The organism is Streptomyces sp. NPDC059895, assembly GCF_042731035.1.
In the GTDB taxonomy this organism is placed as follows: Bacteria; Actinomycetota; Actinomycetes; order Streptomycetales; family Streptomycetaceae; genus Streptomyces.
In genome coordinates this window covers 113768-159384 of the sequence record NZ_JBHWKO010000018.1, presented here as the reverse complement: position 1 = coordinate 159384, position 45617 = coordinate 113768, and the positions used below count along the sequence as shown (strand labels likewise).

Genomic DNA, 45617 nt, shown 5'->3' with positions numbered 1-45617 from the left:
CCCGTCGCCTTCGACGCCGACATGGACGGCCTCGTCGAGGAGACCCTGCGCGTCCTGCGCCACTGGATGTCCCACGGCGTGCGGATCTTCCGCGTCGACAACCCGCACACCAAACCCGTCGTGTTCTGGGAACGGGTCATCGCCGGGACCAACCGCACCGACCCCGACGTGATCTTCCTCGCCGAGGCCTTCACCCGCCCGGCGATGATGCGCACCCTCGCCGAGATCGGCTTCCAGCAGTCCTACACCTACTTCACCTGGCGCAACACCAAGGACGAACTGACGCAGTACCTCACCGAACTGTCGGGGGAGGCCGCCTCCTCCATGCGGCCCAACCTCTTCGTCAACACCCCCGACATCCTGCACGCCTACCTCCAGCACGGCGGCCGCCCCGCCTTCGAGGCCCGCGCCGTGCTCGCCGCCACCCTCTCCCCCACCTGGGGCGTCTACAGCGGCTACGAACTCTGCGAGAACACCCCCCTGCGCGAGGGCGGTGAGGAGTACCTCGACTCGGAGAAATACCAGCTCAAACCCCGCGACTGGGCGGCCGCCGAACGCGAGGGCCGCACCATCGCCCCGCTCATCACCCGCCTCAACCACATCCGGCGGACGAACCCGGCCCTGCGCCAACTGCGCGACCTTCACTTCCACCACGCCGACAAGGAAGCGGTGATCGCCTACTCGAAGCGGAGCGGTTCGAACACGGTTCTGGTGGCCGTCAACCTCGACCCCCACCACACCCAGGAGGCGACGGTCTCGTTGGACATGCCACAACTCGGCCTGGAATGGCACGAGTCGGCGCCGGTGCGCGATCTGCTCACCGGCGAGACCTACTACTGGGGCAGGGCCAACTACGTGCGTCTCGGACCGGGCGGCGCCCATGTGCTGACCGTCGGCCCGGAGTCCGGGGACAGTCCCCCGGGCGAGCATGGCACCGTCCTGCGACCGTCCAACCCGCAGATCGGAGGGTCACCCACACGATGATCGTCAACGAGCCCGTTCCGGACACCTTCGAGGACACCCCCGCGAAGGACCGCGACCCCGAGTGGTTCAAACGCGCGGTCTTCTACGAAGTCCTCGTCCGCTCCTTCCAGGACAGCAACGGCGACGGCGTCGGCGACCTCAAGGGCCTCACCGCCAAACTCGACTACCTGCAATGGCTCGGCGTCGACTGCCTCTGGCTCCCCCCGTTCTTCAAATCCCCCCTGAGGGACGGCGGATACGACGTCTCGGACTACACCGCCGTCCTCCCCGAATTCGGCGACCTCGCCGACTTCGTGGAATTCGTCGACGCCGCCCACCAGCGCGGCATGCGCGTCATCATCGACTTCGTCATGAACCACACCAGCGACCAGCACCCGTGGTTCCAGGAGTCCCGCAAAGACCCCGACGGGCCCTACGGCGACTACTACATGTGGGCCGACGACGACAAGCAGTACGCCGACGCCCGCATCATCTTCGTCGACACCGAGGTCTCCAACTGGACCTACGACCCGGTCCGCAAGCAGTACTTCTTCCACCGCTTCTTCTCCCACCAGCCGGACCTCAACTACGAGAACCCGGCCGTCCAGGAGGAGATGATCTCCGCGCTGAGGTTCTGGCTGGACCTGGGCATCGACGGCTTCCGCCTCGACGCCGTGCCCTACCTGTACGCCGAGGAGGGCACCAACTGCGAGAACCTCCCGGCGACCCACGAGTTCCTCAAACGGGTGCGGAAGGAGATCGACGCCCACTACCCGGACACCGTGATCCTCGCGGAGGCCAACCAGTGGCCCGAGGACGTCGTCGACTACTTCGGCGACTACGCCTCCGGCGGCGACGAATGCCACATGGCCTTCCACTTCCCGGTCATGCCCCGCATCTTCATGGCCGTCCGCCGCGAATCCCGCTACCCCGTCTCCGAAATCCTCGCCAAGACACCCGCCATCCCCACCCACTGCCAATGGGGAATCTTCCTCCGCAACCACGACGAGCTCACCCTCGAAATGGTCACCGACGAAGAACGCGACTACATGTACGCCGAATACGCGAAAGACCCGCGTATGCGCGCCAACATCGGCATCCGGCGGCGCCTGGCCCCCCTCCTGGACAACGACCGCAACCAGATCGAACTCTTCACCGCCCTCCTCCTCTCCCTCCCCGGCTCGCCGATCCTCTACTACGGCGACGAGATCGGCATGGGCGACAACATCTGGCTCGGCGACCGCGACGCCGTCCGCACCCCCATGCAGTGGACCCCCGACCGCAACGCCGGCTTCTCCTCGTGCGACCCCGGACGGCTCTTCCTGCCCACCATCATGGACCCCGTCCACGGCTACCAGGTCACCAACGTCGAGGCGTCCATGGCATCGCCCTCCTCGCTGCTGCACTGGACCCGCCGCATGATCGAGATCCGCAAGCAGAACCCCGCCTTCGGACTCGGCTCCTACACCGAGCTCTCCTCCTCCAACCCCGCCGTCCTCGCCTTCCTCCGCGAGTACGAGGACGACCTCGTCCTGTGCGTGCACAACTTCTCGCGCTTCGCCCAGCCCACCGAGCTGGACCTGCGCCCGTTCAAGGGCCGTTTCCCGGTCGAGCTGTTCGGCGGGGTCCGCTTCCCCGCCATCGGCGAACTGCCCTACCTGCTCACCCTCGCAGGACACGGCTTCTACTGGTTCCGGCTCCGCAGGGACGCCGCCTAGAACCCTGCGGCGGGGCGGTTTCCCCTGCCCCGCCCGGGGCACGCAGAAGTAGCACCCCGACCCTCCGGGGAAAGGAATGTGACGCAATGGCGGACACTGTCACACTCTCCGGCACGACAGCCCCTGGTCTCCTCGCGTCACTGACGCCCCTGCTGCGGGAGTGGCTGCCGCGGCAGCGCTGGTTCGCCGGCAAGGGGAGTCCGGTCACCGGGTTCACACCGGTGGCGGCCACCGAGCTGCTGCCCGCGGGAGGACGGCTGGGCCTGTACCACCTGCTGATCCGCGCGCATCAGACGACCGGGTACGGCGACACCTACCAGCTCCTGATAGGGGCGCGCGAGGCGCTGCCGCCCCGGCTGGCGCCCGCGCTGATCGGTCATGTGCAGGACGGACCGCTCGCCGGGCGGACCGTGTACGACGCCCTCTACGACACCCGGCCCGCCGAGGTGCTGCTGGAGGCACTGCGCACCGGGGCCCGGGTCGGCGCCCTGCGCTGCGAGCGCGATCCGGCCCAGGAGATCCGCACCGGCCTGGTGCCCCGGCGGTTGACGTCCGAGCAGTCCAACTCGTCGGTCGTCTATGGAGATACGTTTATTCTGAAGCTGCTGCGCCGGGTCGTCCCCGGCGTCAACCCCGACCTGGAGTTGCCGCTGGCCCTGGCCCGCGAGGGCTGCCCCCGGGTGCCGGCGCCGACGGCGTGGATGCACGCCGAGCTCGGCGGCGAGCCGTACGTCCTCGGGGTGCTCCAGCCGTACGTGCAGGGCGCGGCGGACGGCTGGGAGCTGGCGCTGCGGGAGCTGGCCAAGGGGGAGGACTTCGCCGCCGAGGCGCGGGCGCTGGGCCGCGCCACCGCCGAGGTGCACACCGCGCTCGCCCGCGCGCTGCCCACGGCCACCCTGGGGTACGCCCAGTTGGGGCCGCTGGTGGACGGCATGACCGAGCGGCTCGACGCGGCCGCGCGGGCGGTGCCCGCGCTGCATCCGTACGCACCCGCCCTGCGCACCGCCTTCACCGCGCTGGCCGACCTCGCGGCCGAGGGCCACACCTGGACCGCCCAGCGCGTCCACGGCGACCTGCACCTCGGGCAGTGTCTGCGCGCGCCCTCCGGACAGTGGGCGCTGATCGACTTCGAGGGCGAGCCGGCCCGTCCGCTGGCGGAGCGCCGGATGCCGCAGCCGACGGTGCGGGACGTGGCGGGCATGCTGCGGTCCTTCGACTACGCGGCCCACTCGGCCGACCCGCCGGCACCGGGCTGGGCCGAGGCCTGCCGGGCCGCCTACTGCTCCGGGTACGCCGAGGTGGCCGACGCCGACCCGCGCACCGACCCCGTCCTGCTGCGGGCCTACGAGACGGACAAGGCCGTCTACGAGGTCGTCTACGAGGCCCGGCACCGTCCCGACTGGCTCTCCGTCCCGCTGTCCGCGATCCGCAGGCTCGCCGCATCCGACCCGTTCTGAGGAGGCTTCACCCGTGACTCCCAGTCCCCCGTCCGACGGTCCGGACCCGAAGAAGAAGGCCACCGCGAAGAAGGCGGCGGCGAAGGCGGTGACACAGAAGGCGGCGGCGAAGAAGGCGGCGACGGCGGGCAGGACGACGGCGGCGGGCAAGAAGGCCACCGCCGAGAAGGCCGCCGCGAAGAAGGGCACCGCCGGGGGGTCCGCCGCGAAGAAGGTCCCCGCGCAGAAGACCGCGGCCGGGCGGACCTCGGTCGAACAGCCCACGGTCCGGACGGCCGCCACCGAGAAGACCGTCGCCGAGAAGGCCGGCGCCAAGAAGGCCATCGCCAAGAAGGCGGCTGCCGGTCAGGACACCGCCGGAAAGCCCGCCGCGAAGAAGGTCCCCGCGCAGAAGTCGGCCGCGGCCGCACAGGCACCCGCGCGCAAGGCGGCCTCCGAGAAGGCTCCCGCGAGGAAAGCACCGGCGGGCAAGGCAGCCGCCCAGAGGGCTCCCGCGAGGAAGGCACCGGCGGGCAAGGCGGCGGCGGAGAAGGCACCGGCGGCGCACGTCCCGGCGGCGCACGCCGAGGTCCGGGAGCCCGCCGTCACGTCCCCGGACGTAGAGGCCGGGGTGGTGTCCCCGGACGTGCAGGCCGGGGTGGTGTCCCCGGGCGTGGAGGCCGGGGTGGTCCCCTCCCCCGCCCTGGACGCCGCCGACCGGGAGCGGCTGCTGCACGGCACGCACCACGATCCGCACTCCGTGCTGGGCGCGCATCCGACGCCCGGCGGGGTCGTCTTCCGGGCCTTCCGGCCCTACGCGCTGTCCGTCGCGGTCGTCGGGGGCGGCGTGCGCGCCGACCTCCACGACGACGGCGACGGCTTCTTCTCCGGTCTGCTGCCCCTGCGCGAGGTGCCGGAGCACCGCCTCGTCGTGACGTACGAGGGCACGGTCCAGGAGACCGAGGACGCGTACGGCTTCCTGCCCACGCTGGGCGAGCTGGACCTGCACCTGATCGGCGAGGGCCGGCACGAGCGGCTGTGGACGGTGCTCGGCGCGCACCCCATGACCCACCAGGGCGTGACCGGCACCCGTTTCTCGGTGTGGGCGCCGAACGCGCGCGGGGTGCGGGTGGCCGGCACCTTCAACTACTGGGACGGCACCGGCTTCCCGATGCGTTCGCTCGGCTCGTCCGGGGTCTGGGAGCTGTTCGTGCCGGGCATCGGGGAGGGCGAGCTGTACAAGTTCGACATCGCCCGGCCGGACGGTTCGCACACGCTGCGCGCCGATCCCCTGGCCCGCCGTACGGAGACGCCGCCGGCCACCTCGTCGATCGTGCACGCCTCCCACTACGCGTGGGGCGACGAGGAGTGGCTGGCGCGCCGCGCCGACCGGCCGGCCCACGAGGCCCCCTTCTCCGTGTACGAGGTCCACCTCCCGTCCTGGCGTCCGGGGCTGACGTACCGCCAGCTGGCGGAGCAGCTCCCGGCCTACGTCAAGGACCTGGGCTTCACGCACGTCGAGCTGATGCCGGTCGCCGAGCATCCGTTCGGCGGCTCCTGGGGCTACCAGGTCACCGGTTTCTACGCACCGACGGCCCGGCTCGGCACCCCCGACGACTTCAAGTACCTGGTGGACCGACTGCACCGGGCCGGGATCGGCGTCCTGATGGACTGGGTTCCGGCGCACTTCCCGCGCGACGACTGGGCGCTCGCCGAGTTCGACGGGCGGCCCCTGTACGAGCACGCGGACCCGCTGCGGGCCGCGCACCCCGACTGGGGCACCCTGGAGTTCGACTTCGGGCGGCGCGAGGTGCGCAACTTCCTGGTGGCGAACGCCGTGTACTGGTGCGAGGAGTTCCACATCGACGGGCTGCGCGTCGACGCCGTCGCCTCCATGCTCTACCTCGACTACTCGCGCGAGCCCGGCCAGTGGACGCCCAACGAGCACGGCGGCCGGGAGAACCTGGACGCGGTGGCGTTCCTCCAGGAGATGAACGCCACCGTGTACCGCAGGACCCCGGGCGTCGTGACGATCGCCGAGGAGTCGACCGCGTGGGACGGTGTCACCCGGGCCACGCACCACCGGGGCCCGAGCGGCTTCGGCGGGCTCGGCTTCGGCCTGAAGTGGAACATGGGCTGGATGCACGACTCGTTGCAGTACATCGGCCACGAGCCTGTCCACCGCAGGTACCACCACCACGAGATGACCTTCTCGATGGTGTACGCCTACAGCGAGAACTACGTCCTGCCGATCTCCCACGACGAGGTCGTCCACGGCAAGCGCTCGCTGGTGTCGAAGATGCCGGGCGACTGGTGGCAGCAGCGCGCCGACCTGCGCGCCTACCTGGCCTTCATGTGGGCCCACCCGGGCAAGCAGCTGCTGTTCATGGGGCAGGAGTTCGCCCAGGGCGCGGAGTGGTCCGAGGCCCACGGCCCCGACTGGTGGCTCCTCGACCCCGCCTACGGCGCCGAGGCCGACCACCGGGGCGTCCGCGACCTGGTCCGCGACCTGAACGCCGTCTACCGGTCGACGCCCGCGCTGTGGGAGCGGGACACCGACCCCGACGGCTTCCGGTGGGTGGCGGGCGACGCCGCCGACGACAACGTCCTCGCGTTCCTGAGGTACGACGCCGACGGCACGCCCCTGCTGGCCGTCTCGCACTTCGCCCCCGTCGTCCGCCCCGACTACCGCCTCGGCGTCCCCGGCGACGTCCCCGCCTGGCTGGAGGTCCTCACCACCGACTCCGAGCGGTACGGCGGCAGCGGCGTCGCGCATCCCGACCCGATCAAGCCCGAGCCGCAGGGTGCGCACGGGCGCCCGGCGAGCATCCGGCTGACCCTGCCCCCGCTGGCGACGGTGTGGCTGCGGCCTGCCTAGAGGCCCTGGCCTAAGGCTCGGTCAGCGCTTCGACGAGCTCGGGGAGCTCACGCAGCGTACGCAGGGCGCGGGGGATGTCGAGGGCGATCGCCTCGGCCTGTCCCCGGCTGAACGCGAACCGTACGTTCCCCTGGCGCGCCTTGTCGGCCATCAGGTCCAGGGTCTCCCTGGCCCGGCGCGACTCGTCGAGCAGTCTGCCGACCCGGACCTTCAGTTCCTCCGCCAGCTGATCGAGAGGAGAGACGTCCGACGGAGCGGGCGGCGACGCGGACGCGGGGGGAGTGGGAGTGGGGTCCTGTCCCGCGTCCGCGGCCGTCCGGGACGCGGGGAGGGACCCCGGTGCGCCGCCCAGTGGCGCCGCGGGATCCGTCCCCGCGGCGGTGTGGGAAGGCTCCGTCGCGGGCCGACCCGCGCTGCCCGCGACGGGTGCGCCCGGCGGCCCGGGCGGAGCCGGACGCGGGACCCTGGGCCTGGCCGGCCGCTTCCCCGTCTCCTTCGGGAACTCGCGGTTGAACCACGCGATCTTCATCGGCTCCACGAGCCGCTCCCCCGACTTGTTGACCTTCCTCGGCGTCCGGTCGCCCTGGTCCATGGCCAGGGCGAGTTCCCGGAGCACCGCGACCGCCTGCTCCCTGCTGTTGTTCCGCAGGGCGTTCAGCGTGTTGCGCACCGTACGCCGGACGCGTGTCGCCTCCGTACCGTCGTCCTCGTCGGCTTTCTGTCCGGTCAGCGAGCCCCGGTCGGCCTCGATGATGCCGAAGGCGGCGAGCCAATGGGCGGCGCGGAAGCTGACGAGTTCCTCGAAGGCTTCCTCGTCGGACTCGGCGATGGCCAGGAGGTCCCGCAGCGGGCGGCCGGAGAGCTGGATACCGGCGCGCACGTCCCCCACCTGGAACATCTCACCGATGCGCGGGTTCCAGGCCTTGGGGTAGCTCTCGGACGTCAGGGCCGACCAGGCGCGGGCTCGGCGGTTCACCTCGGGGGCCGTCAGCTGTGAGGGCGGCGACTCGCTGAGCGCCCGCCGGATCAGGAACTGCTTCTCGCGGTCGGTCGGGAAGAGTTCCTCCAGCAGCATCATGGAGCGCAGGTCCCTGAGTTCGCTCACCGAAGCGTCGCCCGGGACGCCCGGCAGATCGGTGACCGGCGCTGACCCGGACAGTACCTCCGCGGTCCTCTCGTCCAGGCGGCCCGCCGCCAGGTACGTGCCGAGAACGCTGCGGGCGAGGGCGCGGCTTCGGTCGTTCTGCTCGAACTCCAGTGGCGGGTGGACGTGATCGCGCCGGTTGCTCATCTGCACGATGCGGTACAGGCGGCGTGGTGTGGTGCTGCCCAGCACGAGGTGTGCCTCGACAACGGCGACGTTGCGGGCCAGGACCGCTCGAAGGCCGCTGTCCGGCTCCCAGCGTTCCACGGTCGCGTACTCGTCGTTGAGGGTCTCCGACAGCAGGGTCAGCCACTCGGCGGGGTCGAAGACGAGCGTCTCGCCCTCCCCTCCCAGCCGTTTGAGAGGCATGCCGGTGAGCACCTCCGCGGAGGTCACGCCGAAGATCTCCTGGCGTTCCTTCGTGCGGTTGTTCCCTCGAACGGCCATCCAGCCCCAATGATCGGAGGGGTGCAGGGGCTGACCGTCCTCACCCACCAGCGGGGGCTCTTCGAGGTGGAACTGCTGGGCGACATAGAGGCCGGGTTCCTGCTGGCCGTTGAGAACGAGGTCCTGTTTCAGGTCGTACGGCCGATGTCCGACGTGACTGCCCAGGGCCTCGACCGCCAACTGCACGTTGGCGATCAGTTCGTCCCGGCTCGCCACCTGGCTGCGCAGCGCGGCACGGACCTCTTCCCGGCCCTCGGCGTTCATCGTCGTCCACGGGTACACCCGGGCCAGGGCGCGCTGTTCCCCTCTCACGACCGATGGATCGGCGGGGGAGTGCCAGGCCGAGCTGATGCGTTCGTTGTTCTCCCAGACGACCCCTCCCGCGCCGTGCATACTGACGGCCAGAACGGTCATGTCACCGGCATCGGTGCTGACGCGCCGCAGGGCGCTCTCTGCCAGACGACGGCGCCCGGCGCCGTCCGCCGCCCCGATCAGGCTGCACGGCTGTACGAGGAACGGTGCGATGTTGGCGAGCGCGTCCCGGGGAACGTTCACTCCCGGTGTCGCGCTCGCCGCATCGATCCACTCCTCCCGCTCCTCCTCGGAAGCGGGCAACGGAAAAGGACGCTCGCTGTCAGCCATGGAATCCCCCTGCTCTCCGTCACTGCTTTCGCAGCAGAGAGTGACAGAAGGGCGACAGGGGCTGGTCGATTGGCCTTATGAAACCCGCTTTCGATCACAATCGATCGTTACATGCCCTAGCTCCGCGCGAAATTGACAGTGACGCCGAGGGCGATGCTGAAGAGAGAGATCAGGGTGTTCCAACGAGCCCTCCGTTCCTGCCGCTTGTGCATCTCCTCGACGCTGCCCTTCAACTCGGCCACCTCTCGACTCAGCATCTCGATAAGCGGTCTCAAGGCGTCGGAGTCGGACGAATCACCGTTCCCGGGTGCGGACATGAAAGATCCTTCGATGTGCTCCACGACGCCGGGCTGCTGCCCGACGGCAGCAGATTGGCAGGTAGCCCACGCGGCGTCGAGCACCCGCCCTGAATCGATCAGCTCTGCACGAGTCCCCTTCGAATCAGCGACACATGAACGCGTTCGCATTGCCGAAAATGAAATCAATGGCCAACGCTTCGAATCGCGAACCACACCGCTGCGCAACCTGACCGCTGCCTCCCCTTCCCCCGCCCTCCCCCCTCCCCCGCCGTGGAAGAGGGACGGGTTGCCCTGGAGGCGAAGGCCTGATATGCGGCCAACTGAACCTCGGAGAAGGCAAGTTCGCGAACCGCGAGCACTCCTGCGGCAGTCGGCGCGGACTGCCGCGGCACGTCGGCCCCCGTTACGGGAGTGGCTCCGCCAGCGCCCGCGCCAGCGCCTCGGGCAGTTCCCCGGTGTGGACCACGCCGAGCCGCTGGGTGGCCCGGGTCAGGGCGACGTACAGGTCGCTCGTTCCGTACCCGCCGGGCTCGACCACGAGCACCGAGTCGAACTCCAGGCCCTTGGACTGCCGGGGGTCGAGGAGGACGACCTTGCGCGTCAGGTCCGGTTCGGCGCCCGCGGTGACCCCGTCCAGCCGGGCGGCCAGACGGCGGTGCAGCTCGCGCGGGGCGATCACCGCGAGCCGGCCCTCCGCGGGGGTCAGCTCGCCGACCGCCTCGGCGACCGCGCCGGGCAGGTCGTCGGTGGCACGCGCCCAGGGCCGGACGCCGGTGGACCGCACCGAGCCCGGCGGGGCGAAGCCGGGCCGCTCGGCGCGCACGACGGCCGCGGCGACCTCCATGATCTCCGCCGGGGTGCGGTAGTTGACGCCCAGGCGGGTGTGCTCCCAGCGGTCCCCGACGTACGGCCGGAGGATCTCCGACCAGGAGCCGACGCCGGCCGCCTCCGCGGTCTGGGCCGGGTCGCCGACCAGGGTCATCGAGCGGGTCGGGCTGCGCCGCATCAGCAGCCGCCACGCCATCGGCGACAGCTCCTGCGCCTCGTCGACGATGATGTGCCCGAACGCCCAGGTCCGGTCGGCCGCCGCCCGCTCGGCGGCGCTGCGGTGATCGTCCTCCTCGTGCCGTTCGGCGAACCGCTCGGCGTCGATGATGTCGTGCGCGGAGAGGACCTCTCCGGCCTCCGGATCGTCCTCCTCCTTGTCCTCGAACTCGTAGGTGCGGGAGGCGTAGGAGACGTCGAGCACGCCCTGCGCGTAGGCGATCTGCCTCTCCCGCTCACGCCACGCGTGGGCCCGCGCCGCCCGGTCGTCCTCGCCGAGGAGCTCGGCGGCCTCGTCGAGCAGCGGGACGTCCGCGACCGTCCACGCCCGGGTCACCGGACGGCGTACGGCGGCCACGTCCTCGTCGGGGACGTAGCCCTCGGGGTCGGCGAGGAGGTCGGCCACCACGCGCTGCGGGGTGAGCACCGGCCACAGCCGGTCGATCGCGGACCACACCTCGGGGTTCTCGGCGAGCTCGTCGCGGATCTGGGTGATGTCGCTCGCGTCGAGGAGGCTGGACCCGTCGTAGGGGTCGGTGCCGACGCGCTCCGCGTACAGCTCGGTGAGCGTGTTCAGGATGTGGCCCTCGAAGTGCTCGCGGGCCGCGTTGTGCGGCAGCTTCGCGGCCCGGGTGCGCTCCCGGGCGACGCTGACGAGCCCGTCGTCGAGCATCAGGACCTCGCGGTCGTGCTCGATCGCGAGGACCGGGTCGGGCAGCGCCTGCCGGTCGCGTACGAGGGCGGCGAGGGCGTCGGCCATGTCGGCGCGGCCCTTCACGGCGGCCGCCTCGGGCGTGTCGCCGGCCGTCGCCCGGACGCCCGGGTACAGCTCGCCGACCGTGGCGAGGAGCACGCCGGTCTCGCCCAGCGAGGGCAGCACCTCGCCGATGTAGCCGAGGAAGGCGGGGTTGGGGCCGACGATCAGGACGGCCCGTTTGGCGAGCAGGTCGCGGTGCTCGTAGAGGAGGTAGGCGGCCCGGTGCAGGGCCACCGCGGTCTTCCCGGTGCCCGGCCCGCCCTCGACCACCAGCACCCCCCGGTGCGGGGCGCGGATGATCTCGTCCTGCTCGGCCTGGATGGTCTGCACGATGTCGGCCATGCGGCCGGTGCGCGCGGAGTTGAGCGCGGCGAGCAGGACGTCGTCGCCGGCCGGGTCCTCGTGGCCGGTGCGGGTGGCGTCGCCGAGGTCGAGGAACTCGTCGTGCAGGGCGGTGACCCGGCGGCCCTCGGTGGTGATGTGCCGGCGGCGGCGCAGGCCCATCGGGGTGTGGCCGGTGGCCAGGTAGAAGGGGCGCGCCACGTCGGCACGCCAGTCGACGAGGACGGGCGTGCGCTCGGCGTCGTTCAAACGCAGCCCGACCCGGCCGATGTGGTGGGCGGCGCCGGAGGCCAGGTCGATCCGGCCGAAGCACAGGGAGCCGTCGACGGCGTTCAGCGCGGCGAGCAGCCCCGAGCGTTCGGCGACCAGGATGTCCCGCTCCAGCCGGGCCTGCATGGGCTTGTCGCCCTGGGCGAGGGCGTCCGCTACGGAGGCCTCGGTGTCACCGCGCAGGGCGTCGACGCGGGCGTACAGGCCGTCGATGAATTCCTGTTCACCGCGCAATTCACTGTCTTCACTGCCCGGAAAACCGATGTTTGACAATTCCACTCCCGGCCGGATATACTGTGGTCACTGGACTTCCCCGCGAACCGCCCACAGCGAATTCGCGAACCATTGAATATACATAAAGAAATCCCCCGGGCGCAATTGCGCTCGGGGGATTTCTGCGTGCGGTGCGCGCGGTGCGCGCCGGGGGGTCAGAGGACGTCCGTCAGCTCCTCCAGCAGCCGCCGCTTCGGCCGCGCCCCCACCATCGCCTTCACCGGCTCACCGCCGCGGAACACCATGAAGGTCGGCATCGACAGCACCTTGTAGTGGTTGGTCGTCGCCGGGTTGTGGTCCACGTTCAGCTGCACCACCTTCAGGCGGTCGCTCGTCTCCGCGGCAAGCGCACCGAGCACCGGCGCCATCTGCCGGCAGGGCGGGCACCAGTCCGCGGTGAACTCCACCAGCACCGGCAGATCCGCCCCCAGCACCTCCGTCCCGAAATCCGCGTCCGTCACCTCGGGCACTCCGGCCGCCTTCGTCACCGTTCACGTCCTCCCAGTTCGCACACGGGTTCCGGACCCCCCGGAACCAGCGCCTCGGCGCCCAGCGTGTCCCGCGCCCGCTCGGCCCGCGCCAGCTGCCCGGCGACCTTCTCCCGGACCGCCCCCAGCTCGCCGATGAGCGCGTCCAGCTCGTCCAGCTTGCGCCGGTACACCGCGAGCGACGCCGGGCAGGAGTCGCCCTCCGGGTGCCCGGCGCGCAGGCACTCCACGAAGGGCCGGGTCTCCTCCAGGTCGAACCCGAAGTCCCGCAACGTCGTGATCTGCCGCAGCAGCCGCAGGTCGCGTTCGTCGTAGGCGCGGTGCCCCAGCTCGTCGCGGCGCGCGGGCAGCAGCCCCCGCGACTCGTAGTAGCGCAGGGTCCGCGTCGTGGTCCCGGCCCGTGCGGCCAGCTCGCCGATTCGCATACCGGTGAACGTACGGCTTGACGCCGACGTCAAGGCAAGACCGCGCCCCCGGAAAGGACGACGGAACAAGACGGCCGGGCGCCCCGCCCCCGGTCAGGGCGGGGCGGGCGCCCGGCGTGCCGGGCCGGGGGGGGCGGCCGTGGGGGGCGCCCTAGCGGCGGCGCCCGCGGCGCCCCGCCCCCGGGCGGGCCCCGGTTCAGGCGGGGCCGGGCGCCCGGAGTCCGGGGCCGGTGCGTCAGGCCTTGGCGAGCTCCTTCTCGCCGCCGCGCTCGCCGCCCGCCCGCGGCTCGAGCACGTCCGCCTCCGGGGCCGGGCCGCCGTGACCGTGACCGTCGTCGAGCAGGGTCCGCTCGTCGAAGGGGATCCGGCCGGCGAGCACCTGCTCCACGCGCGCCTTGTCGATCTCCTTGGTCCAGGTGCCGATCAGGACGGTGGCGACGGCGTTGCCCGCGAAGTTGGTGAGGGCGCGCGCCTCGCTCATGAAGCGGTCGATGCCGACGATGAGGCCGATGCCGTCCACCAGGGCCGGCTTGTGCGACTGGAGGCCGCCCGCCAGGGTCGCCAGACCCGCGCCGGTGACCCCGGCGGCGCCCTTGGACGCGACCAGCAGGAAGAGCAGCAGCGGGATCTGCTCGCCGACCGACATCGGCGTGCCCATCGCGTCGGCGATGAACAGCGAGGCCATGGTCATGTAGATCATGGTGCCGTCGAGGTTGAAGGAGTAGCCGGTCGGGACGGTGATGCCGACGACGGGCCTGCTGACCCCGAGGTGCTCCATCTTCGCGATGAGGCGCGGCAGCGCGGACTCGGAGGAGGAGGTGGACAGGATCAGCAGGAACTCACGGCCCAGGTACTTGCAGAGCGTGAGGATGTTCAGGCCCGCGCAGATCCGCAGCAGCGCGCCGAGCACGAGGAAGACGAAGAGGAAGCAGGTGACGTAGAAGCCGAGCATCAGCACGGCCAGGCTCTTGAGCGCGTCCACGCCGGCCGAACCGGTGACCGCGGCGATGGCGCCGAAGGCGCCGAGCGGGGCGGCCCACATCACCATGGCGAGGATGCGGAAGACGAGCCGCTGGATGTGCTCGACACCGCGCAGGACCGGCTCTCCGGCCGGGCCCATCGCCTGGAGGGCGAAGCCGGCGAGCAGCGCGACGAGCAGGGTCTGGAGCACCTCGCCGCCGGTGAAGGCGGAGACGATGGTGGTCGGGATGACGCCCAGCAGGAACTCGGTGGTGTCCTTGGCCTCGGCCGACACCTGCGCCTGGCCGGTCTCCTTCACCGCGTCGGTGACCGCGAGGCCGGTGCCCGGCTCCAGGACGTTGCCGACGACCAGGCCGATGGCCAGCGCCACCAGCGACATCACCAGGAAGTAGCCGAGGGCGATACCGCCGACGGCACCGACCTTGGCGGCCTTGCGGACCGAACCGATGCCGAGCACGATCGTGCAGAAGATGATCGGCGAGATCATCATCTTGATCAGGTTCACGAAGCCGGTGCCGATGGGCTTCAGCTCGACGGCGAAGTCGGGGGCGATCAGACCCACCGCGATGCCGAGGGCGACCGCGACGATCACCGCGATGTACAGGTAGTGGGTCCGGTCCCGCTTGGCGGCGGGTGCGGCAGGTGCCGTATCGGGGGTGCTGCTGGCGGCCACGGCTACCCTCCTTAGACGTCTTCGTCGGCATCACCGGCGTGCGGCTCACGTCCGGGCGAGATAAGGGAACCCGGTGACTATCTCCCGGTGTGTGAGGGCGGTCACCCTTCCGTTCATTTAGTTCACGCCCGAGGTCAGGGGCACACTGACGGGATGCGCCTGCCCGTCCCCCGACCCCGCAGCCTGGCCGGCCAGCTGTTCGCCATGCAGGCCGTGCTGATCGCGGTCGTCGTGGCGGGTTGCGCGCTGTTCACCTACGTCAGCGACCGCTCCCAGGCCGAGGAGGCGGCGAGCCGCCAGGCCACCGCCGTGGCCCGCTCGGTCGCCGACGCCCCCTCCGTGCGGGAGGCGATCGGCACCGCCGACCCCACGGCCGAGCTCCAGCCGTACGCGACGCGGATCATGCACGACACCGAGGTCGACTTCGTCACGATCATGAGCCCGGACGGCATCCGCTGGACCCACCCCGACACCGACGAGATAGGGCGGCGGTTCCGCGGCAACACCGCGCGGGCGCTGAAGGGCGAGACCTTCACCGAGACCTACACCGGCACCCTCGGCCCGTCCGTCCGCGCGGTCACCCCCGTGCGGGACGACGACGACCGGATCGTCGGCCTGGTCAGCGCGGGCATCAAGGTGGAGGCGATCAGCAGGCGGGTCTCGGACCAGGTCACGGCCCTGTTCGGCGTCGCGGCCGGCGCCCTCGTCCTCGGCGCGGTCGGCACCTACGTCATCAACGCCCGCCTGCGCCGCCACACCCACGGCATGAACGCGGCCGAGCTGAGCCGGATGCACGACTACCACCAGGCGGCGCTGCACGCGGTCCGCGAGGGCCTGCTCATGCTGGACGGCCAGTACCGGGTGGCGCTGATCAACGACGGCGGCCGCGAACTGCTGGGGCTCCGCGGGGAGGTCGTCGGCCGCTCCGTCGCCGACCTCGGTCTGCCCGCGCCGCTGACCGGCGCGCTGCTGGCCTCCGGACCGCGGGTGGACGAGGTGCACCTGACCGCCGACCGGGTGCTGGTCGTGAACACCTCCCCGGTGTCCGGCGGTGAACGGCGCGGCACGGTGGTCACCCTGCGCGACGTCACCGAGCTCCAGTCCCTGATGGGCGAGCTGGACTCGGAGCGCGGCTTCACCCAGGCACTGCGCTCCCAGGCCCACGAGGCGGCGAACCGGCTCCACACGGTCGTCTCGCTGATCGAACTGGGCCGCGCGGACGAGGCCGCCGACTTCGCGACCGCCGAACTGGAACTGGCCCAGGCCCTCACCGACCAGGTGGTCTCGGCGGTGAGCGAGCCGGTGCTGGCGGCCCTGCTCCTGGGCAAGACGGCCCAGGCCAACGAGCGGGGCGTGGAGCTGGTGGTCTCCCGGGAGAGCGGCCTGGACGACGGGCTGCTGCCGCGGTCGCTGCCCGCCCGCGACCTCGTCACCATCCTCGGCAACCTCATCGACAACGCCGTGGACGCGGCCCGGGGCCGCGCGCCGGCGCGGGTGACGGTGACCGCGTCGACGGAGGGCCGCGCCGGACCCGGCGGCAGCGGGGAACTGGTCCTCCGGGTGGCGGACACGGGGGCGGGAGTGGACCCCGCGCACGCCTCCCAGGTCTTCGAACGCGGCTTCTCGACCAAGCCGGCCGGCCCCGGCGGGCGCGGCCTGGGCCTCGCCCTGGTCCGCCAGGCCGTGCACCGCCACGAGGGCACGCTGTCGGTGGCGGAGGCCGACGGGGGCGGGGCGGAGTTCACCGTACGGCTGCCCCTGCGGACGGCGGCCGGCGCGGCACCGGTACCGGGAGGCCGGACGTGACGGGCGGGACCGGCGGGAGGGGCGTGACTGGCGGTACGAACGTGACTGGCGGAACCGGCGGAACCGGCGGAACTTGCGGGACAGGCGGAACCGGCGGGACGGGCGAGGAGCAAATCCGCGTCCTGGTCGTCGAGGACGACCCGGTGGCCGCCGACGCGCACGTCCTGTACGTCGGACGGGTGCCGGGATTCGTCGCGGTGGGCAAGGCCCACACCGGTGCGCAGGCCCGGCGCCTGCTGGACCGCACACCGGTCGACCTGCTGCTGCTCGACCTGCACCTGCCGGACGGCCACGGGCTGCAACTGGCCCGGTCCCTGCGGGCCGCCGGCTACCGCGCGGACGTGATCGCGGTGACGTCGGCGCGGGACCTGACGGTGGTCCGCGAGGGGGTGTCGCTGGGTGTCGTGCAGTACGTCCTGAAACCGTTCACCTTCGGCACGCTGAGGGACCGCCTGGTGCGGTACGCCGAGTTCCGGGCGGCCGCGGGCGAGGCGAGCGGCCAGGACGAGGTGGACCGCGCACTGGCCGCCCTGCGCGCCCCGGGACCGGCGGCGCTGCCGAAGGGGCTGAGCGGGCCGACGCTGGAGCGGGTGGTGGGCGCCGTGCGGGAGGCGGAGGAGGGGCTGACCGCGGCGGCGGCCGCCGAGGCCGTGGGCATCTCGCGGATCACCGCGCGCCGGTACCTGGAGCACCTGGTGGAGGCGGGGCAGGCGGTGCGGCAGCCGTTGTACGGGCAGGTGGGGAGGCCGGAGCTGGTGTATCGGTGGGTTCGGGGGAGCCGGGGGAGGTGAGGGCCCCGGCGAGGGCCCGGGCTCCCGCGGTCTCGCGTCCGGTGAACCCGGGGGCCCGGGCCGGCAGGGAGTCCAGGGCGGTGGGCGCGGCCGCCGGCCGGCCGTACTCGACCTTCCCGATCACCGGGCCGTTGAACTCCCCGCCCTGGAAGTCGACATGGTCGTCGTACCGGCTCATGCCCCGCCGCCGCCCCCGCTGCCGCCCCCGCTGCCGCTCCCGAACGGCACCGCGTACCGCACGACGTACACCCCCAGCCCCAGCACGCCCCCCGCCTCCACGACGGACAGCACCAGCAGTCCCGCCGAGACATCGCCTCCGGCCCAGTACACGACCAGCGCGCCCAGCGGCACGACGCAGAACGCGACCAGGTCCACCACGCACTGCACGAGCTTGCGCGAGAACCGGCGGGCGTCGTTGCGGTGGAAGCTCTCCCATCCGAAGGCCTCCGCCGCACCGGCGAGCCCGGCGAGTCCGGCGAGCCGGGGCCCCAGATCGCCCCGCACATAGCGCCCGATCGCGGAGATCTTCTCGTCGTTGACCAGGTACGTCCACCCCAGCACGACGCACACCGGCGGCAGGGCGAGCAGCATCTGCGCCTGCTTCGCCTGCGCCGCGGCGGCGATCACCGCCGCCACCACGGCCAGCGTCACGTACAGCAGGTTGTCCCGGAACCCGATCCGCGCCTTCTGCTCGTCCTTGACGCTCTGGTACTCGGCGAGCAGCAACTGCCCGACGGTGACGTCCTGTTCTGCCACGGCAAGCGCCCCTTCCCCCGATGGCTCTGGCAGTACCTTAAAGGGGTGCCGGAGACAAAACCCACTGTCGTGGTCCTCACCGCGCTCGCGCTCGAGTACGCGGCCGTACGCGCCCACATCACCGACCGCGAGGAGGACGTCCACCCCGAGGACGGAACCCGCGTGGAGATCGGCCGTCTGGACGGCACGCCCTGGCGGGTGGCGCTCGCCGAGCTGGGCGAGGGGGTGGACAACGCGGCCGCGATGACCACGCAGATCATCAACTGGCTGCGCCCGCAGGCCGTGCTGTTCGTCGGCATCGCGGGCAGTCTGAAGGACGACATCGCGGTCGGGGACGTCGTCGTGGGCACCAAGGTGTACGCCGTCCACGGCGGCAAGTGGACCCCGCGGGGTTTCCTGTCCAGGCCCGAGGCCTGGCGTGCCTCCAACGCCCTGGTCCAGGCGGCCCGGTCGGCCGTACGGGACATGACGGACGTCCGGCCCCACTTCAAGCCGATCGCCTCCGGGGACGTCGTCCTGGCCGACGCCGAGTCGCAGATCGCCCAGCACCTGCGCGAGCACTACAACGACGCCGCCGCGATCGAGATGGAGGGCTCCGGCGCGGCGCACGCGGCCCATCTGAGCGGCCAGGTGACGGCTCTGGTGATCCGGGGGGTCAGCGACCGCGCCGACGCGCGGAAGGCGGACGCGGACGCGGGCGGCTCCCAGGAGCTCGCCGCCGCGCAGGCGGCGAAGGTCGCGGTGGCGGTCCTGCGCAGACACCGTCCCCGGGCCGGCTCCTCCGACGCCCAGGAGGGCCCCCAACCCGGCTCGGGCGGCGGCACCGCATACGGCGGGGACCACATCGACTTCCGGGGCGGCACCTTCCACGGAACGGTCATCGGCAAGCAGACCGGAAGGCCGTAGGGAGACCGTGCACGGCCCGGTGCCCCGGGCGACGGCCGTCCTGCCGCCCCGGCCGCTGGGCTTCACCGGCCGGCGGGAACACATCGACCGCCTGCTCGCCCAACTCGCCCCCACCACGGACGATGCCCTCCCCGTCCTCGTCTTCGCCGTCACCGGCATGGGCGGCATCGGCAAGACGGCGTTGGCCTTGGAGGCGGCGCACCGGGCCTGCGGGCAGGGGTGGTTCCCGGGCGGCACGCTCTTCGTGGACCTGCGGGGGTACGACGACGATCCGGTGACGGCCGACCAGGCGGTGCTGGCGCTGCTGGACGCGCTCGGTGTGCGGGGCGCCGACCTTCCGACGACGGCCACGGGACAGTACGACGCCTACCGCGCGCTGCTGGCGGAGCGGGAAGGGCGGATGCTGCTGATCCTGGACAACGCGTCGGATCCGGAGCAGTACCGGGAACTGCTGCCTCCCACCGACCGCCACCGGGTCCTGATCACCTCCCGTGATCGCCACGACACTCTGCCGCTGCGCTTCGTCGACCTCGGGACGCTCGCCCCGAACGACTCCGTCGCCCTCGTCGTCCGTGCCCTGCGCATCACCGACGAGCACGACGACCGTCCGGAGCGCGAACCGGCCGCACTTCGGCAACTGACCGATCTGTGCGGCCATCTCCCCCTCGCTCTGCACATCGCGGCGGCCATGCTGCGCCGGCGCAGCCACCGGGACATCGCGTCACTGGTGGCCGAGATCAGGACGGCCGGCGACGCGACGGCCGTCCTCGACAACGGCCGCACCGGAACGGACCTGTACGGCCGCTCGCTCGTTCTCCGCCCCGTCCTGGAGACCTCGTACGAGCGGCTGCCCGACGAGCAGGCCCGGCTGCTGCGCCTGCTCTGTCTCGCTCCGGCCGCGGAGACCGGCACGGAGGCAGTGGCCGCTCTGGCCGACATGGCCGTGGAGGACACGCTGTCGGTGCTCGAGTCCTTGGCAGCCACTCATCTGGTGGCCTCGGTCCGGCCCGGCGACGGCATGGTCTCCGCTGGGCGATGGCGGACGCATGACCTGGTGCGGGCGTTCGGATCGAGGGTGGTGGCGGAGGACACCGAGCTGCGCAAGGAGGGCAAGGCGGCCCGCGGGCGGGTGATGGGGTTCTATGCGCGGTGGGCCGACGCGGCGGACAACTGGCTGCGGTGGTTCCCGGGGCAGCCGGTGCCGAAGGTGTTCGAAGGCCGCAGGGAGGCGTTGGAGTGGCTCGACCGAGAGCGGGCCGGCCTGGTGGCGGCGGTGGGGTGGGCACAGGAGGAGGAGTTCGCCGATGCGGGCCTCTCGCTGGCGTTGAACCTGGGGCAGTACCTGCACTGGCGGCGCTACTTCGACGACGGCATCACCGTCGCGGACACGGCTCGGTCGGCCGCGCACCGTGCCGGGGACCGGAGGGCGGAAGCCATCGCCTGGAGCAACCTCGGCAACGCCCTGCACGAGGCCGGCCGGCTGGACGACGCCATCGACGCCCACACTCACTCCCGCCATCTGTTCCGGGCGACGGAGAACCACCGCAGCGAAGGCATGGCATGGGGCCACCTCGGCAACGCCCTGCACGAGGCCGGCCGACTGGACGACGCCATCGACGCCCACACCCGCTCCCGGAACGTGTTCCAGGAAGCGGAGGACCACCACAGCGAGGGCAAGGCGTGGACCAACCTCGGCAACGCCCTGCACGAGGCGGGGCGGACAGCGGATGCCATCGACGCGTTCGGCAAGGCCCTGGCGATCCACCGGGACTTCGGGGACCGCCAGGGCGAGGGCAGGGCGTGGAACAACCTCGGTATCGCCCTGCACAGCGGAGGACGGCTCGATGAGGCGGTCGAGGCGTTCCACCAGGACCTGGCCATCAGTGCGGAGTTCGAGGACTGGTACGGCATGGGGCAGACCCTGGTGAATCTCGCCTTGCTCCACGAAACCGCGCAACGCCCGTCCGAAGCCCGGACCGCCTACCTGGAAGCGGCCGACGCCTACAGCAGAGCCCACGCCCCCGGCGAAGCCGCCGAAGCGCGCTCCGTCGCCGCCCGCCTGATCGGCCCGCCATGACCGGCGTCCGGCGAAGGAGACGGCGCGGGCGGCGGAGCCGGCGGACCGTCTAGAAGACCGACTCCGCCTCGTCCATCCGGTCCTTCGGCACCGTCTTCAGCTCGGTGACCGCCTCCGCCAGCGGCACCATCACGATGTCGGTGCCGCGCAGCGCGGTCATCTTGCCGAACTCGCCGCGGTGCGCCGCCTCGACGGCGTGCCAGCCGAAGCGGGTGGCGAGGACGCGGTCGTACGCGGTGGGGGTGCCGCCGCGCTGGACGTGGCCGAGGATGACCGGGCGGGCCTCCTTGCCGAGCCGCTTCTCCAGCTCGTACGCCAGCGCCGTTCCGATGCCCCGGAAGCGCTCGTGGCCGAACTGGTCGATCTCGCCCTTGCCGTAGTCCATGGTGCCGTCGGCGGGGTGGGCGCCCTCCGCGACGCAGACGACGGCGAACTTCTTGCCGCGTGCGAAGCGCTCCTCGACCATCTTGGCCAGGTCCGCCGGGTCGAAGGGGCGTTCCGGCAGGCAGATGCCGTGGGCGCCGGCCGCCATGCCCGACTCCAGGGCGATCCAGCCCGCGTGCCGGCCCATGACCTCGACGACCATGACGCGCTGGTGGGACTCGGCCGTGGTCTTGAGGCGGTCCATCGCCTCGGTGGCGACGCCGACCGCCGTGTCGAAGCCGAACGTCCGGTCCGTGGAGGAGATGTCGTTGTCGATCGTCTTCGGGACGCCGACCACCGGCAGCCCGGCGTCGCTCAGCATGCGCGCCGCCGTCAGCGTGCCCTCGCCGCCGATCGGGATGAGCGCGTCGATACCGAAGTCGTGGATCATGTCGCCGGCGCTCTCGCAGGCCTCGCGCAGCCGGTCGCGCTCCAGGCGGGAGGAGCCGAGGATGGTGCCGCCGCGGGCGAGGATGCCGCTGACGGCGTTGAGGTCGAGGCCGCGGTAGCGGCCGTCCAGCAGGCCCGCGTAGCCGTCCTCGAAGCCGATGACCTCGTCGCCGTAGTTGTCGACCGCTCGGTGCACGACCGACCGGATCACTGCGTTCAGCCCGGGGCAGTCGCCACCTGCGGTGAGAACTCCGATACGCATCGTGCTGTGTCTCCTGCTCGCTGTTGTCGCCGGTGAGCCACACCGATTGTTTCATGCCGCCGAGGAGACTGTCTCTTGACGGGCGCCTTATCCGCGGACGGGGGTATTGTCAAGAGCATCCCGCTCACCCCGGTGGGCGATTTTTGTGCACTGGCAGGTGCCTCGCCGCGGGTACCCGCCGCCGGCAGCCGCCACCGACAGGAACCGACAGGAACGGAGAGCACGCGTGACGCGCAGCGTGTACGTGACCGGGATCGACCGCGGCGACGGCCGCCAGGTCGTCGAGCTGGGAGTCATGGAACTCCTGACCCGGCAGGTCGACCGGGTGGGCGTGTTCCGTCCCCTCGTCCACGACGGGCCGGACCGCCTGTTCGAGCTGCTGCGCGCCCGTTACCGGCTGTCCCAGGACCCGGCCTCCGTCTACGGCATGGACTACCACGAGGCGTCCGTCCTCCAGGCGGAGCGGGGCGCGGACGAGCTGGTCTCCACGCTCGTCGACCGGTTCCACCGCGTCGCCCGCGCCTACGACGTCGTCCTCGTCCTGGGCACCGACTACGCCGACACCCAGTTCCCGGACGAGCTGTCCCTCAACGCCCGGCTGGCCAACGAGTTCGGCGCCTCCGTGATCGGTGTCGTCGGCGGCCGGGGGCAGACCGCGGAGTCCGTGCTCGCCGAGACCCGCAACGCCTACCGGGCGTACGAGGGGCTGGGCTGCGACGTCATCGCCATGGTCGCCAACCGGGTCGCCCGCCAGGACCGGGACCCGATAGCCGACCGGCTCGCGGGCCGGCTGCCGGTGCCCTGCCACGTGATCCCCGACGAGCCCGCCCTGTCCGCGCCGACCGTCGCGCAGGTCGCGCACACGCTCGGCGCGAAGGTGCTGCTCGGCGACGACTCCGGGCTCGCCCGTGACGCGCTCGGCTTCGTCTTCGGCGGCGCGATGCTGCCGAACTTCCTGAACGCGCTGACCCCGGGCGCCCTGGTGGTCACCCCCGGCGACCGGGCCGACCTGGTCGTCGGCTCGCTGGCCGCGCACAGCGCCGGCACCCCGCCGATCGCCGGTGTGCTGCTCACCCTCGGCGAGGTGCCGAGCGGGGACGTCCTGACCCTCGCCGCCCGGCTCGCGCCCGGCACCCCCGTGCTGTCGGTGACCGGCAACAGCTTCCCGACGGCCGAGCAGCTGTTCTCCCTGGAGGGCAAGCTCAACGCGGCCACCCCGCGCAAGGCGGAGACCGCCCTCGGTCTCTTCGAGCGGTACGTCGACACGGCCGACCTGCTGAAGCGGGTCTCCGCGCCGAGCAGCGACCGCGTGACGCCGATGATGTTCGAGCACCAGCTGCTGGAGCAGGCCCGCTCCGACCGGCGCCGGGTCGTGCTGCCGGAGGGGACGGAGGAGCGGGTGCTGCACGCGGCCGAGGTGCTGCTGCGCCGCGGCGTCTGCGACCTCACCCTGCTCGGTCCCGTCGAGCAGATCCGCAAGAAGGCCGCCGACCTCGGCATCGACCTGGGCGACTGCCAGTTGACCGACCCGGCCACCAGCGAGCTGCGCGACCACTTCGCCGAGCTGTACGCGGGACTGCGCGCCCACAAGGGCGTGACGGTGGAGCTGGCGTACGACGTGGTCTCCGACGTGAACTACTTCGGCACGCTGATGGTGCAGGAGGGCTTCGCCGACGGCATGGTGTCGGGCTCCGTGCACTCCACGGCCGCCACCATCCGGCCCGCGTTCGAGATCATCAAGACCAAGCCGGACGCCGACATCGTCTCGTCCGTGTTCTTCATGTGCCTGGCCGACAAGGTCCTCGTCTACGGCGACTGCGCCGTGAACCCCGACCCGAACGCCGAGCAGCTCGCCGACATCGCCATCCAGTCGGCGGCGACCGCCGCCCGGTTCGGCGTGGAGCCGCGGATCGCGATGCTGTCGTACTCCACCGGCACCTCCGGTTCCGGGGCCGACGTCGACAAGGTGCGGGAGGCCACGGAGCTCGTCCGCGCCCGCCGTCCCGACCTCGCCATCGAGGGGCCGATCCAGTACGACGCGGCCGTGGAGCCGTCGGTCGCGGCGACCAAGCTGCCCGGGTCCGAGGTGGCCGGCCAGGCCAGCGTGCTGATCTTCCCCGACCTGAACACCGGCAACAACACCTACAAGGCCGTGCAGCGTTCGGCCGGCGCGATCGCCGTCGGGCCGGTGCTCCAGGGGCTCCGCAAGCCGGTCAACGACCTGTCGAGGGGCGCCCTCGTGCAGGACATCGTCAACACGGTCGCCATCACGGCGATCCAGGCACAGTCCCCGAGCGAGAAGGCAACCGCACAGTGAGTTCCACCCGTGTCCTCGTCCTCAACTCCGGCTCCTCGTCGGTGAAGTACCAGCTGCTCGACATGCGGGACAGCAGCCGGCTGGCCGCCGGGCTCGTGGAGCGCATCGGGGAGCAGACCTCCCGGCTCAAGCACACGCCCCTCGCCCGGGGCGGGGAGTCCCGTGAGTGGACCGGGCCGATCGCCGACCACGACGCCGCGCTGAAGGCCGTGGCCGAGGAGCTGGCCAAGGACGGGCTCGGGCTGGACTCGCCCGAGCTGGCCGCGATCGGGCACCGGGTGGTGCACGGCGGCAAGCGCTTCACCGAGCCGACCGTCGTCGACGACGCCGTGCTCGCGGAGATCGAGCGGCTGATCCCCGTGGCGCCGCTGCACAACCCGGCCAACCTGACCGGGATCCGCACCGCGCTGTCCCTGCGCCCCGATCTGCCCCAGGTCGCCGTCTTCGACACCGCCTTCCACACGACGATGCCGGAGGCGGCCGCCCGCTACGCGATCGACGTCGAGACCGCCGACGCGCACCGCGTCCGGCGCTACGGCTTCCACGGCACCTCGCACGCCTACGTCTCCCGGGCGACGGCGAAGCTGCTGGGCCGGGCGCCCGAAGAGGTGAACGTCATCGTGCTGCACCTCGGCAACGGGGCGTCGGCGTCGGCCGTGCGGGGCGGGCGGTGCGTCGACACGTCCATGGGGCTGACGCCGCTCGAAGGCCTGGTGATGGGTACCCGCTCCGGGGACGCCGATCCGGCCGTCATCTTCCATTTGGCGCGTGTTGGCGGAATGTCCATCGACGAAATCGACACTCTTCTCAACAAGAAGAGCGGACTGATCGGCCTGTGCGGCGACAACGACATGCGGGAGATCCGGCGCCGCGTCGACGAGGGCGACGAACGGGCGAAGCTCGCCTTCGACATCTACATTCACCGCCTGAAGAAGTACATCGGCGCCTATTACGCCGTCCTCGGGCGGGTGGACGCGATCGCGTTCACCGCGGGGGTGGGCGAGAACGCGGCGCCGGTGCGGGAGGCGGCCGTCGCGGGCCTGGAGACCCTGGGCCTGGCGGTGGACGGCGAACTGAACGCCGTACGCGGTGACGAGCCGCGGCTGATCTCGCCCGGTGACGCGCGGGTGAAGGTCGCCGTGGTACCGACCGACGAGGAGCTGGAGATCGCGACGCAGACGTACGCACTGGTCGAAAACACGAACTGAGCAGGAAAGCAACTGAGCGCCGGCCACCTCATTTGTATCTTCCGCCAGACGGAATATTCCGCGGCGAAACAAACCGATAGGATCGTCCCATGCGCCGTTCGAAAATCGTCTGTACTCTCGGCCCCGCGGTCGACTCCCACGACCAACTCGTGTCGCTGATCGAGGCCGGCATGAACGTGGCCCGCTTCAACTTCAGCCACGGTACGCACGCCGAGCACCAGGGCCGCTACGACCGGGTCCGTGCCGCGTCCAAGGAGACCGGCCGCGCCATCGGCGTCCTCGCCGACCTCCAGGGCCCGAAGATCCGCCTGGAGACCTTCGCCGAGGGCCCGGTCGAGCTGGAGCGGGGTGACGAGTTCGTCATCACCACCGAGGACGTGCCGGGCGACAAGCAGATCTGCGGCACCACCTACAAGGGCCTGCCCGGGGACGTCTCGCGCGGCGACCAGATCCTGATCAACGACGGCAACGTCGAGCTGAAGGTCCTGGACGTCGAGGGCCCGCGGGTGAAGTCGATCGTCATCGAGGGCGGCGTCGTCTCCGACCACAAGGGCATCAACCTGCCCGGCGCGGCCGTCAACGTGCCCGCGCTCAGCGAGAAGGACATCGACGACCTGCGGTTCGCGCTGCGCATGGGCTGCGACCTGGTCGCGCTCTCCTTCGTCCGGGACGCCAAGGACGTCGCCGACGTCCACCGGGTCATGGACGAGGAGGGGCGCCGCGTCCCCGTCATCGCCAAGGTGGAGAAGCCGCAGGCGGTGGAGAACATGGAGGACGTCGTGATGGCGTTCGACGGCGTGATGGTCGCCCGTGGCGACCTGGCCGTCGAGTACCCGCTCGAGAAGGTCCCCATGGTGCAGAAGCGCCTGATCGAGCTGTGCCGGCGCAACGCCAAGCCGGTGATCGTCGCGACCCAGATGATGGAGTCGATGATCACCAACTCCCGTCCGACCCGCGCCGAGGCCTCCGACGTGGCCAACGCGATCCTGGACGGCGCCGACGCGGTCATGCTGTCCGCCGAGTCGAGCGTGGGCGCGTACCCGATCGAGACCGTGAAGACGATGTCGAAGATCGTCACCGCGGCCGAGCAGGAGCTGCTCTCCAAGGGCCTCCAGCCGCTCGTCCCCGGCAAGAAGCCGCGCACGCAGGGCGGTTCGGTGGCCCGCGCGGCCGCCGAGATCGCCGACTTCCTCGGCGGGCGCGGCCTGGTCGCCTTCACCCAGTCCGGCGACACCGCCCGCCGTCTGTCCCGCTACCGCGCCGCCCAGCCGATCATCGCGTTCACCACGGACGAGGGCACCCGCAACCAGCTGGCGCTCAGCTGGGGCGTGGAGTCGCACGTCGTGCCGTTCGTGAACAGCACCGACGAGATGGTCGACCTGGTGGACCAGGAGATCACCCGGCTGCACCGCTTCGAGCCGGGCGAGATCGTCGTCATCACCGCCGGTTCGCCGCCCGGCGTCCCCGGCACCACCAACATGGTCCGCGTCCACCACCTGGGCGAGGGCTCTTCCCGCGACTGAGCACAGGCTCCCGCGCGGGTCTCGTACGGCGGTACCGCGCTGAGGGCGCGCCCCTGAGGCAGGGGCGCGCCCTTTCGGCTGTCCGGCACCGAACGGACCGCGAACTATCAACACACTGTCAAAGATGATCGTCTTATGAGATTCTCCTCCCCTGGCGGTGATCCGTTTCGGCGGTCCCGGCTGGTGCCGAGCGACGAGGACGACGGGCGCGAGCCCGTCGGCAAGGGGGAGGAAAGGCCATGAAGTCCCGGAGAACGGTGACGCGAGCGTTGGCGACGGGTGTGTGCGCGATCGGTCTGATCGCCGGAATGCAGGGCCAGGCCTGGGCGGGGACGGTGACCATCGACGCCGCCGGCGACGCCGGATACGGCACCTTCAACGCCGACCCGAACGGCTCGATCCCCGGTGACGCCATCCGGGCCTGCGACACCAAGGCCGACGGCTGGGGCGTCGAGACCGCTCTCGACTACGACTTCGACACGGTCCCCGACCGGATCGTCGACACCCGCGGTCACGCCGCCGGCTACTGCAGCGGCTGGCTCGGCGGCAACCTCACGGAGGGCCGGACCGTCCGCATGTACGTCACGCCGGTGCAGGGGAGCAGCAGCGGCCCCTCGTACTACATCGACGTCGTGGCCTGACGTCCCACGGGAGTGCCCCCGGCACGGATCCGCGCCGGGGGCGGCGCCGTCAGTCGGTCGTGTAGAGCTGCATGCCGGGGATGTGCAGCGTCCCGCCGAACTGGGCGGCCTGCGTGACCTTCACGTCGGTGAAGTAGATCAGCGGGATGTTCAGCGGCGGCGGGCTGTCCGGGCTGAACGTGATCGGGACCAGGCCGAACAGGTTGCCCGAGATGCTCTCGGTGTACATGATCGTGTCGCCGTCGCGGATGGTGGAGGTCGTGCCCTCACCGGCCTGCACGTGGTACGTCTTGCCGGAGCTGTCGTCGTTCACCAGCTGGTGCAGGTCGCCGATGTCGGTGCCGCCGGAGATGACGTACTTGAGCACCTTCTTCGTGGTGCCGCTCGCGGTCTTCACCTCGACGACGCCCTGGTAGTCCGCTTCCTTGAGCAGCAGCGAACTCGCCTCGAGGTACCACGGGTCGTCCGCGACGGGCACCTTGTTGTCCACGCCGCCCTCGTCGTCCGTGGCGGCGACGCAGTCCTCCGCGTCGGTGGTGGAGCTCGCGGAGGGGCTGGGCGAGGACGTGGCCCCGTCGGTGGTCTCGTCCGCGGCCTCCTCTGCGGCCTCCTCGGTGTCCTCCACCGCGTCCTCGGCGGTGTCCTTCACCCCGTCGGTGACCGCGTCGGTGGTGTCCTTGGCCGTGCCGCCGGCGGAGCCGCCCCCGTCGGAGGAGTCCGTCGCGTCCGGTGCCGACGAGGAGGTGCCGCTGCCGGCGGAGGCCGAGGCGGACGCGGACGCGGACGGCGACGGGCTCGCACCGGTCGTCGCCTCGTCGGACGTGTCACCGTCGAAGAGGTCGGTGATGGCGTCGCCGATGGTCTCCAGGAGGTTCTTGTCCGTCGCGGAGGCCGACGGGCTCGCCGTCGCGGTGGCGCCGGAGGACGGCGTCGACTCCTCCGCCGAGGAGGCGGCCCCGGAGGACGCCGACGGCGCGGGCTCGGCCCCGTCGTCGGAACCTGAATCCGACGAAGAGGAGCCGTCCGCCGAACTCCCCTTGCCGGTGGAGTCCGTGGAGTCCTCGGAGTCCTCGGAACTCCCGGAGTCCTGGGAGTCCCCTGCGTCCGACGCGTCGTCCGCGGAGTCGCTCCCGGAGGCCGACGGCGAGGGGGACGCGGAGGCGGAGGCGTCCGCGCCCTCCAAGGCCGTCACGCACTCCTGGTACTCGTCGGCCAGCTTGCTGTTCGCCGTGGGCTGGTCGTCGGCGACGGCGAGGGTCGGCGTGAACCCCATGCCCATGAGGACGGCCGTGGGCATCGCCGCCATCGCTATCGCCTTGCCGGCCGGCATGTGGAGCCGGGTGAGCAGCGGCTTCTTCGGCGCCGCGTGGCGCCCTGTGCCCTTCCGCCGGTCCGGGGAGGCCGGGCCGGTGGCGCGGGCCTCGTCAGCCGACACGGTGCACCCCGTTCGGTTCCTTCGCCCCGTCGCCGTACGGCGCGCCGCCCTCGGCCGGCTCGTTCCAGGAGCGGGGCAGGTACGGCTCACCCGCGACGGCTCCCGGAGCCGGTTCCGGCGCGCCGTCCGTCGTGGGAGCGGGCCGGGCGCCCTGCGGCGCGGCGCCCTCGGCCGCCGGCTTGCCGGGCGCCCAGGAGAGGGCGAGCGCTCCGCCGATCAGCGCCAGCAGGAAGCCGACGATGAAGCCGCCGATGTTGGAGACCACCAGCGAGACCAGCGCGAGGAGGATCGAGGCGATGCCGGCGAAGACCCGGGTGGCCTGCTGGAACCACATGGTCAGGCCCAGCGTGACCAGCAGGACGCCGATGATCAGCGAGCCGGCACCCGCGGTGGTCGACATGGCGAGCGACATGGTGCCCAGCTTGAGCGTGGCGTACGGGAAGTAGGCGATCGGCAGCCCGCCGAGCAGGGTGAACAGGCCTGCCCAGAAGGGCCGGGTGCCCCGCCAATCACGGAAGCGCAGACGCAGCCGGGTGAACCTCCCGGCGCTCTGGACCGGAGTCTCGGCACTCATGGAAAACAGCTCCCTGGGTCCGGTGGAAGTACGTACCGGCTCGGCCGTATGCGTGGAGAAGCCGGAAAGTCTGAGACGGATCAGGTGTGCCCGGCGTCCGGCCGGGCCGGGCCCGCGGGGCGGAGAAGCACCGGCTTCCCCGCCCCCCTGCGGAACCCCCCGGGGCGGCTCAGCCGCCCCGGGACACCCCGGTGACGGAAGCCGTCAGTAGCACTCCATCTTGGCGTCCGTGCCGAGGCGCATGGACAGGCCGCTGAGCTTGAACGTTCCGGCGGTGGTCGCCCAGGCCGTCTGCTTCACGCCGTACAGGTCGGCCGTCTCCGCCTGCTGGGCGAAGCCGCCCGGCAGCACGGTCTCGCCCTGCTTCACGGCGGGACCCTCGGTCTTGTCCTGGATCGCGACGCCGATGTCGATGTTCTTGAACTCCGCGTCGGCGTCGAGCTGGGCGACGTCGATGTAGAGGTTCTCGGCGACGACCGGGTTCTTCTCGTCGTTGCCCGCCTCGAGACGAAGGTAGATCGTCTTGCCTATGAGGGGGATCTCGGTCTTGACCGACTGGCACATCTTGGTGATCGTCGCGTCCTCGAACGACGAGACCGCGACCGGAACCTGCGTCTGGGCATCGCCCTTGGTCGAGGTGTAGACGGTGTCGATGCCGCCGTACTGGGCGAAACCCTCACCGTGCAGGTGACCGGCCGTCACCTTGAACTGCTGGCCGGAGACGCTGAACGACGCCGCGAGGGCACCCTGCGCCAGACCGATGCCCACACACGCCGCCGCGGCGACGCTGGGCACCATGACCACGGCGAACCGCTTCCATCTGGTCCCGCCACGCACCTGGGACTCCATATTTCCTCCTTCTCGGACGTACATCTCCTGGCTCCGGCTCGCCCCCTAGGCGGCGGCTCGGCCGGGCAGGGATGGGAGAAGTGCTACGTCCTCGGGAAGGAGAGCGCCCGCCTCGGAGGCGCGAACCGCGCACCGATCACCGGCGATCACCCCCGAGCGACAACCACTGGTCGCGCCTGACACGCATCACGCACAACCTTGCTGGACAGGCTTCGCCGTGGCGAAGACCCCCCTGCCCAAGAGCCGGCGTCACTACCGCCCGCTCTGCTCGGTGGGGACCCAGGAAAACCCGTTGACCCAACTGGCTGCCGGGGCACGGGAACGGACCGAGCGTGGCCGATCGTGGTGCATTCTCGCCGCCCGCACAAGGGGGTTCGTTACTCGCTAGTAACGGCCGGATAACCGAACAACGACCCGGAGGTCTCGAGCGGCGACAGTCGGTGGCTGTCACACCCGGGACAAACTTGTTGATCAATGGACGGAACCCGACAGAACGGCCGCCCCGACTTACTGCCAGTAACAGCGGCCGCGATTGCCAAGATTTGGCAAAGCGCGGCCGCACGGGGACATTGTCGGCAGAACTTTCACGCGGGCACCACAGGCCCTGGCGTTTAGCGACTGGTCAGAACCGGGCCGCCCGCCCGGCTCAGAACAGCGCCCTCGCCAGCGCCCGCCGCGCCGTGGCCACCCGGGGGTCGTCCGGCCCGACCACCTCGAACAGCTCCAGCAGCCGCAGCCGTACGGCGTCCCGGTCGTCGCCCGCCGTGCGCCGCACGGTGTCGATGAGCCGTCCGAACGCGTCCTCGACGTGACCGCCCACCAGGTCCAGGTCGGCGGCGGCGATCTGCGCCCGCGCGTCCTGCGGCTTCTCGGCGGCGTCCTTGCGCACCTGCTGCGGGTCCATCTCCTGCACCCGCTGGAGCAGTTCGGCCTGCGCCAGACCCAGCTGCGCCTCGGTGTTGCCGGGGTCGTCGGTGAGCACGTTCCGGTAGGCGCGGACGGCACCGGCCAGGTCACCGGCGTCCAGTGCCTGCACGGCGGCTTCGAGCAGCGCGTCGTACGGACCGGCCGGCTCCTCGGCCGGCTCCGCACGGCCGCCGGTCTCGGCGTCGGGGTCGACGGTCAGGCCGGTCAGGCCGAAGCGCTGCTCGGCGACGGCCACCAACTGGTCGAGGGTCTGGCGGATCTGCGCCTCACCGGCGGCCCCCTGGAAGAGCGGCAGTGCCTGGCCCGCGACGACGGCGAAGACGGCCGGGATGCCCTGCACCCCGAACTGCTGCATCAGCATCTGATTGGCGTCGACGTCGATCTTGGCGAGCAGGAAACGGCCGTCGTACTCGACCGCGAGACGCTCCAGGACCGGGCTCAGCTGCTTGCAGGGCTGGCACCACTCGGCCCAGAAGTCGATGACGACGGGCACCTCGGCGGACCGCTGGAGGACGTCCCGCTCGAACCCGGCCTCGTCGACGTCGATGACGAGGTCGGCGGGGGACACCGCCCCCGTACCGCCCTGCCGGGCGGCGTCGGCCCGCGCCTGCTCCGCCTTCGCCTTGGCCTCCTGGGCCGCCTTCACCGCGGCGAGGTCGACGACCCCGCTCATGGACATGTTCCGTGGCTGCATGCGTCTATCCTCCCCCGTCCGCGCGTGTGCGTGAAAAGCGAACCCGAATGTGCGGCGGGTCCCCACCCGCGCCACGCGGTCGCGGCCCCTCCACGCCGGGCGGCCGCGGCCCGTGCACGTCCGTCACGGGCTTTCGCTACGAGTCGTAGCGTAATGGCGTCGCGGGCCTCCCCGGGACCGGTCCCCGGTGATCTCCCTCACGGCGGCACGACCCCCGGGAGCGCGGAAAACCCGCCGGATAGGGTCGGGACATGCAGAGCCGCAGCCCCGCCAGACGCACCGGACGTCCGCGCAGCGCCGCCGCGGACGCCGCGATCCTGGCCGCCACGCGGGAGGCGCTGGTGGAACTGGGCTGGTCGAAGCTCACGCTGGGGGACGTGGCGACACGGGCCGGGGTCGCGAAGACCACGCTCTACCGCCGCTGGGCCGGCAAGAACGAACTCGTCGTCGACGCGGTCGCGGAACTCTTCGACGAGCTGGAACTCCCCGACCGCGGCAGCCTGGCCGCCGACGTCGAGGGCGTGGTCGCGCAGTTCGCGGCGATCCTCGCCCGCCCCGAGGCCAGGAGCGGCCTGATGGCGGTCGTCGCCGAGTCCACCCGCGACGACGCCCTGCGCGCCCGCATCCGCTGCTCCATCGTCGAGCCGCAGAAGGACCTGGTCCTGGAGGGCCGGGCCCGCGCCCAGGACCGCGGCGAACTCCCCCCGGAACCCGACCCCGGACAGGCCGCCCGCACGGTCGACCTCATCTTCGACGTGGTCGCGGGCGCGGTGGTCCACCGCACGCTGGTGAGCGGACAGCCGGCGGACGAGGAGTGGGTGCGCGGTTTCACCCGGGTGCTGCTCCTCGGACTGGCGGGAGCCGCCGCCTGAGTCCCCGCCCGCCGGGCTGGGGGCGCGGCCCCGCGTCCGCCCCGGGTGCTCAGAAGCCGGCGGGCTCCGTGTACACCCCCCACTCCTCCCGCAGCACGTCGCAGATCTCCCCGAGGGTCGCCTCGGCGCGTACGGCGTCCAGCATCGGCTCGATCATGCCGGCGCCGCTCCGGGCGGCGGCGAGCATGGCGTCGAGCGCGGCGCGCACGGCGGTGTCGTCCCGGGCCGCCCGGCGCGCGGCCAGCGCCCGCACCTGCTCCCGTTCCACCTCGTGGCCGACCCGCAGGATCTCCAGGTCCCCGGTCACCGAGCCGGTGTGGGCGTTCACCCCGACGACTCTCTTCTCGCCCTTCTCCAGGGCCCGCTGGTAGCGGAAGGCCGACTCGGCGATCTCCCCGGTGAACCAGCCGTCCTCGATGCCCCGCAGGATTCCGGAGGTGACCGGACCGATCGGGTGCCGGCCGTCGGGGTGCGCCCGCAGCCCCCGCTCCTCGATCCGCTCGAAGATCTTCTCGGCGTCGGCCTCGATGCGGTCGGTCAGCTGCTCGACGTACCAGGAACCGCCCAGCGGATCGGCGACGCCTGCGACGCCGGTCTCCTCCATCAGCACCTGCTGGGTGCGCAGGGCGATCTCCGCGGCCTGCTCGCTCGGCAGCGCCAGCGTCTCGTCCAGCGCGTTGGTGTGCAGCGAGTTGGTGCCGCCGAGGACCGCCGCGAGCGCCTCCACCGCCGTGCGCACCACGTTGTTGTACGGCTGCTGGGCGGTCAGTGAGACGCCGGCGGTCTGGGTGTGGAAGCGCAGCCACTGCGCCTTCTCGCTCCGCGCCCCGTAGACGTCCCGCATCCACCGGGCCCAGATGCGCCGGGCCGCGCGGAACTTGGCGATCTCCTCGAAGAAGTCGACGTGCGCGTCGAAGAAGAAGGAGAGGCCCGGGGCGAAGACGTCGACGTCCAGGCCGCGGCTGAGGCCGAGTTCGACGTAGCCGAAGCCGTCGGCCAGGGTGTACGCCAGCTCCTGTGCGGCCGTCGAGCCGGCCTCGCGGATGTGGTAGCCGGAGACGGAGAGCGGCTTGTAGGCGGGGATGCCGGACGCGCAGTACTCCATCAGGTCGCCGATGAGGCGCAGGTGCGGCTCGGGCGGGAAGATCCACTCCTTCTGCGCGATGTACTCCTTGAAGATGTCGGTCTGGAGCGTGCCGTTGAGGACGGCCGGGTCGACGCCCTGCCGTTCGGCGGCGACCAGGTACATGCAGAAGACGGGCACGGCGGGCCCGCTGATCGTCATCGAGGTGGTGACGTCCCCGAGGGGGATGTCCCGGAACAGCACCTCCATGTCGGCCGCGGAGTCGACGGCGACCCCGCAGTGCCCGACCTCGCCCAGCGAGCGCCGGTCGTCGGAGTCGCGGCCCATCAGCGTCGGCATGTCGAACGCGACGGACAGCCCCCCGCCGCCGTTGGCGAGGATCATCTTGTACCGCTCGTTGGTCTGCTCGGCGTTGCCGAACCCGGCGAACTGGCGGATGGTCCAGGCGCGCCCGCGGTAGCCGGTCGGGTACAGGCCGCGGGTGAAGGGGTACTCGCCGGGCCACCCGATCCGCTCGAAGCCCTCGTAGGTGTCGCCCGGCCGGGGCCCGTACACCGGCTCCACGGGGTCCCCGGAGAGCGTGGTGAAGTCAGCGTCGCGCTTGCGCGCGGCGTCGTACCGGGCCTGCCAGCGTCGGCGGCCCTCCTCTATGGCGTCAGCGTCCATACCCTCGAATTTACTAGGACGTCCTAGTAACTGTCGACGGCAGACCGCCGTACGGGTCCGTACGGCGGTGGCGCTCAGGCCTTGGCGGCCACCGGGGCGTCCTCGGCGACCTCGGCCTCCAGCTCGCGGCTGATCCTGCGCTCGACGAAGAACGCGGCGGTCGGGACGGTCCCGGCCAGCAGCACCCACAGCTGCCGGGCGACCGGCCACTTGGCCTTGGAGCCCAGGTCGAAGGCGAAGACCAGGTAGACGACGTAGAGCCAGCCGTGCGCGATGGAGACGACCCGGGTGGCGTCCGCGGCACCGTCCAGATCCAGCACGTACTTGCCGATCATGCACAGGCACAGCAGGACCAGCAGCACACCGGTGACGTAGGCCATGACGCGGTAGCGGGTCAGCACGCTCTTCTTCATGCCGTCGAGCGTAACCACCCGTTCCGGGAGATCTTGTACCGGGTCGCCCGCGCCGGGGCGCGCCGACCGCTCCCCACCGGACGCCTGTCACTCCCCGCCGGGACGCCCGTCACTCCTCGTCGGGACGCCCGTCACTCCTCGTCGAAGTCGTGCGCCGCGACCCGCAGGGGCCGCAGCATCGCGAAGAGCTCCGCGCACTCCTCGGCGTCGTACACGCCGAGCCCGAAGTCCATCGCCATCAGGTCGCGGGTGGCGGCCTCGACGACCTCGCGGCCCTTGTCGGTGATGGTGGCGAGGGTGCCGCGGCCGTCGTTGGGGTTGGGCCGCTTGGCGACCAGGCCCGACTTCACCAGGCGGTCGACGGTGTTCGTGACGGACGTGGGGTGCACCATGAGCCGCTCGCCGATCTTCGACATGGTGAGCTCACCCTCCTTGGAGAAGGTGAGCAGCACCAGCGCCTCGTAGCGCGCGAAGGTCAGCCCGTACGGCTTGACCACCGCGTCCACCTCGGCGAGCAGGATCTGGTGGGCACGCATGATCGAGGTGATCGCGGCCATGGACGGCACGTTTCCCCAGCGCTGCTTCCAGAGCTCGTCGGCGCGGGCGATGGGGTCGAAGGGAAGGCTGAGCGGCTTGGGCACGGCACCAGACCCTACCCGCCGGTCATATCGCGGTCAGCCCCGTCTCGGTTTTCGGTCCCCCGGCCGCACGGCCCGCCCCCGACGCCCCCCTGGCCGCACGGCCCGCCTCCGACGCTCCTCGGACGTTCCCCGGACGTTCCTCAGTAGAGGTTGCGCAGTCCGAGGACGTCGCCCCGGCCGAGGGTGCGGGCGCCCGTGGTGCAGGCGAAGGAGTTCGTGAACATGGTCTGCCCCTCGTGACCGGGGCCGACGTGGGCCAGACCGAACACATGGCCCGCCTCGTGCGTGGCGACGCTGCGGATGTCGTACGCGTCGGCGCAGGCGCCGGTGGGGTTGTTCGTGAAGGTGTAGTGGCTGGTGTTGAAGCGGACGTCGGCCTCCTTGAGCCAGTCCGGGGCGCCGGACATCGGGCGGCTCCACGAGCAGGTCGTGGCGACGACCCCGCCGCCGAGGTTTCCGGCGTCCCAGACGCTCACGCCGTCCCGCGCGGTGCAGCGGGCCTGCTGGTCGATGTCGGCCTCGTGATGGGTGCGGCCGTGGAAGAGGGCCTTGGCTCCCACCGCGTCCGCGAACCCGCAGTCGTTGCGGGTGCCGGTGATCGCGCCGAGGGCGTCCTCGAGGGCGCGGCGGGCCTCGGCGGCGGAGAGATTGCCGGGCAGGGGGTCGTCGCCGAGCCACCAGTCGTAGGTGCCGTACTCCTTGTGGTCGGCGACGGCGTACGCGCTGTCGGCGCAGGCTGCGCGGCGGGCGGCGCGGGCGGCCGGGGCGGCGGCATGCGTGTGCTGCTCGGCTCCGGCCTCCGACGCCGGGGCCGCGGGGGCCGCGGTGCCCGCCTCGCCCGCCCCGGCCGCCCCGGCCTCCAGGTCGTAGGAGACCGTGCCGTCGGCGGCGACCTCCAGGGTGAAGCCGTGCCTCGAGCCGTCCACCGACAGGGCGTCGACGGTGACCTTCGTGCCGGGTTCGGGGACCGTGACGCCGGCGCCCCCGTGGGTGAAGAGGCGTCCGACGGCCGCGCAGTCGAGCACCGAGGACCCGGCGGGCAGGTCGTCCACGGTCAGCGCGCCGCGCCCGAGGACACACCCGCCGCCCGCACGGGTGGACGCCTCGCCGCCCGCGCGCGTGGATGCGTCACCGCCGCCCGCCACCGCCACCGACACCGCCAGTACCACCGCCGCGACGACCCTGCCCGCCAGTCCCGGCCCGTGACGACCTGTCACTCCGCCTCCGCCCGAAGGTCCGCCCTTCGGGCGGAACTTGATCGATTCTCGGGAAGGTTAGCCCTCGGACGCGGGCTGAAAACCATGTAAATACCACCCGTTTGAGCGATCGCTCAAACGGGTGTACCGTCCCTTCCCAGGTGTTTGAGCGATCGCTCAAACACCGTCCCGACCTGGGGGGTTCGCATGGGGCTCTACGTCGGGACGCGGATCCGTGCCGACCTGGACGACGTGTGGACACACGCGCGCGACCCGGCCCCGCACCGGCGCTGGGACCTGCGCTTCACCGGCATCGACTACCTCCCGCGGGCCAACGGCGAGCCGCGGCGCCTCCGCTACGCCACACGCGTGCTCCCGTTCCTGACGATCGCCGGAACGGGCGTCCCGGCGGGTGAGCGGAAACACCCGGACGGCACCCGCACCTCCGCCCCGCGCCTCACCTCCTCGCACCCGCTCTCCCCTCTCACCGAGGGCAGCGGCTCCTGGCGCCACGTCCCCGACGGCAACGGGGTCCGCTTCGTCACCGCCTACGACTACCGGCCCCGCCGGCGCGTCCTCGGGGCGCTCGCCGACCGGCTGCTCCCGCGTCCCCTCCCGCGCCCCCTGAAGGACCCCGTGCGGGGGCCGCGCGGCGCCCTTCGTCGTCGGTGACGTGCCGTAGGCCGGCGCCTCCGGCCGTGAGACCGTGGGGTTCGTGCGCACTTTCGATCTGCCCGGCCGGGCTTCGCTCAGCGTGGTGAAACGGTACGTCGGACCGCTGTTCGACTTCCGAGGGTCCGTCACCGCCGTGCGCGGGGAGGCCCGCGCGTGAGTCCGGAGACCGCCAAGTCGCTGGAGACGAAGACCAGGCTGCTGGACGGAGCGCTGCGCACCCTCACCGAGCAGGGCATCGCCGGGACGTCGGCGCGGACCGTGGCGGCGGCCGCCGGGGTCAACCAGGCGCTGGTCTTCTACCACTTCGGCTCGGTCGACGAACTGCTCGCCGCGGCCTGCCGGTACGGGGCGGAGCGCACGGTGGCGCGCTACCGGGACCGCTTCGCGGCGGTCGGCTCGCTGTCCGAACTGCTCGCCCTCGGCCGGGAGGTCCACGAGCGGGAGCGGGCCGACGGCCACGTCACACGGCTCGGCCAGCTCCTGGCCGGCGCCCGCACCCACGAGGCCCTGGGCCCGGCCACGGCCGCCGGGCTCGACCTGTGGGTCGTGGAGATCGAGAAGGTCCTGCGCCGGGTGCTCGCCGGCACCCCCTTCGGAGCGTTCACGGACCCGGCGGGACTGGCCCGGGCGGTCGCGGCCTCGTTCGTCGGGATCGAGCTGTACGAGGGGGTCGACGAGGCGGGTGCCACGGCGGCCCTGGACGCGCTGGAGCAGCTCGGGGTGCTGGTGGGCGCGCTGGAGGAGCTGGGTCCGGTGGCCCAGCGGGCGGTGCGGCAGTACCTGCGGCGGGCTTCGGCGAAACGGTGAGCCCGGCACCGGGGCGGCCCGGGCGGGGCCGGTGAGCCCGGCGCCACGGCGGCCCGCGGCGCGACGGTGAACCCGACACCACAGCAGCCCGCGGCGGGGCGGGGCGGTGAGCGCACGGTGGGTGCCGGCGCCCGCGCCCTCACTCCCCCTCGTGCGCCAGGTGCCGCTCGACCGTATCCACCTTCGACGTGAGTCCGTCCGTCACGCCGGGACGGATGTCCGCCTTGAGGACCAGGGACACGCGCGGTGCCCGTTCCTCGACGGCGGCGACGGCCCGTCGGACGACGTCCATGACCTCGTCCCACTCGCCCTCGATGGACGTGAACATGGCGTCGGTGCGGTTCGGCAGCCCGGAGGCGCGGACCACGCGGACGGCTTCGGCGACGTACTCCCCGACGTCCTCGCCGACGCCGAGAGGGGTGACGGAGAAGGCGACGATCACGCGTTCACCACTCCTTCCTTGCGGGCGCGGGAGGCGATGACCGCGTCCTCGGCCTCGCGGCGCAGCCTGCGGTCGGCGAAGAACCCGCCGGTCGGCAGGACGGAGAGGAGGAGATACAGGGCCGCGGTCCCTAGGGACCACTTCGCACGGTTCCAGGCGTCCGCCCAGAAGATCACGTACAGGACGAAGAGCGCGCCGTGCACCGCGCCCATGACCGGCACCGCGTTGAAGTCCGTGGTCCGCTTCAGCACCGAGCAGACGAGGAGCAGGAGGAAGGAGATGGCCTCCGGGGCGGAGACCAGGCGCAGTCGGCGCAGGGCGGAGGCAGTCTTGAGGTCCACGGGTCACCTTCGGTGTCGATGAGCTGGGCCGTTTGTGAACGCACGCACAAGGGTCCGCCCATTGTGGCAAACGGACGGCGCGGGGCGGGGACGGGGGTGCGTCGTCCCGGCGGGGACCGGTGTGCCCTCCTCCCGAGGAGACGGTGCGCCGTCCCTGTCAGGGAGCGACCCCCCTGCCCCCTCAGGGGGCCATCAGGGGACGATCAGGGGCGAAGTCCACCCGTGGGACCTGTCGGCGGAGCCGCCCGGAGGCTACCTTCGCTGCGTGGCGATGTTCCGACTCCAAGGCAGCAAGGTGCTCGCCGTCGACATGACCGGGGACGCCGTGAAGGCGAAGAACGGCTCGATGGTCGCGTACGACGGGCAGATGGATTTCAAGAAGCTCAGCGGCGGCGGTGAGGGGCTGCGCGGGATGGTGACGCGGCGGCTCACCGGCGAGCAGATGACCGTGATGGAGGTGAAGGGGCAGGGGACGTGCTGGTTCGCGGACCGGGCCTCCGAGATCAACCTCGTCGATCTCCGGGGGGACAAGCTGTACGTCGAGTCGAGCAACCTGCTCGCGACGGACTCCGGCCTGCGCACGGGGACGAGCTTCACCGGCCTGCGCGGCGCCTCCCAGGGCAACGGCCTGTTCACCACCACCGTCGAGGGCCACGGCCGGGCGGCGATCACCTCGGACGGACCGGCGGTGGTGCTCAGGGTGAGCCCGCAGTACCCGCTGACCGTCGACCCGGGCGCGTACATCGCGCACCAGGGGAACGTCCGGCAGTCCTTCCAGTCCGGTGTGACGTTCCGCACCTTCCTGGGGGAGGGCGGCGGCGAGGCCTTTCAGATCCGGTTCGAGGGGGACGGTCTGGTGTACGTGCAGCCCAGCGAGCGCAACACGATCGCGGGGGACGTCTGAGATGCCCTTCCGTGAACTCAACTCCAGGATGGTCGAGGCGACCGTCCTGCCCGGTCAGCGGCTGTTCAGTCAGCGCGGCGCGATGCTCGCGTACCGGGGCGAGGTGTCCTTCACGCCCAACATGCAGGGCGGCCAGGGCGGCGTCATGTCGATGATCGGCCGGCGGCTCGCCGACGAGGACACCCCGCTGATGACCGTCGAGGGCAGCGGCACCGTCCTCTTCGGGCACGGCGGCCACCACGTCCAGGTCATCCAGCTCACCGGCGACACCCTGTACGTGGAGGCGGACCGCCTGCTCGCCTTCGAGGGCACGCTCCGGCAGGGCACGATGTTCATGGGCTCCCAGGGCGGCGTCATGGGCATGGTCCGCGGCCAGGTCAGCGGCCAGGGCCTGTTCACCACGACGCTCAAGGGCCACGGCGCGGTGGCCGTGATGGCCCACGGCGGCGTCTTCGAGATCCCGATCACCCCGCAGCGCCCGGTCCACGTCGACCCGCAGGCCTACGTCGCCCACCACGGCGACGTCCGCAACAAGCTGTCGACGGCGCTCGGCTGGCGGGACATGGTGGGCCGCGGCTCCGGCGAGGCGTTCCAGCTGGAGCTCAGCGGCAGTGGTGCGGTGTACGTCCAGGCGTCGGAGGAGAAGCTGTGACCACCTACCCGGGGACCGGCCCCACCGTGCTCGACCCGACGACCCTGCCCGTCGACGACAACGTCAACGCCTACACCTTCTGCGTGGAGCTGAAGGGGAGCCAGTGGTTCCTCCAGAAGGGGAAGATGATCGCCTACTACGGCTCGATCGACTTCAACGGCATCGGGCACGGCCGGCTGGACCGTCTGGTGCGTACGTCGTTCCATTCGCCACTGCACGCGAGCGACTGGGTCGTGGCGGAGGGCTCCGGCAAGATGCTCCTCGCCGACCGGGCCTTCGACGTGAACTCGTACGACCTGGACGAGGGCAATCTGACCATTCGCTCGGGCAATCTCCTCGCTTTTCAGCCAAGTCTGTCGCTGAAGCAGTCGATCGTTCCGGGCTTCCTCACGCTGATCGGAACCGGAAAGTTCGTGGCCGCGTCCAACGGTCCCGTGGTGTTCATGGAACCGCCCATCCGGGTGGACCCGCAGGCGCTCGTCGGATGGGCCGACTGCCCGTCCCCGTGCCACCACTACGACCACGGGTACATGACGGGCGTGATGGGTGGTCTACGTGCGCTGACGGGCCTGGGCGGGGTCTCCGGCGAGGAGCACCAGTTCGAGTTCGTGGGGGCCGGCACGGTGCTGCTCCAGTCGAGCGAGACCCTGATGACCGAGCAGGCCACCGGGGCGGTCCCGGCGGAGCCCGGGGTGCCCGGCGGCGGCGGGCGGCCGGGCGGGCACGGCGGGCAGAGCGGCGCACCGCGCCTTCCCGGACAGCTGGGGGATCTCCAGCGTCGCTTCGGGCTGTGAGCGGTAGTCTGCGGAGTGTGACATCGAACGCGTGCGCACCGTCACACCGCCCTCACTAGTTAGCTTTTCAACTTCTTAGGTAGACTTCAATCATGGAGACCGAAACGGCCACGCGCTGGCTGACCGATGCGGAGCAGTGCGCCTGGCGCACCCACCTGGAGGTCAACAGGCTGTTGACGTACCAGCTCGAAAAGGACCTGCAGCCGTTCGGCCTGACGATGAACGACTACGAGATCCTGGTGAACCTCTCGGAGTCGGAGGGCGTCCGGATGCGGATGAGCGACCTGGCGTCCGCCACCCTCCAGTCCAAGAGCCGCCTCTCGCACCAGATCACCCGTATGGAGAACGCCCACCTGGTGCGCCGGGAGAACTGCGAGTCGGACCGCCGCGGTCTGTTCGCGGTCCTCACCGACCACGGTCTGGAGACGATGCGGAAGGTGGCGCCCCATCACGTGGCGTCCGTGCGGCGGCACTTCATCGACCTCCTCTCCCCCGAGGCGCTCGTGGAACTGGACACGTCCCTGAAGCCCATCGCGGACCATCTGCGCACCCAGCGGGGACGCCCCTAGCGTCCCGCGTTCCTCGCGTTCCTCGCGCCTCGCATCCGTCATGCCCCTCGGTCCGGCTACCCGGCGACCGGCAGGCGGAGCTCGAACAGGGCTCCGCCCGCCGGCGCCTGCCGGACCGTGAGCGTGCCGCCGTGCCGTACGGCCACGTCACGGGCGATGGCCAGCCCCAGCCCCGCCCCGCCGTCGTCGCGGCTGCGCGCGGCGTCGAGCCGGACGAACCGCTCGAAGACGCGCTCCCGGTCCGCCTCCGGGACCCCGTCCCCGTCGTCGGCCACCTCGACGACGGCCCGCCGCCCCTCCCGCCGCACGGCCACGGTGACCGCCGACCGGGCGTGCCGCTCGGCGTTGTCGAGCAGATTGGCGAGCACCCGCCCCAGCTGCCCCCGCGATCCGGTCACCCCCACCGACTCCGCGTCCACGGTGACCCGCGCCCGGCCGGCCGCCTCCCGCCGCGCCAGCGCCGCCAGGTCCAGCCGCGCGTCCACGGGCCGCTCCCCCGCGTCCAGCCGGGCGAGCAGCAGCAGGTCGGCGGCGAGGTTCTGCAGCCGTACGGTGTCCTCGACGGCGCCGGGGACGTCCAGCAGCTCCGGGTGCGCGGCGCCCACCTCCAGCTGGGTGCGCAGGGAGGCGAGGGGACTGCGCAGTTCGTGCGAGGCGTCGGCGACGAAGCGGCGCTGGCGCTCCACGGCGGTCTCCAGCGCGGCCAGGGTCTCGTTCGTCGTCCGGGCGAGGCGGGCGATCTCGTCGTGGGTGTCCGGCTCGGGAACGCGCCGGGCCAGATCCGCGGAGGCGGTGATCGCGGCCATCTCGCGCCGGATCCCCTCCACCGGGCGCAGCGCCCGCCGGGTGACCAGCCAGGTGACGCCCGCGACCACGGCGAGCAGCAGCGGGAAGCCGATCAGCATCACGGTCAGGGCGGTGCCGACGGCACTCCGTTCGGCGGCCAGGGGGGCGCCGGCGTGGACGGTGAGCGTGCCGCGGTCGCCGGTCTCCACGGACACGGTGGCGAAGCGGTAGTCGGCGGTGTCGCCGTCGACGGTGGCGGAGCCGTCGGAGTAGGAGGTCTCGTCGCCGATCTCCCCGGCCTCGAGAGCCTCCTCGCCGTCCTCGCTGTCCTCCGTGGCGTCCGCCCCGGCGTCGTCGCCGTCGTCGCCGTCGCCGTCCCGGGCGGGCGGCGCGGCTCCCGTCGGGCGTACCGCGTCCGTGCCCGTGCCGCTGATTTGTTGCAGGTCCTCGCCGGCCGCGACCAGGGTGCCGTCCGCGGCGACGACCTGGACCGGCCGGTCGTCGTCGTCCAGGGACAACCGCCCGTAGGGCAGCCCGGCGGCCAGCTCCGCGGCGACCTCCCGCGCGGTCCGCTCCGCCAGGGTGCTCGCCTGGCCGCTGAGACTGGACATCAGCGACAGCAGCACGGCGGTCCCGGCGGCCACCAGAGCGACGGCGACGACGAGGGTGGCACCGAGCGTGGCGCGGGCCCGCACGGAGTCCGGCCACCGCCTCACCGCTCCGCCTCCAGCCGGTACCCGGCGCCGCGGACCGTCCGGATGAGCCCGGCGCCCAGCTTGCGGCGCAGCGCGCTGACGTACACCTCGACGATGTTGGGGTCGCCGTCGTAGGCGAAGTCCCAGACGTGGTCGAGGATCTCCGCCTTGGACACCACCTCGCCGGCCCGCAGCACGAGCTGCTCCAGCACGGCGAACTCCTTGGCGGTCAGCGCGGCCTCCTCGTCCCGCAGGAAGACCCTCCGCGCGGCCGTGTCCACCCTCAGCCCGCCGTGGACGTGCACCGGCGAGGCCCCGGCGCCCTGCCCGCGCCGCCGCAGCAGGGCCTTCACCCGGGCGACGAGGACGACGTACGAGAACGGCTTGGTCAGGTAGTCGTCCGCGCCCGTGTCGAGGCCCTCCGCCTCGTCGTACTCGCCGTCCTTCGCGGTCAGCATGAGGATCGGGACGTCGTTCCCGGCGGCGCGCAGGGCGGCGCAGACGCGGTAGCCGTTCATGCCGGGCAGCATGATGTCGAGGACGAGCAGGTCGTAGGGCGTCTCGCTCGCCCGGTGCAGGCCTTCCGTGCCGTCGTGGACGACGTCCACGGCGTACCCCTCGGCGGTCAGGCCCCTGGCGAGGGACAGGGCGAGGCGCTTCTCGTCCTCGACGATCAACAGTCGCATGCCCCTCAGCGTCGCAAACCGAAGCTGAAGGGATCTTCAGGTGGCTTCAGGTTCCTCTCAGCGTCGATCGGCGAAGGTGGTTCCCGTCGCACCGAAACGGTGTGATCGACCTGTAACGGGAGGAACCTCCGTGAAGCGCAAGCTCGTCATCGCCGCCGTCGCCGCGACCGCCGTGATCGGCGCGGGCACGGCCGTCGCCTTCGCGGACGACGACACCGGAAACGGAGCGCGGGCCGAGGTGAGCGACGCGCGGGCCGAGGTGAGCGACGCGCGGGTCCGCACGAGCGACTCCCGGTCCCGGGAAGGCACCGCGAAGGCCGACGACGGCACCACCCGGCTCACCGCCGCCCAGGCCGTCGCCGCGGCCCTGGAGGCGCGGCCCGGCACGGCCCTGTCCGCCGAGCTCGACGACGACGGCCCCCGCTGGGAGGTCGACGTCCTCGGCGAGGGCACCACCTCCTGCACCGTTCGCGTGGACCCCTCGGACGGCCGGATCCTGGGCACGGAGACCGACCGCGACGACGACGCCGACGACACCGGCGAGCGCCGCCTGCTGAAGGGCGCCGGCGTCACGGCCGCGCAGGCCGCCGAGGCCGCCGCCGCGAAGGGCGTCGTCACCTCGGTCGACCTGGACGACGACGGCACCGGAAGCTGGGAGGTGGAGACCACCGACTCCGCGGGCCGGGAGCACGACTGGACCGTCGGCCTGAGGAACGCCGAGGTCACCGCCGACCACCACGACACGGACGGCAGCGACACCACCGACGACGACCACGACGACTGACCCGACGCCTCAGTCCCGCTCCGCGCACGTCCGCCGGTAGCCGATCCCGGGCACCCGCACCCGCCACTCGTCCTCCGTCAGCGGCGCCCCCGCCGCCGCGCACACCCGCCGCTCGGCCTCCTCGGTGCCCGTGGTCCACACCCGGGCCGTGTACCCCGCCGCCGTGACGACGGTCCGTCCGTCCGCGCTCACGGCCGCGGCGCCGAACTGCTCACCGGGACTGTCCAGCCGTTCCCGCAGGACGGGCTCGG

39 protein-coding genes and 2 pseudogenes (1 of these 41 cut by a window edge) are annotated in these 45617 nt (G+C 71.9%); 20 read left to right on the top strand and 21 right to left on the bottom strand.

All coding sequences use genetic code 11. The features are described 5' to 3' along the window. From ACFV9M_RS22070 to glgB, 4 genes and pseudogenes are all read left to right on the top strand, one after another. Positions 1-984, top strand: a pseudogene (locus ACFV9M_RS22070) (alpha-1,4-glucan--maltose-1-phosphate maltosyltransferase); the annotation flags it as partial. Then, on the top strand, positions 981-2681 hold the full coding sequence (gene treS / locus ACFV9M_RS22065) for a maltose alpha-D-glucosyltransferase (protein WP_385078969.1): 1701 nt from the start codon (positions 981-983) through the stop codon (positions 2679-2681). The pseudogene ACFV9M_RS22070 and the gene treS, both read left to right, overlap by 4 nt. A gap of 86 nt (positions 2682-2767) precedes the next feature. Beyond that, the gene (locus ACFV9M_RS22060) at positions 2768-4138 is read left to right on the top strand and encodes a phosphotransferase (protein WP_385078966.1); all 1371 of its coding nucleotides are present in this window, start codon (positions 2768-2770) and stop codon (positions 4136-4138) included. Positions 4139-4151: 13 nt separating this feature from the next. Continuing rightward, a complete protein-coding gene (gene glgB / locus ACFV9M_RS22055; protein WP_385078964.1) occupies positions 4152-6995 on the top strand; it encodes a 1,4-alpha-glucan branching enzyme in 2844 nt (947 codons plus the stop codon). Between the two features lie 10 nt (positions 6996-7005). On the opposite strand, the gene ACFV9M_RS22050 is transcribed toward glgB, so the two are convergent. The 6 genes from ACFV9M_RS22050 to ACFV9M_RS22025 form a co-directional block, all read right to left on the bottom strand. Beyond that, complete coding sequence (locus ACFV9M_RS22050) at positions 7006-9228, bottom strand: hypothetical protein (RefSeq protein ID WP_385078961.1); 2223 nt, start codon at positions 9226-9228, stop codon at positions 7006-7008. 116 nt (positions 9229-9344) lie between these two features. Beyond that, positions 9345-9629: a hypothetical protein gene (locus ACFV9M_RS22045; RefSeq protein WP_385078959.1), complete on the bottom strand. Its 285-nt coding sequence runs from the start codon at positions 9627-9629 to the stop codon at positions 9345-9347. Between the two features lie 301 nt (positions 9630-9930). Further along, entirely contained in the window at positions 9931-12174 is a 2244-nt protein-coding gene (locus tag ACFV9M_RS22040) for a HelD family protein (protein WP_385078956.1), read from the bottom strand. Positions 12175-12368: 194 nt separating this feature from the next. After that, positions 12369-12701 (bottom strand): thioredoxin family protein, encoded by a 333-nt coding sequence (locus tag ACFV9M_RS22035; protein WP_385078953.1) that lies wholly within the window; start codon positions 12699-12701, stop codon positions 12369-12371. Next, positions 12698-13126, bottom strand: a complete 429-nt coding sequence (locus ACFV9M_RS22030; RefSeq protein WP_385078950.1) for a MerR family transcriptional regulator — start codon at positions 13124-13126, stop codon at positions 12698-12700. Before ACFV9M_RS22030 ends, ACFV9M_RS22035 begins: the two co-directional genes overlap by 4 nt. Before the next feature lie 235 nt (positions 13127-13361). After that, positions 13362-14780, bottom strand: coding sequence for a cation:dicarboxylate symporter family transporter (locus ACFV9M_RS22025; protein ID WP_385061562.1), 1419 nt, complete (start codon positions 14778-14780; stop codon positions 13362-13364). Positions 14781-14933: 153 nt separating this feature from the next. Between ACFV9M_RS22025 and ACFV9M_RS22020 the strand changes: the two genes are divergently transcribed. Continuing rightward, entirely contained in the window at positions 14934-16586 is a 1653-nt protein-coding gene (locus ACFV9M_RS22020; RefSeq protein WP_385061564.1) for an ATP-binding protein, read from the top strand. A gap of 113 nt (positions 16587-16699) precedes the next feature. Continuing rightward, on the top strand, positions 16700-17377 hold the full coding sequence (locus ACFV9M_RS22015; protein ID WP_385061928.1) for a DUF977 family protein: 678 nt from the start codon (positions 16700-16702) through the stop codon (positions 17375-17377). Positions 17378-17551: 174 nt separating this feature from the next. Here the strand turns inward: ACFV9M_RS22015 and ACFV9M_RS22010 are convergent, their stop codons facing one another. Beyond that, positions 17552-18133, bottom strand: coding sequence for a hypothetical protein (locus tag ACFV9M_RS22010; protein WP_385061565.1), 582 nt, complete (start codon positions 18131-18133; stop codon positions 17552-17554). A 45-nt stretch (positions 18134-18178) separates the two neighbouring features. Between ACFV9M_RS22010 and ACFV9M_RS22005 the strand changes: the two genes are divergently transcribed. Then, positions 18179-19039, top strand: coding sequence for a nucleosidase (locus tag ACFV9M_RS22005; protein ID WP_385061567.1), 861 nt, complete (start codon positions 18179-18181; stop codon positions 19037-19039). Positions 19040-19046: 7 nt separating this feature from the next. Continuing rightward, on the top strand, positions 19047-21116 hold the full coding sequence (locus ACFV9M_RS22000; RefSeq protein ID WP_385061569.1) for a tetratricopeptide repeat protein: 2070 nt from the start codon (positions 19047-19049) through the stop codon (positions 21114-21116). Positions 21117-21165: 49 nt separating this feature from the next. On the opposite strand, the gene ACFV9M_RS21995 is transcribed toward ACFV9M_RS22000, so the two are convergent. Then, positions 21166-22191 carry an ATP-dependent 6-phosphofructokinase gene (locus ACFV9M_RS21995; RefSeq protein WP_385061571.1) on the bottom strand — a complete coding sequence of 342 codons (1026 nt, stop codon included), beginning with the start codon at positions 22189-22191 and terminating at the stop codon, positions 21166-21168. 226 nt (positions 22192-22417) lie between these two features. Here ACFV9M_RS21995 and pta point away from each other — a divergent pair, with 226 nt between their 5' ends. From pta to ACFV9M_RS21975, 4 genes are all read left to right on the top strand, one after another. Beyond that, positions 22418-24508, top strand: a complete 2091-nt coding sequence (gene pta, locus ACFV9M_RS21990) for a phosphate acetyltransferase (RefSeq protein WP_385061573.1) — start codon at positions 22418-22420, stop codon at positions 24506-24508. Continuing rightward, entirely contained in the window at positions 24505-25716 is a 1212-nt protein-coding gene (locus tag ACFV9M_RS21985) for an acetate kinase (protein WP_385061574.1), read from the top strand. Before pta ends, ACFV9M_RS21985 begins: the two co-directional genes overlap by 4 nt. Before the next feature lie 89 nt (positions 25717-25805). After that, complete coding sequence (pyk, locus tag ACFV9M_RS21980; RefSeq protein WP_385061576.1) at positions 25806-27239, top strand: pyruvate kinase; 1434 nt, start codon at positions 25806-25808, stop codon at positions 27237-27239. Positions 27240-27478: 239 nt separating this feature from the next. After that, entirely contained in the window at positions 27479-27880 is a 402-nt protein-coding gene (locus ACFV9M_RS21975; RefSeq protein ID WP_385061577.1) for a hypothetical protein, read from the top strand. A gap of 49 nt (positions 27881-27929) precedes the next feature. Here ACFV9M_RS21975 and ACFV9M_RS21970 read toward each other — a convergent pair whose 3' ends face one another. From ACFV9M_RS21970 to ACFV9M_RS21955, 4 genes are all read right to left on the bottom strand, one after another. Further along, positions 27930-29315, bottom strand: a complete 1386-nt coding sequence (locus tag ACFV9M_RS21970; RefSeq protein ID WP_385061579.1) for a hypothetical protein — start codon at positions 29313-29315, stop codon at positions 27930-27932. After that, positions 29305-29889 (bottom strand): DUF6114 domain-containing protein, encoded by a 585-nt coding sequence (locus tag ACFV9M_RS21965; protein WP_385061581.1) that lies wholly within the window; start codon positions 29887-29889, stop codon positions 29305-29307. Before ACFV9M_RS21965 ends, ACFV9M_RS21970 begins: the two co-directional genes overlap by 11 nt. A 204-nt stretch (positions 29890-30093) precedes the next feature. Next, positions 30094-30738: a DUF6230 family protein gene (locus ACFV9M_RS21960; RefSeq protein WP_385061583.1), complete on the bottom strand. Its 645-nt coding sequence runs from the start codon at positions 30736-30738 to the stop codon at positions 30094-30096. Between the two features lie 646 nt (positions 30739-31384). After that, complete coding sequence (locus ACFV9M_RS21955; RefSeq protein WP_385061585.1) at positions 31385-32359, bottom strand: tetratricopeptide repeat protein; 975 nt, start codon at positions 32357-32359, stop codon at positions 31385-31387. A 251-nt stretch (positions 32360-32610) separates the two neighbouring features. Here ACFV9M_RS21955 and ACFV9M_RS21950 point away from each other — a divergent pair, with 251 nt between their 5' ends. After that, positions 32611-33231, top strand: a complete 621-nt coding sequence (locus ACFV9M_RS21950) for a TetR/AcrR family transcriptional regulator (protein WP_385061586.1) — start codon at positions 32611-32613, stop codon at positions 33229-33231. Positions 33232-33280: 49 nt separating this feature from the next. Here ACFV9M_RS21950 and ACFV9M_RS21945 read toward each other — a convergent pair whose 3' ends face one another. The 4 genes from ACFV9M_RS21945 to ACFV9M_RS21930 all read right to left on the bottom strand — a co-directional run bounded on the left by ACFV9M_RS21945 (position 33281) and on the right by ACFV9M_RS21930 (position 37252). After that, entirely contained in the window at positions 33281-34981 is a 1701-nt protein-coding gene (locus ACFV9M_RS21945) for a methylmalonyl-CoA mutase (RefSeq protein WP_385061587.1), read from the bottom strand. Between the two features lie 74 nt (positions 34982-35055). Next, positions 35056-35394: a DUF3817 domain-containing protein gene (locus ACFV9M_RS21940; protein WP_385061589.1), complete on the bottom strand. Its 339-nt coding sequence runs from the start codon at positions 35392-35394 to the stop codon at positions 35056-35058. Between the two features lie 131 nt (positions 35395-35525). Further along, positions 35526-36035 carry a MarR family winged helix-turn-helix transcriptional regulator gene (locus ACFV9M_RS21935; protein WP_385061590.1) on the bottom strand — a complete coding sequence of 170 codons (510 nt, stop codon included), beginning with the start codon at positions 36033-36035 and terminating at the stop codon, positions 35526-35528. A 140-nt stretch (positions 36036-36175) separates the two neighbouring features. After that, positions 36176-37252, bottom strand: a complete 1077-nt coding sequence (locus ACFV9M_RS21930) for a matrixin family metalloprotease (RefSeq protein ID WP_385061592.1) — start codon at positions 37250-37252, stop codon at positions 36176-36178. A gap of 186 nt (positions 37253-37438) precedes the next feature. Between ACFV9M_RS21930 and ACFV9M_RS21925 the strand changes: the two are divergent. Together ACFV9M_RS21925 and ACFV9M_RS21920 are read left to right on the top strand one after the other, a co-directional pair. After that, positions 37439-37846 (top strand): annotated as a pseudogene (locus tag ACFV9M_RS21925) (hypothetical protein); the annotation flags it as partial. Positions 37847-38059: 213 nt separating this feature from the next. After that, on the top strand, positions 38060-38713 hold the full coding sequence (locus tag ACFV9M_RS21920; protein ID WP_385061594.1) for a TetR/AcrR family transcriptional regulator: 654 nt from the start codon (positions 38060-38062) through the stop codon (positions 38711-38713). 139 nt (positions 38714-38852) lie between these two features. Here the strand turns inward: ACFV9M_RS21920 and ACFV9M_RS21915 are convergent, their stop codons facing one another. Further along, positions 38853-39155 carry an MTH1187 family thiamine-binding protein gene (locus tag ACFV9M_RS21915; RefSeq protein WP_385061596.1) on the bottom strand — a complete coding sequence of 101 codons (303 nt, stop codon included), beginning with the start codon at positions 39153-39155 and terminating at the stop codon, positions 38853-38855. After that, on the bottom strand, positions 39152-39496 hold the full coding sequence (locus tag ACFV9M_RS21910; RefSeq protein WP_385061598.1) for a DUF3817 domain-containing protein: 345 nt from the start codon (positions 39494-39496) through the stop codon (positions 39152-39154). Before ACFV9M_RS21910 ends, ACFV9M_RS21915 begins: the two co-directional genes overlap by 4 nt. A gap of 271 nt (positions 39497-39767) precedes the next feature. On the opposite strand from ACFV9M_RS21910, the gene ACFV9M_RS21905 reads away from it, so the two are divergent. From ACFV9M_RS21905 to ACFV9M_RS21890, 4 genes are all read left to right on the top strand, one after another. Then, positions 39768-40400 carry an AIM24 family protein gene (locus ACFV9M_RS21905; RefSeq protein WP_385061930.1) on the top strand — a complete coding sequence of 211 codons (633 nt, stop codon included), beginning with the start codon at positions 39768-39770 and terminating at the stop codon, positions 40398-40400. Position 40401: 1 nt separating this feature from the next. Continuing rightward, the gene (locus tag ACFV9M_RS21900) at positions 40402-41052 is read left to right on the top strand and encodes an AIM24 family protein (protein ID WP_385061600.1); all 651 of its coding nucleotides are present in this window, start codon (positions 40402-40404) and stop codon (positions 41050-41052) included. After that, positions 41049-41846 (top strand): AIM24 family protein, encoded by a 798-nt coding sequence (locus ACFV9M_RS21895; RefSeq protein WP_385061602.1) that lies wholly within the window; start codon positions 41049-41051, stop codon positions 41844-41846. The genes ACFV9M_RS21900 and ACFV9M_RS21895 overlap by 4 nt, the downstream gene beginning before the upstream one ends. A 92-nt stretch (positions 41847-41938) precedes the next feature. Further along, entirely contained in the window at positions 41939-42415 is a 477-nt protein-coding gene (locus tag ACFV9M_RS21890) for a MarR family winged helix-turn-helix transcriptional regulator (protein ID WP_385061603.1), read from the top strand. A 56-nt stretch (positions 42416-42471) separates the two neighbouring features. Here the strand turns inward: ACFV9M_RS21890 and ACFV9M_RS21885 are convergent, their stop codons facing one another. Further along, entirely contained in the window at positions 42472-43917 is a 1446-nt protein-coding gene (locus tag ACFV9M_RS21885; RefSeq protein WP_385061605.1) for an ATP-binding protein, read from the bottom strand. Further along, complete coding sequence (locus ACFV9M_RS21880; protein ID WP_385061607.1) at positions 43914-44582, bottom strand: response regulator transcription factor; 669 nt, start codon at positions 44580-44582, stop codon at positions 43914-43916. The genes ACFV9M_RS21885 and ACFV9M_RS21880 overlap by 4 nt, the downstream gene beginning before the upstream one ends. 130 nt (positions 44583-44712) lie before the next feature. On the opposite strand from ACFV9M_RS21880, the gene ACFV9M_RS21875 reads away from it, so the two are divergent. Further along, positions 44713-45366, top strand: a complete 654-nt coding sequence (locus ACFV9M_RS21875) for a PepSY domain-containing protein (protein WP_385061609.1) — start codon at positions 44713-44715, stop codon at positions 45364-45366. Positions 45367-45375: 9 nt separating this feature from the next. On the opposite strand, the gene ACFV9M_RS21870 is transcribed toward ACFV9M_RS21875, so the two are convergent. Further along, positions 45376-45617, bottom strand: partial view of a helix-turn-helix domain-containing protein gene (locus ACFV9M_RS21870; RefSeq protein ID WP_385061610.1) — the final stretch only. It continues 3496 nt past the right edge of the window; the window shows 242 of its 3738 coding nt (coding positions 3497-3738); the start codon falls outside the window, past its right edge; it ends in the stop codon at positions 45376-45378.

What these genes read in the sequence shown, in the direction of transcription:
- treS (WP_385078969.1), top strand. Translation starts at nt 981, where the DNA reads ATGATCGTCAACGAGCCCGTTCCGGACACCTTCGAGGACACCCCCGCG.
- ACFV9M_RS22060 (WP_385078966.1), top strand. Translation starts at nt 2,768, where the DNA reads ATGGCGGACACTGTCACACTCTCCGGCACGACAGCCCCTGGTCTCCTC.
- ACFV9M_RS22050 (WP_385078961.1), bottom strand. Translation starts at nt 9,228, where the DNA reads ATGGCTGACAGCGAGCGTCCTTTTCCGTTGCCCGCTTCCGAGGAGGAG.
- ACFV9M_RS22030 (WP_385078950.1), bottom strand. Translation starts at nt 13,126, where the DNA reads ATGCGAATCGGCGAGCTGGCCGCACGGGCCGGGACCACGACGCGGACC.
- ACFV9M_RS22020 (WP_385061564.1), top strand. Translation starts at nt 14,934, where the DNA reads ATGCGCCTGCCCGTCCCCCGACCCCGCAGCCTGGCCGGCCAGCTGTTC.
- ACFV9M_RS21995 (WP_385061571.1), bottom strand. Translation starts at nt 22,191, where the DNA reads ATGCGTATCGGAGTTCTCACCGCAGGTGGCGACTGCCCCGGGCTGAAC.
- pyk (WP_385061576.1), top strand. Translation starts at nt 25,806, where the DNA reads ATGCGCCGTTCGAAAATCGTCTGTACTCTCGGCCCCGCGGTCGACTCC.
- ACFV9M_RS21975 (WP_385061577.1), top strand. Translation starts at nt 27,479, where the DNA reads ATGAAGTCCCGGAGAACGGTGACGCGAGCGTTGGCGACGGGTGTGTGC.
- ACFV9M_RS21965 (WP_385061581.1), bottom strand. Translation starts at nt 29,889, where the DNA reads ATGAGTGCCGAGACTCCGGTCCAGAGCGCCGGGAGGTTCACCCGGCTG.
- ACFV9M_RS21960 (WP_385061583.1), bottom strand. Translation starts at nt 30,738, where the DNA reads ATGGAGTCCCAGGTGCGTGGCGGGACCAGATGGAAGCGGTTCGCCGTG.
- ACFV9M_RS21955 (WP_385061585.1), bottom strand. Translation starts at nt 32,359, where the DNA reads ATGCAGCCACGGAACATGTCCATGAGCGGGGTCGTCGACCTCGCCGCG.
- ACFV9M_RS21950 (WP_385061586.1), top strand. Translation starts at nt 32,611, where the DNA reads ATGCAGAGCCGCAGCCCCGCCAGACGCACCGGACGTCCGCGCAGCGCC.
- ACFV9M_RS21945 (WP_385061587.1), bottom strand. Translation starts at nt 34,981, where the DNA reads ATGGACGCTGACGCCATAGAGGAGGGCCGCCGACGCTGGCAGGCCCGG.
- ACFV9M_RS21940 (WP_385061589.1), bottom strand. Translation starts at nt 35,394, where the DNA reads ATGAAGAAGAGCGTGCTGACCCGCTACCGCGTCATGGCCTACGTCACC.
- ACFV9M_RS21905 (WP_385061930.1), top strand. Translation starts at nt 39,768, where the DNA reads ATGTTCCGACTCCAAGGCAGCAAGGTGCTCGCCGTCGACATGACCGGG.
- ACFV9M_RS21900 (WP_385061600.1), top strand. Translation starts at nt 40,402, where the DNA reads ATGCCCTTCCGTGAACTCAACTCCAGGATGGTCGAGGCGACCGTCCTG.
- ACFV9M_RS21890 (WP_385061603.1), top strand. Translation starts at nt 41,939, where the DNA reads ATGGAGACCGAAACGGCCACGCGCTGGCTGACCGATGCGGAGCAGTGC.
- ACFV9M_RS21880 (WP_385061607.1), bottom strand. Translation starts at nt 44,582, where the DNA reads ATGCGACTGTTGATCGTCGAGGACGAGAAGCGCCTCGCCCTGTCCCTC.